Here is a 57,671-nt window from a genome sequence, read left to right as displayed (position 1 = left end):
CAAAAAATGTTGTTGTCGTCAATTTTGTAAATAACGAAAAACGAAAAAGTTGTTCTCTCTTCTTACTAAGAAATTGCTTCACTTCCATTAACACAGGGAAGCCAATCGCCCCTAAAATAATGAGTAACATATGAATCATTTGAACGATATAATCTTTTTTGTACGGGATTAGCGATTGTCCTGTTAAATCGAATCCACCGTTCGTCGTTGCACTAACAGCGGCAAAGAAACCGTGAAAATAAGCTTCTTGCCAAGTCGGAAAGTACAGTAAAAATCTTGTACCTAACAGGATTGCTCCAATGATTTCTATCGAAATAATTACAATTAAAATAGAACGCATTAATTCTACAAGACCCGATAAATTTCCTTGATTATGGTCTGCCATAATTAATCTTCTTCGCTGCAAACCAATCTTTTTACCCGTTATAATCCAAACGAATGTGCCAAGTGCCATGATGCCTAATCCGCCTAATTGTAAAATTAGAGCTAATACAATAATTCCTGCTGTTGTAAACGTATCTGAAATCGTAACAACTGAAAGTCCTGTAACACTTACCGCACTAACAGATGTAAATAGGGCATCGATAAATGTCCATTTCACACCATCCTTCGTAACAAATGGTAAACTAAGTAATATTACCGATACGACTACTGCTAATAAATAAAACAAAACAATAAGTTGTACGGGACGTAATTTTTGTAAAAACTTTTTTATATCTCTCATTCCATCACTTCGCTACCTTTTTTCTATCGATTAAATAAAGAAAAATCATCACTTTCTTTATTTGTAAATAACTGCTGAAATAGTTTTGCAAATACCATTCCGTATACAGTTCCATTTCCCCCATATGGCAGTGCGTAATATAAATTATGTATCTTTTTATCTTCTTTTAAAATAGGGAGACCATCATGACTACCACCAAATGCTGCTGCCCAATAATACTCTGCCTGTATATTATTAAACTGCGGGAACATTTCTTTTACAATATTAATAAGGATATCACGCTTATGCAATAATTTCGTATCGCCGATATTTTGAATTTTCAACGCCTCATCTAATCCGCCTACAATAATGCGGTTTTGATACGTTCGAAAATATAGGTAAGGCCGTGCCGTTTCCCAAATTAATGATTTCTCATGCCAACCTTCGAACTGATCTATCTTATTTGTAACAACTGCATAAGACGTTTCTACTGTTGTATTTTTTTCTTTCTTTCCAAAAAGCGCTTCATAACCTGTCGCCATAATAATATTCTTTGCTACTATTTTATTTCCTGTTTTTGTGTAACAAATTAAATCATTTTGAATTTGTTTAATATGTATTGCCTCTGTATGTTCATATATAGTAGCACCCATTTGCTTTGCTTTATGCAAAAGACTATGTGCTAACAAATATGGATTCACTTCTGCGTCACCGCTTGTATATAATGCTGCTTGTTTTGCAAATGAATAACGTTTCTTAATATCAGACTCTGTAAAATATTCAACCGGAAATTCATAATAGCGTAACGTATTATATTCTTCTTGTAAAAATGAAATATCCTCATCTCTACTCGCATAATACAAACTATTTCGCGGAATAAAATGGGGATCAATATCGAGAGTCGGTACAACCTTCTCCATTGTTCTAAGGGCTTCATAACAAAGCCTATATGCCCGTACCCCTTTTACTTTCCCAAATGTATGAATAAGAGAGGTTAACGATTTATCATGAAGAAATTGTAATAAACCTGTATTGGCAGCTGTGCTACCACATGCAATTGCTCTTTTTTCAATGAGCGTAACACGCATTCCTATCTTCGCTAATGAATACGCTATATGAGCACCCGCTTCGCCACTTCCGACTACGAGCACATCACATATCATATCATTTTCTAACGTTGGATAACAAGGTACAGAAACTCCTCTATTCCAAAACAACTTACCAGTCATAAGCTTCATAATTATACTCCTAAAATGTAAATTTCTCCTTTCTATGTTTTGTTATTTTCCATAAAAAAATCCAACTAACACAACGCTAGTTGGATTTTTTATTTTTAATTGGAACGCTCTTCAAGCCAATTTCCAATCGTCGGATATGTTTGTTTTACAGCTGTTCCACCGTAAACGATAGACATATGCCCTGTTGGTAAACATACATATTGTTTATCTGTGCTAGAAATATGATCTAGTAAAGCTTCTACTTGACATGGCAGAGCGATATGATCACGTTTCCCGGAAATATTTAAGACATTCGCCTTAATATTTGCAAGGTCTACCTTTTGTCCACGAATAACGAGTTCACCTTTAACCAATTTATTATTTTGATAAAAATCACGAATCCACTGTCTGTATGATTCACCCGGGAACGGAATGCCATCGCCAACCCACTTTTGAACTAATTTCCAGCTTTCGACGAAGCGCTCATTTTCTGAACGATCAACTAAAGCAACGTATGGACCAACAAAATTCGTAATTGGTTTTAACATCTTATTTCCGAAATCAATCATTTCCGGCGGAATATTTCCGAATGTATCAACCGCCTTATCTAAATTGAAATATTTCTCATCTAATAAAGGACCATATAATCCTGTTTCAGAGAAATCGAAAGGACTTGTCATAAAAATTAAGTTACGAATTGGCATATGCGGATGAAGTGCCGCATAAATAGACGTTAGCGTTCCACCCATGCAATAACCAAGTAAAGAAATCTCATCCGATTTTGCAGTTCGCATTACTTTTTTCACTGCTTTTGCAATATAATCGAACACGAAATCATCAAATTTCAAATGACTATCTTCTAAACCAAATGTACCCCAATCAAGCATATACACATCAAAACCACGATCTACTAAATATTCCACTAAACTATTTCCAGGAGTTAAATCCATAATATATGGCTTATTAATAAGAGCATATATTAATAAGATTGGGACTCTCTGTGTTTTTTCTTGTTTTGGAATGTAACGATAAAGCTTCGTTTTATTCTTCGTCCAAATAACCTCTTTCGGTGTTAAACCAACTTGTGGTTCTGGTTCGCGTAATAAAATTTCGCTCGCTCTTTTCACACGGCGATATGCTTTGCGATATTCTTCTGGGTACAACTCCAATTGCTTTTCCCATTCTGTTACGAATGTAGTCATTTTTCTATCTCCTTTTCGGTCGATTTCTTTCTAAAAAAAGAAGTGCATTCCTGATATGGATATGCACTTTTTTCTTACTTCATTACATGTATAATCCACCGTTAATGTTTAATTGCTGACCAGTGATATACGCACCGTCACGGCATAGGTATACTACACCTTTTGCAATTTCATCAGCTTGTCCAAAACGTTTTTTCGGGATTTTCGCAACGATTTTTTGACGCACTTCTTCTGGTACCTCTGCTACCATTTCAGTATCGATAAATCCTGGGCAAATTGCGTTTACAGTTACATTTGTTTTTGCAAGTTCTAACGCTAATGATTTTGTAAATCCTAGCATACCTGCTTTTGCTGCTGAGTAGTTTGTTTGTCCAAATCCACCAGCTTGACCAATAATAGAAGAAATACTAATGATTCTTCCTTCTTCTGCTTCCGATATGTATGGAAGTACCGCACTTGTCGTATTAAATACACTACTTAAGTTCACGTCAATTACGCGCTCCCAATCTTCACGATTTAATTTTTTGAATGTACGATCTCTTGTAATACCAGCATTATTAACAAGAATATCAACTTTACCAAAATGATTCACAGCTTCTTCTACAAGTCGGTTTGCATCTTCTACTTTAGAAACATCCGCTTGAACTGCATAAACGTCATGCCCCTCTTTTCCTAGTTCATTTACTAAGTTTTCAGCTGCTTCTTTACTGCTGTTATAGTTAATAACTACTTTTGCTCCCTCTTGTGCTAATGCTACTGTAATTGCTTTTCCAATTCCTTTTGCCCCACCTGTTACGATTGCTACTTTGCCATTTAATTGAACCATTTCTTTTCCCCCTTAAATGAATTTGTGAACGATTATTATGAATCATTTTGGTACCCATACTAATAGAGTCCATATATTAATTATGTTTCGTTGTTTATACGTGAAAACGAGATTCTCCCTCTCTCTTTTACACGTTGTAAACAAACGCTATTATCATTTTTTATTTTCTGGCTTATTCGCCGGCTTTACTTCTTCTTTTACAGGTACTTGTAGTTTAGCTAGTACTGCATTTTGCTTTTCTAGCAATTCTAAAATTTGATCAACTTTCGTTTCTAACGTGCGAATATCTTGTTTTACTTTCGTAACATCACGCTTTAATGTAGGAGCTTGTCCTAACGAATCCACTTTCTCTTCTAGAACTTCCTCAATATTATCAACTTTATTTTCTAAGTTAATAACAAGCGTAGCTACTCTAGCGATATCCTCTTTCGTTGGCACGTTCACTTGTTCTAAATAACTTTTTGTCGTATCATTTAATGCTTTTTGATAAAACAAATTCAAGTCTAGAACGCTGCCCATCCAAGCAGAATATTCTTCTGTTTTAATTGTTTCATTGAGCGCTTTTCCCCAAAATGTTTCGGTTTGTTCATAAGCATTTTTCCATGCTTGCAATGGATCGAATTTTTGATCAATCACTTCGCCTACACTCCCTTTTTTGTTTTTGAAACAATTCAACCTATTCACTATTTTCTAATATTCTGAATAAAACTTCAAGTCTATATTTTATTTTTCTTTATTTTCCAACAAATGTATTGACATTAAAAACAGATAGGTGTAAATTGCACTTATAAGCAAAAAATTCCATCTAACTGATTCATGAGGTGATGTACAATCATGCTACATAATGAACCAGAACACCCAGAAAGTTTGGAAAAAAACCAAGCGAAACAACCAAACTCCATGCCAAAAAACTTCTTAGTTCCTTTCTTACTTCTCTGTCTAAAAGACTGGAGTCTTCATGGTTACAAACTCATTCAAATGCTAATGGACATCGGCTTTTCTTCTGTTGACCAAGGTAATGTTTATAGAACACTACGCAAGTTAGAAAAAGAAAACCTTATTTCTTCTACTTGGGATACAAGCGATGGAGGGCCAGCAAAAAGAATTTATTCTTTAACTGAATATGGAGAGCAATATTTATCAACATGTGCGACTTCTTTTGAACATTATCAAAATATGTTGCGGACGTTTTTCACGTTATACACCAATGCATTCTTTCCATTTTCTACTTCTCCAGAAAAGGATGAAAAGGATTCTTCATCTTCACCTGGTGGTACAGCAGAGTAATCTGCGTTCACAATATGCAAAAAAACATTTGGAGGTCAAACAATGGAAACTAAACCATACGAATTAGTCGATGCATTTTGGAAAAACTGGTCTCAATCTCTTTCCCTCTTCTCTTCAGCTGGGAAACAATTAGAGCAACTTACTTTAGAAACGTTAAAACAACAACAAGACGCTTTGCATAAATTAACATCAGGAGTAAATGAACTAGAAAAAGAACTACAACAATTCACAGCTCAGTTCAATAACCAATATACAGATTACGTGAAGCAATTAACTGGAAACTCCTTAAATGATCAAATTAACGAGTGGCAAGGGAAATGGAATGAGCTTTCTACTCAAATGCATCAACTTACTGTTTCTCCTACAAAAACATCTTTGTCTATTCTTATTCAAACTAGCGGTCAATTTGAAGAAACAACAAAACACTTTATTGAACAACAACAATCGCAACGCGAAGAGGTTCAAAAACAGTTAGAAGTTTTTTTGGGAGAGTTCAAGTCCAAACAACTAGAACTCGCAAAGCAGTTCGAGGAAAACTCAAAAAATCTATTTACTTCCATCAAGTAAGAAAAATGTGGCAACTAACTGCAGCACAAACAAAACTCTTTCTTCCTCCTACTACATCAAGATGGCTTACATTTTTCGATATGGAAAAGAAGGAGGACAAAATGAATCCATTTCAAGAAGCACAAACTGTTCCGGAGCTTCGTTATGATGAGATTCAAGTCGGTGATCAAGCATCTCTAACAAAAACAATTACGGATGAGGACGTTATCAATTTTGCAAAATTGACTGGAGATGTAAATCCTATTCATATTTTAGACTCTTTTGCAAAAACGACAATGTTTAAAGAACGTATTGCTCACGGTATGCTCGTTTCAAGTTTTATTTCTACCGTTCTTGGAACGAAACTCCCAGGAAAAAATACGATTTATTTATCCCAAAACGTTTCATTCCGTGCTCCTGTCAAAATCGGCGATACACTTCGTGTAGTGGCAGAGGTCATTAAAAAACGGGATGATAAGAAAATCATTACATTACAAACAAACATCTACAATCAATCCGATGATATTGTCGTGGAAGGTACAGCGACAATACTGAAAAAAGAGTAGCAAATTTGCTACTCTTTTTTCTATCCAAGAACTTCTAATCACACCGATTACTTCCGGGTATGAGTACATCGTTTCCACATAAAATAACGTTACCAGTTTAGATAGTACTTAACTTGGCTGAACTGGACTACTCAAAAGGATGTGTGTCAACATGGTAAAAACAAACAAATTACTAGTTCCAGGTGCAGAACAAGCACTTGAACAATTTAAATATGAAATTGCACAAGAATTCGGTGTTAGCTTAGGCTCAGATACAGCATCTCGTTCTAACGGTTCCGTTGGCGGTGAAGTAACAAAACGTCTTGTTGCTTTAGCTCAACAACAATTACGCGGATAATACTATAACATATGGCTTAGAGGCAGATATTCTCTGCCTCTTTCTATTTGCAACATACATAATAGCGCTTTTTCACATACTAGTAAGAACAAACTGAAAGGAACGATATGTGAGATGAAACGGATTAATATTAGCATGAGCCCTCCTCGTGTTCTTACTTTATCTTTTATTGTATTATCAATTGTCGGCACATGCTTATTAAAACTACCAATTGCTACAACAACATCTATTTCATGGCTCGATGCCTTATTTACAACGGTTTCTGCTTGTACAGTTACAGGGCTTGGTGTTGTGGACACTGGAAAAGTATTTACCTTATTTGGCCAATGTGTAATTTTAACACTTATACAAGTTGGCGGTCTTGGCATTATGAGCTTTGCTGTTTTAATTGCAATTATGCTTGGCAGAAAAATCGGTCTTCAGAACCGAATTTTGTTACAACAAGCACTAAATCAAACGAATATTGGCGGTGTCATTCGTCTTGCCAAAGCATTATTTCTATTCTCTTTTACAGTAGAATGTATTGCTACTTTGCTCCTCTCTTTTGAATGGGTACCAAAATACGGAATTGCTAAAGGGTTCTATTATAGTTTTTTTCATTCGATCTCTGCCTTTAACAACGCCGGTTTTTCTGTGTGGAGCGATAATTTAATGTCCCATTCTCATAGTATTCTCGTCAATCTCGTTATTTCTTCTCTCATTATTTTAGGTGGAATCGGTTTTACAGTGATCATAGATATAAAACGAAAAAAGAACTTTAAAAACCTTACATTACATTCAAAACTCATGCTCTCTTCTACTCTAATCGTCAATATTATTGCTACCGTTTTTATTTTCATATTCGAGTTTCATAATTCTTTTTCTATGAGAGGTTTTACCCCATTTGAAGAAGGAATGGCTGCTTATTTCCAAGCAATTTCAACGCGCACTGCCGGATTTAATACCGTTGATATTTCTGCATTAACAAAACCTTCCCTTTTATTAATGATGCTTCTTATGTTTATTGGTGCTGGTAGTGCTTCAACTGGTGGTGGAATTAAGTTAACAACATTTTTAATTATGTTTTTTGGCGTATTTAAATTTTTACAAGAACAAGATGATATTGTTGTGTTTAAAAAATCCATTAAAGATACGCTCATTGTCAAATCATTGACCATTACTATTATTTCCATTTCATTTATCTTTGCTGCTATTTTAATTTTAAGTATTACTGAGCGAGTTCCTCTATTGATGAGTGCTTTCGAAGTATTTTCAGCATTTGGAACAGTCGGTCTCAGTATGAATTTAACACCACACTTAACGATAATTGGAAAAGCTATTATTATCTTTATGATGTTTTTTGGAAAAATGGGACCGTTAACATTGGCTTTTTCATTTGCACGTAAAAAGAACCGGAAAATAAAATATCCGAACGAAGATATTTTAACAGGTTGACAACCGTATAAATTATCCATATAATGAGAGTACAATAGCATATCTCCAAAGGGGAGTAGCGTCCAAGAATATTTCTTGGAAACAAAGTCGTCATTACGTAGAACTTAGTTCTTCCGGCTTTGTTGGCATTTTTATTACATATGTCTAGCAAGACCTTTGCCTATTAACGGCAGAGGTCTTTTTTGTATTCATTGCCAAATTCTTCCAAAGTTAATAGGCAGGAGTATGGGGAAACTAAATAGTGGGGAAATTCTTCACTTATTTAGTACTTATAGAAATGAGAGGAGAATGTACATGGATGTATCATTATTATTGGAGTATGGTTGGGTATTACTCATCCTGATTGCACTTGAGGGGATTTTAGCGGCTGATAACGCGCTTGTTCTTGCAATTATGGTAAAACATTTACCAGAAGAAAAACGTAAAAAAGCACTATTTTACGGATTAGCGGGGGCATTTGTTTTCCGATTCGGATCGTTATTTATGATTTCGTTCTTAGTCGATGTATGGCAAGTGCAAGCAATCGGTGCTATTTACCTTATGTTTATCGCTGGTAATCACTTATTTAAAACGTATGTTAAAAAGAATACGGATGAAGACACAGAAGAAAAAGAAGCAAAGAAAAAACAAGAGAATTTTTGGTGGACTGTATTTAAAGTCGAGGTTGCTGATATCGCCTTTGCAGTTGATTCAATTTTAGCTGCTGTTGCATTAGCAATGACTTTACCGAAAACAGGACTAGGTACAATTGGTAGTCTTGATACTGGGCAATTCGTTGTTATCTTTGTAGGTGGACTTATTGGATTAATCATTATGCGATTTGCAGCAACTGCTTTCGTACAAATATTAAAACGTAAACCAGGACTTGAAACTGCAGCATTCTTAATTGTAGGTTGGGTTGGTGTGAAGTTAGCAATCTATACATTAGCACACCCTGCATTAAATGTAATTCCGCATTCATTCCCAGAATCTACTCCGTGGAAACTTACATTCTGGATTGTATTAGTTGGAATCGCAGTTGGCGGTTGGTTCTTCTCGAAAGAAGTAGAAGTAAAAGTAGAAAAGAATTTAGACGAAAAAGCGCTGTAATTACAGCGCTTTTTCTTTTTTATTTCAATTCCCTCTCTATTTTTAGAAAAAATTCCATTATACTACCTTTTGTAATCGCTTTCTTATTTTATGTATGTCCTTTTTGTGAAACATTGCACAAACTTATTGAAACTGTGAACGAATCCATGTACTTTATTCATATAAGGAGTATTTATAGAAGATTTACTAAAGGAGCGTATGACTCATGCTAGAACAAGGATTAGATTATGTTGTCAAACTGGCTAAGAGCAAAAAGAAAATGCTAGATATAAATCCGATGCAATATTTCATTCGTGCTGCACTTGCGGGCATTTATATCGGTTTTATTATTGTACTATGTTTTAAATTAGGTAACTTTTTTCACATTGCAGATTCACCAGCAACTTATTTAGCTGCTTCCATGTTTTTCGGGATTGCCCTCGTACTTATTATATATGGTGGTGCTGAATTATTTACTGGAAATACAATGTACTTCACAGTAGCAACTTTAAGAAAAGAAACAACGATTTCTGATACACTTCGCAACTGGATTGCATGTTATGCAGGTAACTTAGCGGGTGCTTTATTCTTTGCCTTACTATTTTACGCAACTGGCATTTTCGAAGCGATTGATCACGGTCATTTAATGAATAAAGTAGTTGAAAGAAAGATGAATACACCTACAATGCAATTATTCTTTAAAGCAATTTTATGTAACTGGCTTGTCTGTCTTGCCTGCTTCTTACCTTCTCAAGTGAAAGGTGACACAGCCAAAATATTAATGATGATGATGCTCGTTTTCACTTTCTTTTTATCTGGTTATGAGCATAGCATTGCAAACTTATCACTGTTTGCTTTATCTTTAGTATCACCACATCCTGAGACAATTTCTTTTGCAGGCGCTATTCATAACTTAATTCCAGTTACAATCGGTAACATTATTGGCGGGTCCGTATTTGTCGGTATGGTATATCACTACTTAACAAAGAAAACACCTGATGTTAAACAGGAAGAGACTGTAATCGCAGCAGCTCAACAAGAAGAGATTATTCCTTTACAAGCACATATGAAACATTAAAAACTCCAAAGTCTAACTTTGGAGTTTTTAGCTCCCCACATATTTCACAATAATACTTGCTTCAATCTCTCCTTGTTCTTTTCCACCCTCTATTCTTTGTTTCATCTTATCCATACCAATGACATCATTTGTGTGAAAGTGGATTTCCTTAACATATAATCCCTCTTTACAAAAAATATTTACGAAATCAAATCCATTACTCTGCCGCCATCCCATATTAAAGTCGAGAGAAATAATATTTACCTCATTCTCCCTAACAAATTGCAAGGCAGTTTCTACTGTAGTTGCGGGCACATATCCAAACGGACAACCTCTTTGATCATCCATATATATATTCATTCTCTATCCCCCTCTATTTTGAATACACAATTAATACATAACATATTGCTCCAAGACTAATAAAAGGGCCAAATGGAATTGGTTTACTTGCTTCTATACGCTTTAATAAAATACCCATCCCGAAAAAACAAAGACTACAATAAGACGCTAAAAATAAAATAATAAAAACCCCTTTCAATCCCACTATAAATCCAAGTAGCGAGAGTAATTTTATATCCCCTCCACCAAGCCCTTCTGGATATATCTTTTGCATACAATATAACAAAAAGAGTATAACCCCACTACCAACTATACTATCTATCCACGTAACTAACGGTACAAAAATACATTCTAAAATAAGCAGAAAAGCAAACGAAATTAAAATACGATCAGGAATTAACATATATATATAATCTGTAACGGAAATAATAAGAAGTAACGAAAAAAGCGATAAAATGATGAGAAGCTCTCGTTCTACTCCAATCATATATACAGTAAGAAAAAATATTGTACCGGTTACAAATTCAAATACTACGTACAGAATCGGAATTCCCCTCTTACAATTCGTACAGCGCCCTCTTTGTATACAAAATGAAATGATTGGAATTAGTTCTTTTGGCTTTAGTACATACTTACAATAATGACAATGCGAACGCGGTGTAATAATAGACTCGCCTAAAGGAACCCTTATTGCGATTAGCATAAAAAAAGAACCAAACACCATACCCACTAACAATGCATATATATAAGTGAACATCCCTTCCTCTCCTTTCCAAAAGAACATAACAAAAAAAGGAGAGAACTTCTACTTCATATTATCCTTTATTCTACTAAAAAAGCAGGCCATTTTCTGGCCTGCTTTCCCCTCTTTTATACGATGAAATATACCGCTTTTAATGGTCCGTGTACTCCGACAACAAGATTCATTTCAATGTCAGCAGAGTTACTAGGTCCTGTAATAAAGTTAATACAAGATGCCGCTGTCTCGCCATTTTCTACACGTGAGTTCATATCCTGAACTGCTTGCGTAATACGAGGCACAAGTGTTTCACGTGGAATAATAGCAAAGTATACAGTCGGTAAAAAGTGTAAAGAACGTCCTTGCCCTTTATGACTTTGTACAACAATTGTACCAGATTCAGCTAATGTATAATCACTAAATGCAATACCGATATTCGCTTTTTCAGCTATACGCATATTTTCGTCTTTTCTCTCTGGATCCCATACGTTTACTTCAATATCTCGCTTTGGAAGTTCTTCTTTAAATAAAGATGTTAAACCATATGCATCAAAGCGTTCATCTGCTGATAATAAAATAGGTCCCCCGCCGTTTTCCATGATTACTTTTTGAAGGTCTTCATACAAACGGTCATTTGTCGTTTCTACTACAGTTGTATGAATGTTTGTACATTGCTTTTTAAATACTTCTAGTAATTCTTCTTGTGAATAATCTTTTAACGTTTCTATATTCACATTACTTTTCCATACTGGACGCTCGACACCTTCTCTTTTACGCGCACGCCCAAGTTCTTTTGCAATGTTATCTAGAAAGGAATCACGGTTTTGAATTAATCCTGCCATTATTTATTCCCGCCTTTCTTATGATCTTTATACCAATCACGGAATCTTTCTTTACTTGGCGCTGGGAATTCACGAATATCCGTCCAGTTTTTAAGTGGTCCAACACCTTTTGATACACGGTTACCAGATGTGAATGGACTCATTGCTGCTGGTGCCATTTTTGAGCCCATTTTGTATAATGCAGCTGAAGAAGCACCCATACTAAACATTTTCATCGCTAATTTTTCTGCAAGTGGCGCACGTCCTTCTTGTTCAACGATTACTTGGCGATGCTTTAATAATAAATCATGTAATGGAATTTTTACTGGACAAGCCTCTGTACATGCTCCGCATAAACTAGATGCATAAGGAAGCTCTTTGTAATCATCATACCCACCTAAAAGTGGTGTTAATACCGCACCGATTGGTCCTGAGTAAATCGATCCATATGAATGTCCACCAACGTGACGATATACAGGACATACATTTACACAAGCTGCGCAACGAATACATTGCAATACTGAACGGAATTCAGATCCAAGAATTTGAGAACGACCATTATCAACAACAACTAAATGGAACTCTTCAGGTCCATCAACTTCCTCTTCTTGAATTGGTCCTGCTACTGTTACATAACTTGTTAACTTTTGACCTACCGCACTACGGCATAGTAAACCAACTAAAACATCTAACTCTTCCATTGTCGGAACCATACGTTCCATACCCATTACTGCTATTTGTGTTTTCGGAATTGACATAACAAGATCCGCATTACCTTCGTTCGTTACTAAACAAAGAGATCCCGTATTTGCAACAGCGAAGTTACAACCCGTCACACCAATTTCCGCATCCATAAATTTCTCACGAAGTTGTTTACGAACAAACTTTGTCATCTCATATGGATCATCAGAATTTTCATAGCCAAGTTTTTCTTTAAATACATCGCGAATTTGCGTTCTATTTTTATGAAGTGCAGGCGCAATAATATGTGAAGGTGGATCGTTATCTACTTGCAAGATATACTCTCCTAAGTCACTTTCTAACACTTCACAACCAATTTCTTCAAGCGCATGGTTCATACTAATTTCTTCTGTTACCATCGACTTTGATTTCACTACTTTTTTCGCTTGTTTCTTTTTCGCGACGTCTTGAATATACTTTGCTGCTTCCTCTTTCGTTTTCGCAAAGTACACATGGCCGCCTCTTTTTGATACATTTTCACTTAACTGCATTAAGTAATAATCAAGATTTTCTAACGTATGTTGACGAATTTGTTCACCTAGTTCACGCCACTCTTCCCAGTTTCCCAATTCGTCCGCTGCTTTTAATCGATTCGTATATAAACGCGTTTGTGCAGAAGATACTGCTCCACGCATAAACGAATCTTGAATTCCATCGCCTACGCGATCATTAAATTTTTTCTCACTGATTTTCATAGACATAGCTTATGTTCCCCCTTCATGAGCGACTATTCAGTACCTCAGCAATATGCATTACTTTTACTTCTTTTCCTAAACGCTCAATACGTCCGCCAATGTTTAACAAACACCCACAATCTGCACCGATTAAATAATCAGCACCTGTTTCCATTACACTATCTACTTTTTCATCTACCATTTGCTCAGAAATCGGAGTCATCTTAACTGAAAACGTTCCCCCAAACCCACAACAATTTTGCACGTTTGGCAGTTCTCTCACAGTTAATCCTTTTACATTAGACAATAAAATTCCTGGTGCCTCTTTTACTCCAAGCAGGCGTGTCATATGACAAGACTTATGAATAGTAGCTATTCCTGGTAAACTTGCACCAACATCTGTCACTTTTAAAACATCTACAATAAATTGTGTAAATTCATATGTTTTATCAGCAACCTTTTGTGCACGTTTAGCCCATTTCGGGTCATCTTTAAAAACATGCGGATACTCATGAAACATTGTCGCACAAGAGCCAGATGGCGTAACGATATATTCTGCATCTTCGAAAGTTTCAATCATATGTTTCATCGCTTCTTTTGCTGCTTCTACATGGCCGCTATTATAAGCAGGCTGACCACAACAAACTTGTGCTTCCGGAAATTCAATTTCACAACCTAAACGCTCCAATACTTCAACTGTTGCTTTACCGACATTTGTTTCAAACATATCGACTAAACAAGTAACAAATAAAGTAACTTTCATAATTATTACTCCCCCTCTTTACAACTTCGCCAACAAACATATGGTCATCAGATGACTTAAGAGAGAAGAAATAGGCTCAACCATGGCCTATCCTCTCCCTTTTCTAAAGAAAACGCTTACTTAATCTTTCTCTATTTTATCAGAAAATTAGATTTTTTGAAGATTAAATTACGAATTTATATCGTTTCTACCTGTGACAATATGTTCTACATTTGTTAAATGCTCTAGCATTGCTTGCTGCGCTAATTCTACATCTTGTTTTAAAACCGCATCATATATAACTTGATGCTCTTCTATAAGTCGTTCTGATGTCGTTTGTTCACCATATAAAATAATGCGTCTTGATTCACCAATCGTTTCAGCAATCATCTCTGAAACATGATTCATGAGTTCAAGCAAAATGCTATTATGCGAAGACTCTGCAATTCCCATATGGAACTGAAAATCTGCTTTTTCGCCAGCCTTTTCATCTCCAATGCTCTTTGCCATTTCATCTAACCAATGTTTCATATTTTGCAAATTATCTTCCGTACGTTTTGCCGCTGCTGCTCGAACTGCCCCCACTTCAAGCACCTTTCGCACTTCTAATAAATTCAAAATATCTTCTTTCTTCATTAATAATCTATTGTTTAATGATTTTGTTAATGAAGAAGAATCAAAGTTCTTCACATATGTGCCTTCTCCTTGCTTCATTTCAATTAAGCCCATCGCTCTTAGCGCACTTAACGCTTCACGAACAGCAGATCTGCCAACTTGAAACTGCTCAGCTAATTGATGCACAGGAAGTAGCTTGTCACCAGGTTTTAACGTACCATTTTTAATCATTGTTAAAATAGCTTCAGATACTTCTTCGTAAATTTTTTTCGGTTTAATAGATTTGTACTCCAGTTAAATCACCTCAGTATCTTCCAAACAACAATTGAAACGATTTATAAGAACTTAGCATCCATACCTATTTTAGAACGAATTGGTAAGAAGTACAAATGTTTTGTTCATAAAATAGTCAAATTTTTAATATTTATTTGCTATTAATTTATATCTATTCCTATATTCATTTATATTCAATTGAAAAAGCATGTCCTTTACATTAGAACATGCTTCCTTCATCTTGTATTTTTAACTTAATAAATACTGTTGTTCCCTTACCTTTTTCACTTTCTATTTTCCACTCACCATCATGTATATGAACAATTTGCCTTACAATCGCAAGCCCTAAACCTGTTCCACCATGTTGGCGACTTCTCGCTTTATCAACTCGGTAAAAACGCTCACCAAGATTCTCTAAATGCTCTGCATCAATACCTATTCCTGTATCCTTTATTTTCAACTCACAGTAATCGTCTATTTGCTCTAGCGTTATTATGATATTCCCGTTTTGATTTGTATACCGTATCGCATTATCTAACACGTTATGAAGAACTTGTTGCATACGATCTTCATCAATCATTACGATAATTTCAGGATTTAAATTCGTTGAAATACGAAGTTTTTTTTCTATAAACTTTAGTTCATACGTATCTAACACATCTTCAATAAGCTGCGAGAACACAATAGGTTGCTTCTTTAGAGGAAAATGTTCACCTTCTAGTTGCGCTAAATCTAATAAATCATGAACGAGACGCTGCATACGATCCGCTTCTTTATGAATAAGCTGCGTCACTTTTTCTTGCTGCGGTCCCTTTGCTACACCATCTAAGATAGCCTCACTATACCCTTTTATATAACTAAGCGGTGTTCTAAGTTCATGCGAAACGTTAGCCAAAAATTCCTTACGCTTTACATCTTCTGTTTCTAAAGAATGCGCCATTTTATTAAATGCTTTTCCTAATCGTCCAATTTCATCTTCTGAAGAAATGGTAATCCGCTCCGAGAAATCTCCAGTAGCGAAATGATTGGCAACCCGCTCCATTTGCGAAAGCGGCTTCGTAATCGCTATAATAATTTTTCTCCCAATCCATATCGTAATTAAAATCATAGCAATTGCTAGCGGGGCTAAAATAAGACCCATATCATATATTAAGTCTTTTATACTTTTTAAAGGAATATAAGAATATACAATTCCAACTAACTTTTTATTATCTAAAACAGGGATAACAACCCCCATAATATTCCGATCAAAATGTTCTTCATATCCTACCTTTGTCACCGTTTTACCATCTAGTAGTGTTTGTCTATCCCCTTCACTTATAAGAGAATGATGATGCACATCAAAAGGCAAACATGCGCTTAGATCACGAGGATTGGAAACGAAAAGAACGTCTGAACTAGATATTTGATCAAATGCTCTTACTTTCTCTTCAAAAGTTGACATTCCTTCATTCTTATCATATTGCGTTGCAAGACGCTTTCCTTCCATTACTAATGAGTCTTTTAAATTATCAACGTATAACTTTTCATACGAGTATAAAGATACAAAATAAAGAAAGGAAACTGTTACACATACTGCACATACTACTGTAAGCCAAAGCTTTTGTACCATCGTAAACATACGTTACACCTCAAATTTATAGCCTACACCCCAAACAGTTTGAATGTAGTTTCCACTTTCTCCAAGTTTCAAACGCATCGTTTTCACATGTGTGTCTACTGTTCTTGTACTTCCCGCATAATCATACCCCCACACCTTTTCAAGCAATTGTTCCCGGCTAAATACTTGTCCTGTATGTTGGCAAAGGAAATATAGTAAATCAAACTCCTTTACTGTAAGAGAAATCGGATCGCCATCTGCCTCAATCCTCCTACTTTTTTCATTAATAAGAATGGGACCAAATTGAATCTCCTCTTGCTGTTCTTGCTTTGTATAACGTCTTAGTACAGCTTCCATACGAGCAATTAATTCACCTGGACTAAACGGCTTTACAATATAATCATCTGCTCCCATGCGTAAACCGTTCACCCTATTCCACTCTTCACCTTTTGCCGTTAAAAATATAATTGGCACATCTGACGTTTTTCGAATCTCTTTGCAAACTGACAGTCCATCCATCTCTGGCATCATAATATCTAATACAACGAAATCATAATGATCTGACTCTAATTTTTTTAGAGCCTCTTTTCCATTTTCAGCTTCTCCCCACTCGTATCCGAAGTTATCTAAGTACATTCCGACAAGTTGCCTCATGTCACTTTCATCATCTACAACTAGCACTCTATATTTACCCATTGTCCTTCCCTTCCCTCTCTATGAGTTGAAATGGTCCTTTTCCGACTTTAATTGTTTGTTTTATTTTCATACTCTTCATATCCATGACGCACACTTCATCACTATCATAACTTGCTACATATCCTTCTGCCCCGCTTTTCAAAAATGCAAATGGATTTGAGCCTACTTCAACGGAAGCTACCTCTTTATACGTACTAATATCAAATTTTCTAAGCGTATTCGAACCATGGCTTAATGCATATACGTACTTATTATCTTTCGTTATGTTCACAGGCATAAACGGGGCGTGTAAAGAACGTACCATTTCGCCGCTCTGTAAAGAATACACTAATACTTTCTCATTCACTTGATTTCCATCACCATGTCCGCCAATCCATATCTCTTTTCCATCCGGACTAATCGTTGCTCCTGTTGATGCTGGTGGAATCATAAAGGATTGTATAACCTCTTTTTTCTTTGTATCAATTGTCGTTAGCTTCGTATCATAAAAGTTTAGTACAGATAACTGGTTATGATACTCTACCAGGGTTATCGGTCCTTTTCCTGTTGAAACACTTTCTGTCTCTTTCCCTTCTATCGTAAAGAACCTTACCTTTTGTGCATTTTGATCGGCGGCAAACAATTGTTTTTTATCTTCTGATACAACCACATTTACAATGCCTTTTCCAGTTTTATATTTTTCCACTTGCCTTCCTTCTGCTAGTGAATATACATACATGTATTCTAACTGCTTACCATATACAAGTATGTCCTCGCCGTTTGGAAGTAGTGCAATTCCTGCCATCGGTTCATTTAATTCCCATGTCGTAATTAATTTATTAGTTTTTTTATCAATAAAACTAATACTGCCTTCTTTTATATTCGTTGTTATAATAATACTTTTATCTTCAGTAATTGGTGTATATGAACTTCCTTGACACCCTACTAATAGAAATAAAAAACAGAGAAGAAAAACATACTTTCTCAAAAGATTCCCTCCATTTTCGAATGATTTCGTTATAATTGTAAAATAACAAATAAATGTGTGGAAAGTGTGAAATCTTCCTTTCTTATTCAACTTACATATATAATGTACAACAAATAGAATTTGAGGTGTGCAAATTATGCTTTTTCCTGATTTAGCGAATAAAATTGTACGGGAAGTACGCAGACTAATTACAGAAAATATTATTATCATTAATATACAAGGTGTTATTATCGCCAGTACAGATGCAAAAAGAATCGGTCAATTTCATGAGGGAGCACTCCGCTGCGCGAAACAAAAGAAAACCGTCATCATTACAAAAGAAGATGAACGACGGTTGCAAGGTGTAAAAGCCGGGATGAATCTTCCTTTACTATTTCATGACGAAGTAATTGGTGTTATTGGAATTACAGGAGAACCCGACAATATTTCACAATACGGAGAAATATTACGGAAGATGACCGAATTATTAATTCATGAAAACTACTTTTTAGAGCAATTAGAACTTGAACACCGTTCTTATGAAGCATTTGTCTTTGATTGGCTTCAAAATACAGACTGGTCTTCAAGTTTTCTCGATCGTGCAAAAACACTTGGCGTTGATTTATATAAGAAGAAACAACTTATTTTGTTTTCGATTGATCAAAATGATACGATGCTCCAGCGTAAAGTTTGGCAACATATTCGCAATCTATTAGCAAAAGACCATCTATTTGTTCGCTGGGGAAATGATCGATTTATTTTATTTTCAGCGATGAGCTCTAAAGAACAAACTTATCTATTTTTAAAACGGTTAAAACATGACTGTGAAACTTTATTTTCTATCCCTTTATATATCGGGATTGGGCAAACCGTTACGCCAAGCAAGATGCACATATCATATGAACAAGCACTACGAGCGCTTTCTGTGTCACTTGAAACGAAAAAAATTGTATTTAATGAAGATTTACGTTTAGAAATGTGCTTACAAGATATTTCTATCGAAACGCGAGAACAGTTTCTAGAGCGTACCATTGAAAACTTAGTACAATCTCCTGAGCTCATGCACACTTTACGTTTATTTATCGATTATAACCAATCTTATAAACAGACAGCTGAGCAATTACATATACACATTAATACATTGCATTACCGACTAAAAAAAATTGAAGAACATACCGGACTTGATCCGAAACAATTCAAAGATTTAAATGTTTTATACTTCGCACTCCTTTTATTAGATAATCATACAAAAAAGAACGATAAAACAGATTAATCTTCAGATGATTATACATAGAAAGAATCCTCCAACTTTTTTATCATTATAATGAAAGCACTGTTACAACGTTTTTATTATGACTAAACACGTTAACAGTTTGAGGGGGATTTCCAATGTTAGAAAAGCAAATTATTCATTCATTCGTATCCATTGTTGGCGAAGATAATGTAGATACATCCAATATGGGGCGCTTAACTTATAGTTATGATGCCACTCCAAACTTCCAAGCAATGCCTGATGCAGTCATTGCTCCTCGTAATACAAATGAAGTAGCTGAAGTGTTAAAAGTATGTAACTCTCACAAAATCCCTGTGTATGTTCGTGGTTCTGGAACAAACCTTTGTGCAGGAACTTGTCCACTAGAAGGCGGTATCGTCCTTATTTTCCGCCATATGAACAATATTTTAGAGATTGATGAAGAAAATTTAACAATTACCGTACAAGCTGGTGTCATTACACTTGATATTATTAAAGCAGTAGAAGAAAAGGGATTATTTTATCCGCCAGATCCAAGCTCGATGAAAATTTCTACAATCGGCGGTAATATTAATGAAAACTCAGGCGGATTACGTGGGTTAAAATATGGTGTAACACGTGATTATGTAATGGGTCTTGAACTTGTCTTACCAAATGGTGATATCATTCGTACTGGTGGTAAATTAGCAAAAGATGTTGCTGGTTACGATTTAACTCGTCTATTTATCGGTTCTGAAGGAACACTTGGAGTAGTAACAGAAGCGATATTAAAACTTGTTCCTATGCCTGAAACGAAGAAAACAATGCTGGCACTCTACGAAGATATTAATGAAGCTGCACGTGCTGTTTCTTCTATTATTGCAAATAAAATTATTCCAGCGACACTTGAGTTTTTAGACCAACCGACAATTGAAGTTGTAGAAGAGTTTGCACAAATCGGTTTACCAACTGACGTAAAAGCAATTTTATTAATTGAACAAGATGGTCCACCCGAAGTGGTCGATCGAGATATTGAAAAAATGGCTAACGTTTGCCACTCTATGAATGCAGTTGATGTTCGCGTTGCAAAAGATGAAGCGGAAGCAGATGCACTTCGTACAGCACGCCGTAGCGCACTATCAGCACTTGCAAGATTAAAACCGACGACAATATTAGAAGATGCAACAGTACCTCGTTCACAAATTGCTCCGATGGTTGAAGCTATTAATGCCATCGCAAAAAAATTTAATATTCCTATTTGTACGTTTGGACACGCTGGTGATGGAAACCTACATCCAACTTGTATGACAGATGCCCGTAATGAAGAAGAAATGCACCGTGCTGAACAAGCTTTTGCTGAAATATTTGCGAAAGCAATTGAGCTTGGTGGTACGATTACTGGTGAACATGGTGTTGGTGCGATGAAAGCTCCCTATTTAGAAATGAAATTAGGTAAAGAAGGTATTGCCGCTATGCAAGGGATTAAACAAGCCTTCGATCCAAATAACATTATGAATCCTGGAAAGATGTTCGCGAAAGACACTCGTAAAAGAGTGGTGGTTGAGCGATGACAACATTAAATAAAGAAAACATTCAAAAGGAATTTAAAGAACGATTAAGTGAAGATGAGCTACTAAACTGTATGCGCTGCGGGTTCTGCTTACCTACTTGCCCTACTTACATTCAATCTGGGTATAAAGAATCACATTCGCCGCGCGGACGTATCGCATTAATGAAAGCTGTCGTTGATGGTTTAATCGAGCCAGATGAAGATGTTGAAAATACTTTAAACGTTTGCCTTGGCTGTCGTGCTTGTGAACCTGTTTGTCCATCTGGTGTGAATTATGGACATTTATTAGAAGAAGCCCGTGATATTATTAATCAAAATAAAAAATTCTCTATGCCAGTGAAAGCCGTTCGTAAAATCGTTTTTGAAGGATTATTCCCACATCAAAATCGAATGAGAACTTTAACTGGACTTATCGGATTTTACCAACGTTCCGGCTTACAAATGTTAACTCATAAAACAGGTATTATGAAGTTATTCCCTGAAACACTTGCAACGATGGATCTCGTTTTACCAAAAGTCCCTAAAATGAAAGCAATGAAAGATCGTCCTACATTTTTATCTGCTGAAAGTACAAAGAAAAAACAAGTTGCATTCTTCACAGGCTGTTTAATGGATACGATGTTTTTAGAAACAAATAACGCAACGATGAAACTTCTTCAATTAGCCGGTTGTGATATCGTTATCCCGCAAACACAAAGTTGCTGCGGTGCATTACATGGACATGCTGGTGAAAAGAGTGGAGCAAAAGAATTAGCGAAACGAAATATAAAAGCATTCGAAGACTTAAACATCGACTATATTATTACGAATGCAGGTGGTTGCGGGGCTTACCTCGTAGACTATGATTATCTTCTAAAAGATGATCCAGAATGGGCTGAACGTGCAAAGCAGTTTGTTTCTAAAATTAAAGATATTACCGCTATTCTAGTAGAACTAGATTTCCATAAACGAACTGACTTACGACTCACGCCGCAAATTATTACGTATCAAGATTCTTGCCATTTACGTAACGTTATGCGAACATCTTCTGAACCTCGTATGCTACTAGAAGCCATTCAAGGCGCAACATACCGTGAAATGAAAGATGCGGATCGCTGCTGTGGTTCGGCTGGTATATACAACATTGTACACTCAGAATTATCAATGGAATTTCTAGATTATAAAATGGACCGTGTACATGAAACAGATGCAGCAACAATTGTCACTGCAAATCCAGGGTGCCTATTACAAATGAAACTAGGTATTGAACGTGAAGGTCTTTCTCATAAAATGAGAGGAATTCACATTGTAGATTTATTATTAGAAGCAATTGAAACTAACTCGTAATAACTCGTAACATACGTAATAATAGGAAAACGGCTATCTCCTTCGTCTATGTAAAGAGATAGCCGCTTTTTTGTCTGCTACAACATTAAAAATATGTTACTTTATTATAAAAAAGAACAACAGAAACATTACAGTTTTGTAAAAAACAATCCAGTATATTCCTTAAAAAAACGTTCAAACCATTGATACAATAGGATTCTTCATTTTCAATATAGGTACATTTATCCAAAAACCTCCTATTAAAACGAAGTATAAAAATGCTGAAAATTCCTTTTACACTCTACGTTTCTCTTATTTCTCTCCTTTTCTCTCCTTAGGATAAATTAGGTAAATTTTAAGTCTATGAATTTTTTTCCATCTTTTTTCTCGTAAATTGTATGCTACGATGGATTTGTCAGTCAGACAGGCTGTCAAAAACAAATCGTGTGAAAACAAATTAAAACTTTATATAGGGGGACACACATCATGAAAAAGCGTGTTTTATTATCTGTAGCTGCTGCAACAGCTCTTACTTTAGGAGTATCTTCTTTAGATGCACAAGCTGCAACAGTACAACCATCTAACATAAAGGTTCAAAATATTCAGCATTCAAAAGTGATGATGAAGCAAATGAACCAACAAGAGTTACAAGCATTCTTACAATCTATGGGAGTTGAATCATTAGCACAATGGCAACAAGGAAACTTCCAACCAAATTGCTTCGTTCCTGGTCAACAACCTACTGAAAATGTTGTAACTGAGCAACCAACAGCTAAGCCAGAAACTCAAAAGCCTGTTGAACAAAAACCAGCTGAGCAAAAGCCTGCTGAACAAAAGCCAGAAGCTCAAAAGCCTGCTGAAAACAATAATACGCAAAAACCTACAGAACAAAAACCAGCTGAGCAAAAGCCTGCTGAAGAAGCAAAATCTTTAAGCGAGTTCGAACAACGTGTTGTTGAATTAACAAACGCTGAGCGTACAAAACAAGGCTTACCAGCACTAAAAATCGATACTGAATTAAGCAAAGTAGCGCGTGTTAAATCTGAAGATATGCAAAAAAATAACTACTTTGATCATAACAGCCCTACATACGGGTCTCCGTTTGACATGATGAAGAAATTTGGTATTTCTTATACATCTGCAGGTGAAAACATCGCTCAAGGCCAACGTACACCTGAAGAGGTAGTACAAGCTTGGATGAACAGTGCTGGACACCGTGCAAACATCTTAAATAACGGCTTCACTCACATCGGTGTTGGTTATGTAGAAAGCGGTAACTACTGGACACAACAATTTATTACGAAGTAAATAGATAAAAAGAGTCTTCTCATAATGAGAAGACTCTTTTTAAGTTTCGTAACTTTCTATTATGTATGAATATAAAATGTAGGACATAAACAAAATAGATCCGCAACTTATTACGCTAAGCAATACATAAAATCCCCACTTCAAGTTCAAAAACAAGGAAAACAGTATACCACATGCCATCACTTGAAAAATTCGTCTACTCACTAAACGAATTTTTTGTAATTTAATTGGATCTTTTTCTTTACCCTTTATCTTTTTAAAATCTTTGCTAAGCATAAAAAGAAACATACTAATCCCGATCGTTAATCCTGTCTGAAAGGATATAAAACTTCCAAAATTAATAACGAGAATAAGCATATGAATAAACAACATAAATAAAGTAATCGTCTTTATAAATCCGCCTATAATGAAATGCTCTCCTCCATTAAACTTATATATATTATGTGAAATAATATACACAAATCCATGTAAAAAAATAATAAGAACCGGAATAAATGCAACAACAACTTGTTTACTCATAAATTCGTTCGGCCCACCATTTTCGTTCCAATGTACTGCCAAACGTTCTGGTAAATATGGATAAATGCATAGGGTAAATAAAAGACAAGCGAAAAATATTCCTAGTATATATTTATATTTGACCAAGTAATTCTCACCTCTCTTTTCTCTTTACGGCTTCGCTTCTTTTAGAGAAATTCCTGCAAAAATTTACTTTTCTCAAATTAAAACTTACACTTTACACATTTTCCCTTTGAAATTCTTTCATTATATTGTTTAATTTTGTAGGAAACGGTACATCAATTTCGATCTCTTCTTTCGTAATTGGATGCAAGAAATTAATTTTCATTGCATGTAACGCTTGCCCTGACATATATGTTGTTTGTCCACCATATAACACATCCCCAACTAGCGGATTACCATTATGGCTCATATGCACACGAATTTGATGCGTTCTACCTGTTTCTAATTGTAAGGTTACAAAGGTTGTATTGTGCTTTTTAAAATACTTTTCTACTTTATAGTATGTAATAGCTTCATCACCCTTTGGGGAAACACGACGTCTCGTAGCATGATGTCGATCCCTTCCAATAGCAGCGTCAATTGTACCCTTCTTCTTTTTCACTTTCCCTTCAACAAGCGCAGCATACGTTCTTTTTATTTTTCGTTCCATTAATAAACGATCCATAATCGCGCCAGCAATTCTATGTTTAGCAAACACGACACCACCTGTCGTATCTTTATCTAAACGATGAATATGGCGAACCTTCGTCTCTAAACCTTGCATTTGAAAATGAAAAGCAACAAGGTTTGCAAGTGTTCCCGTTCCACCTTTTTCGGCAGGGTGTGTGTCCATTTTCTCTGGTTTATTTACGATAAGTACGTGATCATCTTCATATACTACATGTAACTCACCATATTCTGGCTCTACACCGTACTCTTCCTCCATAAACATGTGAACTTGGAATTTATCGCCCTCTTTTAAAAGCTCATTCCATCTTCTCTGTTCACCGTTAACAGTAACACCTTTTTCCATACGAAGCTGATGTAATAACTTTTTCGGTAGTTCCCATTCTACTTTTAATAACGATTCGATACTTATACCATTCCATTTAGCCGGTACAGTAATTTCGCACCATTCGCCCTTCTTCTTTGTTTCCATACTATATCACCTTATTTCTATTGATTCTCTCATTGTAACGGAAAACACGCTTTGATGCATCGTCAAAAATAGAGGACAGCCTTATAATCGACTGCCCCTCACGCTCTAAGCCTTTTCATTTCCTGCAATACTTCTTCAGCTTTTTGCTCATACGATAAATCTTTGAAGAAATCCGCCAATCGTTTATAGTCGTTGTATGTATCTAATAAGTCGTCTATTTTCTCTCCTTTCATAACTTGCTGCTTTTGCTTCATTTTTACTGGATACCGATAGCCCGATAGCTCTTGTATTTTGTAATACTCATCCTCTACTTGAATAACCTTTACAAGTTCCTCCTCTTCTGCGTCCATCGTATATCCATCAAACTCTCTAAGCAGTTCATAAATGATATGAGTCCATTCATCTTTTGGATAAAATCCTTTTTCTAATCGATAACCGACAATGCGATACATATGCCCATCGTTTTCTGAAAATTGTACTGTATCATTTAGCTTAAATTTGAAATAACGAAACATTGCCTTCACCTACTTATATGTAATGTTCTTATCACATACTATTTGCAAAATGTAGGCCTTGCTATTCATAAAAAAATACTCATCTATAAGATGAGTATTTTTTATGATGATTTTTCTCGTTTTTTCCGAAATGGCAGCCACCAATTCCAGTCTCCAAACAACTTCATTAAGCTTGGTACAAGCATAAGACGAATAACGGTTGCATCAAGGAATATCGCTAATGCCACCCCAAGACCCATTTGCTTTACTGGTAAAATATCAGTAAATGCGAACGCACCCGTTACAACGATCATAATTAAAGCAGCTGACGTTATAATTCTACTCGTTGAAACGAGCCCTTCTAACGTTGCTTGATCATTATCTCCTGTTTCTTCATAAAGCTCATGAATACGTGAAATAAGAAATACTTCATAATCCATGCTAAGCCCAAATACAAGGCCGAAAATGAAGATTGGTAATACAAATAAAACAGGACTCGCTTCTAAACCAAAATGACCACCCTCAAATAACCAAACGACAATTCCAATTGTTGCACTTAAACTAAGTACGTTCATAATAATTGCCTTAATTGGAATGAGTATAGAACGGAATGCGAATAATAAAATGACAAAGGTTGATCCGAATATAACTGACATACCAATTGCAACTTTATCTTTAATTTCATCTTCTAACTCTTTTTGGAACGTCGTCATTCCGCCTAGGTAGTACGTAACATCATTTTCTTTATAATTACTTTTGAAATCACGAACCCACTGTTTCGCAGTTTCTGTACGAGGCTTCGTATCCAAAAAGACTTCTATTATTGTCTTATTTCCTTTTGAGTACGCTTCAAATACAGGAGCTATTTTTGCCGCTTCTGGCGACTGCAATATACCAGCAACTTGATCTGCTTTCATTCCGGTTAACCCATCGTATAAACTTCTTACCTCATATACTTTCTCATCATCTTTTAACTTTTGAACAACTTCTTCTATCTTTTGTAAACTCTCTTTTTCTTTTATATTTTTTTTCGTCTCTACTACTAATGTAACATCAGCATGTGTTTGGACCGTTTTATTAAATGCTTCTTCATATTTCTCATAAGCAACTCTAGTGTCACTCTTTTCAGGTAACGCTTCAACACCAGGAAACTGCAAATTAGCTGTACGTAGCGGTAATAAACAAATAACAATAAATGTTGTAACAGCAATAATCATTATGATTGGATGTTTCATTACAAATTGTGCAAATTTACGCCATGCCTTTGCCGGTGTATGTGCTACTTGATTCTTTTTTAATATTCGTTTTCCAATTAAAGATAATAGTGCTGGAAGAAGTGTAAGTGAGAATAAAATACTCATAATCACAACAATCATCCCGCTTATGGCAACAGACTGAATATAATCAATTTTAAAGAAAAATAAGCCTGATAAACCAACGAATACGCATAATCCTGAAAATACGATCGCACGTCCTGCCGTTTGATACGTAATCGCTATCGCTTCTTTCACCGTTCTCTTCGCAACTTCCTCTCGAAAACGATTCACAAATAACAGTGCAAAATCAATGGATAGTGCAAGTCCAATCATCGGTGCAACATTTAATACGAAAATAGATAACTCTTTGTCGCTACCTATAAAATATAAAATCCCCATCGTACTAATGACACTAAGCGCGCCATTTACAATCGGTAAAATAGATGCCAAAAGGCTACCAAATGAAAATAGTAATACGAGAAATGCAATTGGTAAACCAATCATCTCTGCTACTTTTAAATCATTTTGTGTTCTTTCATTAATCTCTTGATTAATTTTTGGAAATCCTGTAGGTGTTACTTTTAATGCTGTATTACTTTCCTTCTCAATAGTATCAGCGAACTGTAATGTCTTTTCCATACGTTCTTTAGTTGTTTTCCCGGAAAATAATATTGTCGCATAACCGATATTATCTTGTAACATTTCTTTATTTTGCACTGGATGATGGAAAGATTCATATTTCTCGTTCTCTTCAACCTTCTTTACAATGCTCTCTATTTGCTTTTTAAAATCCTCATGTGAAGCATCCTTATTCCTTTCAAAAACGAGTAGGAGCGTATCTTGAGACCTCTTAAAATCTTTATCTAAAATTTCTTTCGTCTTTTGATAGTCCCCTTCCGTTTGAAAACCATCACCACCTAATACTCCCGGTAGCTTTGGAGCAAAAATACCGAGTGCTATCGCAAGCAATAGTAGCGCTACAATTACTGTATAACGAAACTGATACAAGAAAGTTCCTAACTTCCCCCACTTATCCACTTTATGTACATTTGTCTTCACACATTTTCACCTACTTTAAATAATTCAATTATCACTTATACTGTATCACATCTTCATACAAACAAAAAACGTCTGGAAACACTATAATGATAGTTTTTCCAGACGTTTTTTATCTCTCTTTATTGAGCTGAAGCCTCTTAGTAAGTAAACGATGATAATAAATCGCGATAATTAACAAAATACCACCTACGCAATAACCTGCTAAAATATCAGTTGGATAATGTACATTTAAAATAACTCTACTTAATCCAATCGATACAATTAATATACCCATCAAAATGGTTATAACATATTTCCCAGTTACACTCTTCAAATTTGCCGCAATGATATAAGTAAGAAAACCGAATGTCATAATAGATAACATTGCATGCCCACTAGGGAAGCTATACCCAAGTGCATCTAATGCTTCATTTAACGACGGACGCTCCCTTTTCACAATTTCTTTTATTCCTTTATTAACGAGATGTGTGATCAAAACCCCCATTGGATACACGATCATTGCAGCATAATAACGTTTCTGCCAAAAAACAAGCAAACTTATAATAAGTATAGTTACAATTCCAATTGCTGATCCTAACTTTGTAAAGTATGAGAAAAAAGTAAGTGAGCTCTCCGTTTGTAACCCCTTTACTAATCCGCGGACATATGTATCCATCACTGTAACGCCACCTGCATGTACGCGCCAAGCAATAATACTAAATACCGTAAGTAATAAAATAACACACATTACCTCATACTGATGTAACTTCTTCTTCAAACGATTTCCTCCTACTATGAAAAAATGCGATTTCTACTTTAGAAACCGCATTTCCTTACTTATTTACCTTTTGTTTTTAATTCTGTCCAGTAACGATCATAGTCTTTTAACTTATCGTCTACATCAACAAGCCATTCTGTGCGATCTAATTCTTCTTTCGTTAAGAAGATCATATGGTTCTCACGATATTCTTTACTATGAAGAGGGTGAGCTTTTTCATTTGGATTACTGTACCCAATTGACTCGTAGTTTTTCACACTTACTTTCTCATCTAATAAATAGTTCATAAACTTCTCTGCAAGCTCTTTGTTTTTTGCACCTTTTGGAATTGCTAACGTGTCGGCCCAAATTGTGCCGCCTTCTTTTGGTACAACGTACTCTACATCTTTATTATCTTTTGCGATAAATGCTGCATCTCCAGACCAAACTGTTCCGATCCAAGCATCTTCTGTAATGAACTTTTGTTTAATGTTATCTGTATCAAATGCTAATAAATTTGGAAGTAGCTTCTGTAAATCAGTAGCTGCTGTCTTTAACTCTGCATCGTCTTTCGTGCTGTTTGAGAATCCATGCTTCTTAAGACCCATTCCTAATACTTCACGAGAATCATTTAGTAATGTTACATGTCCTTTATATTTCTCGTTCCATAAGTCAGCCCAGCTTGTAGGTGCTTCTTTCACATACTTTTTATTGTATGCAATCCCTGTTACGCCCCAAGTGTATACTAAAGAATATTTATTCTCTGGGTCAAATGCTGGCGTTTTGAAATTAGAAATCATATTTTCGATGTTCGGGATATTCTTCTTATCTAACGGCGCTAATAAATCCATTTTCGCCATTGTCTTAACCATGTAATCAGACGGCTGAATTAAGTCATACTTTGCGCCACCAGCTTGTAATTTCGCAAGCATTTCTTCGTTACTTGCATACTTATCATAGTTAATTTTTACGTTATATTTCTTTTCAAAATCTCTTAGCACTTGCTCATCAAAATTGTCAGCCCAGCTATAAATGTTTAACTCTTCTTTCTTTTCACCACAACCGGCAAGTACACCAGCAACAAGGCTAAAACTAATTGCTGCGCCAGCTATTCTTTTCATTAATTTCATCGGTTTTACCCCCTCGTACTTTTTATATCGTTCGTATTATAAAGGAAGGTGTCCTCCAGAGTTTTCTTCACCATCTGCACCTTTGTTACGGAAGATTTCCGATAGCACCATTAATCCTACAATAACAACAATTAAAATTGTAGAAAGGGCATTAATTTCAGGTGATACTCCGCGCTTAACCATACTGTAAATGTATAATGGCAATGTTGTTGATCCTGGTCCTGATACGAAGAAACTAATTACAAAATCATCAATTGATAATGTGAATGTTAATAACGCTGCTGAAACAACTCCCGGTGCAATTGCCGGAAACGTCACATGGCGAAACGTTTGCCATGGCGTTGCTCCTAAATCATTTGCAGCCTCTTCTAAATCACGTCCCATGCTAGAAAGACGGGCCGCTAAAATAACAACAACAAATGAAATACTAAATGTAATATGTGCGATAATAATTGTTGTTTGTCCAAGTTCCATACCTAATTGACTAAATAGGATAAGTAAAGATAATCCCATTAATATATCAGGAATTAAAATAGGTAAATATACAAGACCATTAATGGCCCCTTCAAAACGATATTTGTAACGATGTAATGCTATCGCAAAAAACATACCAAGTATCGTTGTTACAACTGTTGTTATAACTGCAATCGTCATACTATTTACAAACGCATCAATAACATCTTGTTTTTGAAATAAATCTGTATACCAATGGAATGTAAAGCCTTCCCATTCCGCATTAATTCGAGAATCATTGAAGGAATATACCATTAAAACCATCATTGGAAAATACAAGAACAATAAAATTAACCAAGAATAAGAAACTAAAAACTTTTTCATTTTTGCCTATTCCCCTCCGTTCCCATCATATTTATATACTTTCGTTGCACGATAATATAAGTAAATTAACAGAACAGAGAATAGAACAACAATCATAGATAACGCAGATCCAAACGGCCAGTCACGCGCACCTAAGAATTGGTTTTGGATTACGTTTCCGATTAATGCTACTTTCGATCCACCCATCACGTCTGATACAACAAACATTCCGATAGAAGAAACGAATACTAAAATAGAACCAGTAGCAATTCCTGACATCGTCATTGGTACTGTTACATTCCAAAATGCTTTTACTGGTGTTGCACCTAAATCATAAGCTGCTTCTAGCTTACGCTTATCCAGCTGCTCAATTGCTGCATACACTGGTAAAATCATAAATGGTAATAAAGAATATACCATTCCAAGTATTACAGAAGGCGTATTATATAGTAAATTTAACGGTTCACTAATAATACCTAATTTTAATAACAGTGTGTTCACAAGACCTTGTGAACGTAAAATAACAATCCACGCATATGAACGAACAAGGAAGTTAATCCAAAACGGTATCGTTGCCAATAATAAAAGAATAGAACGATATTTACGATCAACAATTGTAATTGTATACGCAAATGGATAACCAATTAATAAACAAAGTACTGTTGTAATAACAGCAATCTTTACTGTTTCCCATAATGTTCCCATATACAATGGGTCAAACACACGTACTATATTATCTAACGTAAATTGCATTTCCACTGTTCCGTATGCTCCGCGCTGCATGAAGGCAAAACCCAATACGAATACAAGTGGAACTAGGAAGAAGATTAACAGCCACGCGACTGTAGGTAGTGCGAGTAATTTCCCTTTTTTCAATTTAAGGTCACCTCGTCCTCTTGCTCCCATCCTACATATACATTATCTCCAATGCTCCACTGTGCTGCTTCTTCAGCTGTTTGATACGCCATCAATAATTCTGCTGTTTTCTCATCACGTACATAAAGCTTTTCCATATTTCCAACAAACTCAATGTCTTCAATATGTCCAAGATGGTAATCTTCTAAAATTGGTTCTTCAACCGAACGTACCTTTACATTTTCAGGGCGAATTGCTACGTAGTCTTCCCCGTTTTTCACAATATTATTTTCACCGATAAATGTCGCAACGAACAACGTTTTCGGCTTATTATAAATTTCTTTCGGTGTTCCGATTTGTTCAATATGTCCTTTATTCATAACGACAATACGGTCACTCATGCTCATCGCTTCTTCTTGATCATGCGTTACGTATATGAACGTAATCCCTAAATTGCGTTGTAAGTTTTTCAATTCACGTTGCAAATCTTTTCTTAGCTTAAAGTCAAGCGCTCCAAGTGGCTCATCCAATAGTAATACACGTGGGTTATTTACAATCGCTCTCGCAATTGCTACACGCTGCTGCTGCCCACCAGACAGCTTCATAGGTTTACGATTACGGAACTCTAGTAACTGCGTTAAACGCATTGCCTCTTCAGCACGTTCTTTCTGTTCTGCCGCTGGTACTTTTTGCATTTTCATACCGAAACAAATATTTTTCTCCACATTCATATGCGGGAATAGTGCATAATGTTGGAACACTAAGTTCATATGACGCTTATATGGCGGCAAATCGTTAATCTTTTCATCATCTAATAAAAGATTCCCTTTAGTTGGAGTTTCAAATCCTGCGATCATACGAAGTAACGTCGTTTTCCCGCAACCACTCGGCCCTAAAATTGTTAAAAACTCTCCTTCTTTAATATCTAAAGAAAGCGGTGGGATAATCACTTGATTTCCAAAATGTTTTTCTACTGCTTCAACTTTAATAATTTTTTTCATTTTCCCGTCCTATCTACCTTAAATTTTAATTTTTATATTCATGAATAAATATTTATGTTTTATAGACTATTTTTTGTTTCGATCCAAACAAAATGGTTATTTAGCAAGCGTTCACTTCTATTCTTTATGTAGTATGTTTGATTCATTTTTTCATGATACATAATGTCGAACAGAAAAACCCCTTCCATTGCGAAGGGGCTATTATCATACGGCTACGCCTACTGATAAACACCATCATCATTTTAACAACTTTCGTATGAATTTTAAAGCACTTTTTGTAGAAGAGTAACGAATTTTCATATCGAATGCCGTAGATTGGGCTAAAATGCTTTTATAATGTGAAAAAGTCCGAAAACTTTCTTCCCCATGATAACTACCTAATCCACTACTTCCAACGCCCCCAAAAGGTAAATATGGCGTTGCAAGATGATAGACAACATCATTAATGCACCCTCCGCCATATGAAATATTACTCGTCACTTTCTTTTGCACTTCTTTATTTTCAGAAAATACATATAGCGCTAACGGCTTCGGATGTTGCTGAATTGTGCCAATAACATCTTCTATTTTGTCATACTCTATAATCGGTAAAATCGGACCAAAAATTTCATCTTCCATAACAGCATCTTGCCACGTGATATCTGTTACTATTGTCGGCTCAATATGTAATGTATCTTTTTTATAGTTCCCGCCAATTACGACTTGACCATCTTGTAAGAATCGACATAATCGTTCAAAATGACGCTCGCTCACAATTTTTACGTAATTGTCATTGTTCAGTGGCTCTTTTCCATACTGCTCCGTAATTTCATGTCTTAACGCCTCGATTAACTGTTCTTTCACGGAAGAATGAACGTACATATAATCCGGTGCTACACATGTCTGCCCTGCATTTAAAAACTTACCCCAAACAATCCGCCTTGCTGTTACATCTATTTTTGCATCTTTATGTACAATACATGGGCTTTTTCCGCCAAGTTCTAACGTAAGCGGCGTTAACTCTTTGGCTGCTGCTTCCATCACAACTTTTCCAACACCAACACTACCTGTAAAGAAAATATAATCAAACCTTTCCTTTAACAATGCCGTACTCTCTTCTATCCCGCCTTCTATTACCGCTACAAGCTCTTCTTGGAATAATTCCTCTAACATTCTCGTAAGCACTTTTGAAACGTTAGGCGTTAACTCTGACGGCTTTAAAACAACTGTATTCCCAGCTGCCAGCGCTCCTACTAGAGGTGCAATTGCTAACTGAAACGGATAGTTCCATGGCGCAATAATAAGCGTCACACCATACGGTTCTGGTACTACCTTCCCCTTCGATCCGAAATGAGTTAATGCTGTTCGAACTCGCTTCGGTTTACTCCACGATGACATATGTTTCAATTGAAAAGAAATTTCTTTTAATGCATATCCCACTTCCGTTGTAAACGCCTCATGAACTGACTTATTTAAATCTAATTTCAATGCTTGAAATATCTCTTCTTCAAAACGCTGAATTCCATCATAAAGCTTTTTTAAATTATTTTTTCTTGTTTCTATACTTCTCGTATATCCATTATAAAAATATTGCTTTTGTTTATTTACAATAGAAGAAATGCTCATCTATTCACCTTCTCCCACTATTTTCATCCAATTCTTTCATTATTTATATAGAACTTTTTTACTCGTAAAATTACATTATATATAATTTTTTCTTTTATATAAAATTCATTGCTCACAAAAAACTACCGAAAGAAAATCTCTCGGTAGTTTTACGGTATTAACGGTATAAACGAACAGCACCTGCAGAATTATCATCAGCTTGTCCTACTACTTCAAACTTAAGACCAAGCTTCGGTAAAATACGTCCTGCATCTGGAATCTGTTGATTAATATACGTTTTCGAATCATCAAACTTCGGTACACCAGCTAAGCCATTGTACGTATACGTTCCACGCGTTGGAGATACAACTTGCCAAGCTGGCGTTTTGTCGAATGAGAACGCCGCATCAGCGATTTGGAATCGTGTACTACTGTCAATTGTCGGCTTACCATTTAAAGTTCCTACAATTGCTTCTGGATGAGAATCAACTACACCAAGGAAACCGTGTCCTGGATGTAAACCAACCCAGTTATCTGAGTAAGCTGAGTCTGCATACCATACAACCATACCTGAGTTATATTCTGGACCGCGAGCAAATTTCAATGCGCTATCTGATCCAGTATGGTTTCTCCACTCTACATAGTAGTTATGTTTTTTCTTCTCTGTTCCGCTAGAAACAACGAAACCATCTAATTTAAATTGTGATGTACCTTCTGCATCATCTGAGAATGCAACTTTACCATCTACTGTTAATGATGCATTATCAAGTAGGAAACCATTTAATGCTAAACCACCATCTGTAATGTACTCAAATGTTAATTTTACTTTCTTACCTTTGAATTGACTTAAATCATATGATTTATCAATCCATTTTCCATTTGTCGAATCTGCATTTCCGCTATTTGCTTTCTCGCCAAGTCTTTCAAGTAACGTTTGTTGTCCATCTTCTGTTACAGCGTGTACTTCAAGGAAATCATACTCAGCTTCAATCTCATATAATGATTTGAAATCGAATTTCGCATTCGTTGCATTTGTTAAATCGAACAGTGGTGTTTCCATTTTCGTGTGAAGATTGTCACCTTTTGTGCTGTAGTAATACTGTTTACCAAATGCTGGATCAATTGTTTTTACATCTTTATCTGGTAAGTTAACACGAATCATACCTGGTCGGTTAGATTTCGTAACACTTTGGTCTAAATATGTTGCTAGACCAATACCTTTATTTAATTTCTCGTAATCTACTTCTACGATATTTGCCCAGTTACCACCGATTGTTTTTTGGAAAAACTCTTTATTTTGTGGTGAGAAACTTGTTGGCGTTGTTCCAGCGATTTTACCAGCCCAGCTACCGCCACTCATAACAGACCAAGCTTGAATTGGCTCACCATGACCCGTATAGTCTGTATCATACTCATCTGGAAGACCTAAATCATGACCATATTCATGCGCGAATACACCAACCGCACCATCTTCTGGTTCAATTGTGTAGTCGAATGCTGCCATCTTTCCGCCCCAATATGGAACTTTCGCTTGCGTACCTTCAATTGCGAACGGCTTTGGTCCAACTGTCCAGCGATGTGACCAAATTGCATCATCACCTAATTTACCACCGCCAGCTTCTTGTCCAACACCCGCATGAATAATCATTAAGTGATCGATTAAACCATCCGGTTGATTTTGATTTCCATCACCATTTACATCGTATTGATCGAACTGATCAAACTGTGATAAATCAAGACCGCTATCTACAGCTGCTTTTAATGCATCTTTTACTAGATCACGTGGTCCTTTTGGTCCTTTATTATCATGGCCTGTAGCAGCATCTGCACCGTAATCAGCAGCTTTACCAGGAACTGTTAACCATTTTGTAACTGTTCCGTCCACTGTGTAACTACCACCGGATTGCTCTTCGTAATATTGTTTAAACGTTTCGATTTTGCTTCCATCCTCTAATGCGAATGGCTCATCACCGAATAACATTTTTTCATAGTGTTCTTTGTTAAAGTCTTCCGAATACATATAACCAGGTTCTTTATCAATGTTGTTATGTTTAAAGTCAGCGTACTCTACAAGTAAAACAAGTACCTTATCTTTACGAACATCGCCGTTATATGCTTTTTGTTTTGCTGGAGAAGTTGGTACTTTACCATTTAATCCGCCTTTAACTGGGCCTGTCGCTGCAGGTGTCCCTGTTGCTGGCTGATTTAGTTTTTCTTTCGTGTCTGCTTTCGCATCTTTCACTTTCTTTAAAAAGTCTGATGCTTCTTTCGTAAGTTGATCCCCATTCGTTGCTTCTTTCCCAGGATTTTCACCCTTTTTGTTCTCTACATACTTTTCGACAGCTTTCTTTGTTTCTTTCTCTGAAGCTGACGAATCAATTACCCCACGCTTTTTCAGTGCATCTGCTAAACGCTCTTCTGGAATTAAATGGTCATCAACTGGGCTCGTAGCTGCTTTATTCCCAGGCGTTTCAGCGTACACAGACTGAGTGCCCGCGCTAAATGAAAGACCTAATACAGCTGTCAAAGCAATTGATGATAATACTTTGAATGGTTTCTTGTTCATCCCTTATTTCCTCCCCTAATAAATAATATGTATTACAATTTGAATTTTATTAAAAATTCAATATTTTTTCAATATTTAGTTATATTATGTAATTTTTTTAATATATTTGTAAAAATTTCATAGTTAGTATACGGATATATCACAATTCAACAATGTTTTCTGAAAATATTGAAAGTTTTTATCGAACAATTTATAATTATTTCCATCGAGGGAGTTTAATGGGGATTTTATCTTTGTTTTACCTACACAATATTTGATAATTCGATACATAAAATAAAAAATTCGGTTTTATTATCATTTATTCTGTAGCAGCAGTTATGACCGATAATTAGGGAGGAATTACAATTGTACAAAGATAAGACGGACACACTGGATCAAGAATGGATTGATTTAATACTTGAAGCTCTAGATGCTGGTATCGCCCTACAAGATATCGAACACTTTTTCCAACGTATGAAGCCATCAAGTCAAGCTCAATAGCCTTGTTCTTTTTAACGAAGTTTATGTTATAATAATGACATCATAAGACGACGACATATTGATAGAAAGGTGCGCAAACATGATTGGAGAACGTATAAAACGCCTTCGTTTACAAAAAGGTATTTCATTAACTGAACTTGCCGAAAAAGCTGGTGTTGCTAAATCTTACATTAGTTCTATAGAACGAAATTTACAAAAAAACCCTTCCATTCAGTTTCTTGAAAAAATCGCAGCAGTTCTACAAATTCCAGTTGATACTTTACTTCATGACGAAACAGAAAAGGAAGCTCGCCTAGACTCCGAATGGACACAGCTCGTTAAAGACGCAATGAACTCTGGTGTCTCTAAAGAACAGTTTCGTGAATTTCTTGAATTTACACAGTGGAAGAAAAATCAAAAATAATATATAAAAAGGAGTGCTTACAAACTGGCATTTCTTTTTCTTTATAAAAAAAAGCGGGGGATACCCGCTTTTTTTTTATTTTTCTTCCCCAGCTTCTTGGTTAGCATTGAATGTCCACTCTAAATTCAATGTATCACCTTGGAATTTATTTTGGTCTTGACCATTATCTTCGAATACAAATTGTACCCATAGATAATCCTCTGTACCAGCTTCTAATCCACCTTTTTCTCCCCACTCAGGAGCAAAGATGTCTTTAGCTAAAAGATCTGGATCCGCATTTTGTAAGTCTGCTAAAGTTGTTTCATATACAGGCTCACTTTGTTTATCCCAGTTCCAAATAAATTTTACTTTAATGTGCTTGCCAAAGTCTTCCCCAGCATTATCATTTTTTGCATCTTTCACAGTATACTTTGTTGCTAATTTAACGTCTTTAATTGTTAACGAACCATCGTTCTTTAGTAAGAACTCTTTCTTAACAGAATCCCCTGGTTTTAAATCTTTAATATCCACAAGCGTTTTAGGGTTTAATGTAAGATCTAACGTCCCAGCTGCAAATGTATTATTTGATACTTCTTTATCGCTAAAGAATGCAAACGTTCCTCCACCAATTAAAGATAACCCCAATGCTGCTGATGCAACTCCCATACCTAATTTCTTTTTCAGACTCACAATCAATTCCCCCTAGCTGTTTTTTGTATTTTTACATTGCTATCTCTCATATAAATTAAGAGATGTAAATAAAACTATATTAGCGATGCTAATATTTGTTCTTTTTCAAAAACCTTAAGTTCATTATAACGAACAAACTTATGTAAATACAACAACATTTTTTAGTATTTTCAATTATTTTTATTTCTCAATATTATTTTGATTTTTCAGAAAGTAATATATACTACTTTATACTAATTTATAACTTTTTTCACACGCAAATACATTTCATATTATAAGAAAAAAGAAAGACAAAGAGGTGAGGGCTAACGTTCCCTCACACTCCTATAAAACATTAATCGTTTTGCTTATTCGCTCGTTATCTCTTGCACCACATTCTTGTTTTCCAGCTGTTTCACTAAAGCAGTTACCCCGCTTTTATCTGTTTCTATTTTTTCTGTTCCTCTGCTTTCTTCTGCTCTTCTAGCTTTTTCTGTTCTTCTACTTTCTTTTGTTCTTCTGCCTTCTTTTGTTCTTCTGCCTTCTTTTGTTCTTCTGCTTTCTTCTGTTCTTCTACTTTCTTCTGTTCTTCTGCTTTCTTCTGTTCTTCTGCTTTCTTCTGTTCTTCTACTTTCTTCTGTTCTTCTACTTTCTTTTGTTCTTCTGCTTTCTTCTGTTCTTCTACTTTCTTCTGTTCTTCTACTTTCTTTTGTCCTTCCGCTTCAAGTGCAACGTTTAATTGTTGCTGTAGAGCCTGAATTTGCTCATCAATAGCTTTCAAACTAACTTCTTTCTCAATATAATCTCGCTTCTCTTTTATAATCTGAAAGCCTTCATTCACATATAAGGCTACTTTTTGAATCGACTCATCTTTAGTTACTTTTAATTCTTCCTGTATTTGGTTGTAAGGAGCTTCTATTTCAGTATATACATTTTGCAAGGCTTCCTTCTCAGAAACAATTTTCTCACGACCTTGTTGCCATACAGAAATTGCCTGTTTTATTTCTTCAATAGAAGTTACTTTCAGTTTCCCCTTCATTGTTCCATACTCATGCTCAATAAACTTTTTATGTTGCTCAGCCTGTTCTTTTAATGTAGTAACTGTTTTCGGAAATATAATTGCTGTAGAAATACTCGCTTCTACTTTCGTTTCATGAATGAATGCCGCTTCTGTATGCGTCATAACTTGAGATCCTAAATAAAACGTAATAGAGCACATACACGGCAATATAAGCATCTTTTTTAAATTACGTGGTCTTTTCAGCATCTTAATCTCTCCCATCGAACATTCCGTTCTTTATACAGAACATTATCTTTATTATAATAAAGAACTATATAAAATGATAGCTATATACTAGAAAAATAGAAAAAGGGCTATCCATATGATAGCCCTTTTTTCAGGCTGTGGAGAAAGTCTTCTCCACAGCCTGTTTATGTGTCTGAACCTCTTTTTATGTGTCAACACTGATAAAAAAGAGGTAAAGGAGAGATTTTTTATGATGGGTGCTTTAAAAAATCATCGTGATGAGCGTGTATCCGTTTCTGTAGAAGAATTAGTTCCGCAAGACCATTTCCTTCGTGCGATTGAAGCGACAATCAGTTTTGATTTTATTGAGGAAAAGTTACGCCCTTATTACTGTGAAAACAATGGTCGTCCGTCAATTCACCCTATCGTTTTATTTAAGATGATGTTTATCGGATATTTTTATGGTATTCGTTCAGAGCGACAATTGGAAAAGGAGATCAAAACGAATATTGCCTACCGTTGGTTTCTAGGTTTTTCTCTATCAGATACAATTCCAGATCATTCTACAATCAGTTGGAATCGCCGTACTCGTTTCATTCATACAAATATTTTCGAAGAAATTTTTGATGAGATTGTGTGTCAAGCGACCGAGCACCGTATGGTGGGAGGACGTGCGTTGATGACAGATTCTACACACATTAAGGCGAATGCCAATAAAAATAAATTTGTACATAAATATAAAAAAGAAAAGGCAAAGTTCTATATAGATGAACTAGAAGCTGCGGTAATCGAAGATCGTGAGGTACATGGAAAAAAGAATTAAGACCTAGAAAGGAAAGTGATACCCCCACTAAAAAAACTCGTATCAGTACAACGGATCCAGATAGTGGATTTTTAATGAGGGATGGAAAACCGAACGGTTTTCATTTCTTAGATCATCGTACGACTGATGCGAAATATAATATTATTACAGATACCTATATAACGGCTGGAAATATGGCGGATTCCGAGCCGTATTTAGCACGTCTACAAGCTCAAACTAATAAATTCGGATTCAAAGTTGAAGCTGTAGCTCTTGATGCAGGCTATTTTACAGGTTATATCTGTAAGAAACTATCAGAACAGAATATATTTATGGTGATGGGGTATCGCCGATTTGGAAAGCGAAATAAAGACGTTCCGAAAAGCCAATTTAAATATGTAAAAGAAATGAATGTATTTGCTTGTCCGATGGGATGTATTTTAGAATATACGACAACGGATCGCGAAGGATATCGTCAATATAAATCAAATCCAGAAGACTGCGCTGTTTGTCCGCTACGTGAGGTATGCTTTTCAAAAAAACAAAAACAAAAAGTTATCACTCATCATATATGGGAAAAATATAAAGATATCGCTAGAAAAAACAAACTAACAGCTACAGGGAAAAGACTGTATAAAGTACGCTGTTCAACTATAGAGCGAAGCTTTGCGGATGCCAAAGAACTACATGGCTATCGATATGCTCGGTTTCGAGGGCTGAAGTCTGTCCAAATGCAAGCTTACCTCACCGCAGCTTGTCAAAACATGAAAAAAATAGCCCTTCACCTAACCAAAAAAGGTCTGGTGGAGGGCTGTTTTTCTAAAATTTATTATTTTATATTGTTTTCATTTACTAAAATTAAAAAGGATTGCAGAATGTTGGGAACCCTAAAGGGTTTCCCAACACTCTGGAAAAAGGGCTATCCATATGATAGCCCTTTTTTATTATTATCTTTCTTCACCTGCTGTTTGTTGTGCATCAAACGTCCAATTTAATTGTAACTTATCGCCTTGGAATTGATTTTGATCTTTCCCATTATCAACGAACTCAAATTTCACTTTGAATTTATCAGATTTACCTGCAGAAATACCTTTTTCATCCCAGAACCAAGCAGCTAAATCATTATCTACGGCTGTAAGTGTGTCACCCTTCAATTTATCTAATGTAGTTTGTTTCACAATTGTCTCATGCTTATCTACATTTTTTAAGAATGTTACTTTAATATGTTTACCAAAATCATCTTTATTATCTTTCTTTACATCTTCTACATTATAATCTGTTTTCAGTAGAACCTTTTTAATATTTAAGGAGCCTTTATTTTCTAGTTTAAATTCTTTTTCAATTGTATCACCAGGTTTTAAATTCGATACATTAACAACTGTTGATGGATTTAATGCTAAATCAAGTGTACCAGCCGCAAATGTATTGTTTGACACTTCTTTATCACTGAAAAACGCAAATGTTCCTCCACCAACTAATACTGCTCCTAGTACTGCTGATGTGATACCCATTCCTAACTTTTTCTTTAAAGTCATGTCCATATCCCCTTAATATATATATATTTGTTAACTTCCTAAACGGAAAGTATAACCAAACGATCTAGACGGATTGTTCTACTTTTTTATCTTTCTTTTCTCCGTCAATGCTACGAATAGCGCCAAAAATAGAAATCGCGGAATAACCAAGTAAAAAGACGCCTGGAATAATAAGAAGTAATGCTGCTCCCGCTTTTGAATTCGCATAATTCAGTAAATAACCAACGTACGGAACTGTAATATCTGCATATTTCCCAACTACATTTTCTGCAAGTACTGGTTCTAAATCTGGTCCGTTGTTGTTATCCCCTTTTGTTTCATACATTACTTTTCCATTTGTATCTTTCACACCGATAATACGGTGAGTGATAATTTTTTGATCTTTCTCTTTAAAGGTAATAACATCACCTTTTTCATATTTAGAACCATCTTTCTTTGGCTCTATTGCAATGATTGATCCTGTTAAAAACGTCGGTTCCATCGATCCTGAAAGAACGCTCTTAAACTGATATCCCATCACTGTCGGATCCCCACCGCTCGCTTTTGAAGAAATGACTACAAAAGCTAAGAAAACCATCAATGCAAATAAAACAAATGAGATCGCGTTGCTAATTATCTTCCAAATTAATTTCATCGTCTCTCTCCCTCTCCGTTGTTTTATATTATTTGAAGTATGCAATGCTTCTTGTGTTCTTTAACAAGAACACAAGTAAATGATATAACGAACTTCGAGTTATTGCAATAAAAAAATTTACAATTATTAGTTAAACTTCTTTTCCGTATATAAAAAAGACTGTGACAAAATCTCTTCACAGTCCTCATGCTTTTTTACTTTTCTTCTGATTTTATTCCTTGTCTATTATGGCGCACCACAGCATATAAAATGACTCCAACTAATACAATCGCACCTATCCCAATACTTATCACTTTCACATTTGACTCTGTTATTTCAGGCTCAATTGTATCCTTTTTAGGCATCGCAAAAGTAACATCTTCTTTTGAAAGAACATTTATCGTCGCAATTGTTTGATTATTTTTCGTAATATCGACTGCACCAACTACCTCACCACGATGGATTCCCTTATGATACAAAGAGTCTTTATCTAATGAAGCGGCCCGAAAAATAGTTTTCACATTTTTCCCTTCATCTTTCTTAAGCACAAGCTCTGCACTTTTTTCAAGTTCGCTATCAATATCTTTATTTAAATACGTTGTCTTTTGATGCCAACTATGTTTATCTAGCACCGTTTGTTTCGTAAATTGCCCAAAAGAATATTCCGCCATCTGCTTTAAATCCTCATAGATTTCAGGTCTTTGAGAAGCCATTACTACATTTATAATACGATTTCCATCTTTCTCATTTAATAAAACGAGCGTATTACGTGCCTCATTCGTAAACCCCGTCTTACCGCCGATACTATATGGGTTCTCAAAATAAATAGATTTATTAAAAATAGACACCGTCTGCCTAGATGTAGTAACTGTCGTTCTTTTCGTATTCATCGCTTGCAAAATTTCAGGATACTTTTGCACACCTCTCGTAATCATAGCGATATCATACGGCGTCGTATAATGGTTCGGATCATGCAGTCCATTTGGTGTTACAAAGTGACTATCTGTAGCACCTAACTGTTTTGCCTTTTCATTCATCATATTAGCAAAATTCTCAACACTTCCACCAATATGCTCTGCAATCGCATACGACACATCATTCGCACTTAACACCATTAAAATCATAAGCGCGGTATTTCTATTCACCGTCTCACCGGGTTGAAACTCAATTTGATAATTGCTCTTCTCTTGATCTAATGCTAATTGCGAAAATGTAAACTGATCCTCTGGCTTCGTATGCTCCATTAACAAAATCGCTGTTAACACTTTCGTCACACTAGCTGGATACGCACGATGATGTGCATTTTTGTCATACAACAAATCACCTGTTTTCGCATCAATCGTAGCTGCAAACTGACTAAAAACATTTGGCCCTTCCTTAGGTGGTGGTGCCACTTGCTCCGGATTCACTCCAATATTCGTCTCAGCACGCAACGTCATAGGTGTCAATAAAAACAAACTAATAACTGTAATAAAAACCAAAATTTTCTTGAAATTTACCATATGACTCTCCCTTTTCACTTTACTCCTACAAATAAAAAATGAATCTACCAATCTATATGTAATTTGTATTAAATTGGAAGAAAAATCACTATTTTTTACTATATCATATTTTTACGATAAAGGACATAATTATACAATAAAAATAAGAAGGAATTACTCTTTCTTATCCTTCTCATCAATTAACGAATCTATTAACTTCTGACTTGCTTCCTCAGGCGTAATCTCATCCGTCATCCCCATAAATGACCAACCTTTAGAATCGACCCACTCAACAAGCTCTTGCAAAAACTCATCATGCGTAACATCTACATCAAGAATCGAGCCATTAATCGAAATCGTTCTATTTCTAGAAACGCGCATCTTGAACGTTTTTCTTACCATTACAATAATTCTCCCTCTACTCTTGAATATTTATAAAGTTAAACTTTAATCCGTGGGGGTTTTCTTCATCCCCCACGGATTATTAGCCTTCACCAATCGGGCTTTTACGGGCAGTTGATCTCCCACCTAACTTCTTTGCTTTCGCTGAATTTTGAGCGGGGATCTTACTGCCCGTTAATGCGGGGTAAAAAAATCTTGTATCTCTGTTATACATGATTTTAAGTAAATTGTAAAAAGGATATATTGGCCAATTTGAATATCGAAAGTGAAAATCCCTTATTCTACATAGCCATCACACGTTATACAATTTGTCATACATTACTAAATACATCCGTATAAAAACAACACAACTTTCATTTTATCACATCAAATACACTTTGCTTTCGTACAATCAAATGGAATATATTAAAAAAACTAAAAATGAGGAGGAATTCTATGGCACATTGTACATATTGTAAGACGAAGTGGAAAATAAAAGATGTATGGTCGATACTTGTGACATTTGAAAAAGATTGTCCGTATTGTTTTGGAAGGCAATACCTTTCTAACGATACCTTTCATCATGCTAATGCTGCTTTACCTTTGCTATTCTTATGTCCTTTACTTGTTGATTTAAGCGATGAAAACCCTTTGGATAAATATCGTAAATAATATAACCTCTACATTTAAAACCTACTTTCTATTCAGTTTCCTTCTTATTAATTATTCCTTTATTCACTTCTAGCATGATTGTACAAGATCCATCTTTAAAAACTTCCTGTATAAATATTGTAAAATTTCAGTTAATTATATATAATTGCTTTAGCATTATTATTAAAGATGCTATTACATAAGTATTTTTGAAGATCCCGTAGCTCAGCAGGGAGAGCGCCACCTTGACAGGGTGGAGGTCGTGAGTTCGAGCCTCTCCGGGGTCATATCCTTTTGTATCAACTGTTGATAATTTCATATTTTGAGCAAAACTAACGGTGAGTACCGCTCAAGTTTTGATCGAAACTCCTCCTTTAACTCTAAATGAGAATGAAGGAGTTTTTTTTATGTCTTTAACATACTTCACAGAAAAAGAAATCGTAAAAAAACGACAACCCCACAAACGGAAAACTAGCAAAATTTCAAAAGAATATTCTGTTGAACGCGTATTCGAAAGATTTATTGATAGTAAAGTAAAACAGAATTCACGCCCCAAAATCATTGAATCAATTCCTTCTTATGTTTAATAGTATAAAAGCATTTCATGGAACAGAAAATGCTCAAATATTCTATATGACCGATATTACAACAAATTTTATTTATGACTGGGTTTATTGATTAAAAAATGAATGTGTATGCTTTGATGGCCATATTTACGTGCATCAAGATACAGAAATAGGAATCAGAACAATGGAGCGCTATGTAGAAATGGGGCTGTTAGAAGATGCAAGTTTGGTAGCGGAAATTCTCAAGGAAACGAGATGCTGTGATTTACTGCTTGTAATAAAATTGTTTGATTTTCAATCCGCTGAGCGAATTGAAACTATCTTACGAGGTAACCCAAGCGCTTACTAAGCACAATGGTATACAACGGTCTATGTTTAACATAGGCCCATTTTTTTATAAGGAGCAATTGCTATGACCGACGTATATATAATGCAACCATTCGATAAAAGGGAATTTGCCAAAACAGAAATTTTATTGACTTCGAAAGTGACTGAAATATTGGGGATTTCAAGGGCTCGTATGAATGCGCTATTGAAAACGGGACAAATCAACACGAGTATATTTCTACGTGAAGGATGGTTAAAGGATATGGAATGAAGGTACAATTCTATAATTAAAGATGTTAAAAAATCGTATCATCAAAAAATTAAAGAAAATGTTAATGAGACTTTATCATGCACTTTTGCATACAGGATTATTTTCTCTTGTAAATAAATAATAGTAGTATATAATAAAAATAACATTTTACCAATAAAAGGTAAAATGAGGGTGGGATAAGTAAATAACCAAAACGTATTAACAGATTTATTCTAAGTAAATCATGATACATATATGGAATCAAAACTATGGAATTTTATGTAGAGATTAGATTACTACACGACACAAGATTAATAGCAAATACACTCGAGGAAAAAAAGCGTTCGATTAGATTAATGTTATAAAACTACTTAATGTGATATCTATTGAACGAATTGAGAATATACTTAGGGGGAATTTCAAGTGAAAACATTTGGTAAAGTATTATTAACAGGAGCTTTAGCTTTGGGCGGTTTCACGGTTATGAACATTGATACACCTAAAGCACATGCTGACGGAGCAAGCGAGTTCTGTCGTTATATCTGTGGTCCTAGCGAAACGGTGAATGGTGTTACAGTTCAAGTACACGCTACGGAATACCGATTTGGGCAAAACGTAATTGCAAGAATTACAAATGACCGAACTGAGGATATTCATTACAATGTCAGCATCGAAAAGAAATATGGAGATAGCTGGGGAGAATATGATACTTTCTTCAATTGGAAAAATCAATGGGTTCCAGCTGGAAGTAATGATGAAATTTCTACTTTCACAGGATATGGCGAAGATATTGGAGATAATGGAACATACCGTTACAAAGTTGAAATTGTAAGCGCTGATGGTTCTGTAGATACAATTTACACAGCAGGAATGACAGTTACAGGAAGAGGAGAATAATCATGAAAAAATAAGCTTTTCGGAGCTTATTTTTTTATATATAAAATTGAATATCGATATTCAGAAATAGATAGATAGGTAGGTAGGGAACGAAACAGTCCCTACCTATTTTATAAATTCCACGTATTTACCTAATGGTGCATATGTGTTTATGATCCTACTTCTTCTTTTTCTATCGTTTACAACATAAGGTTTTTTAAATTATCAACGCTTTCTAAATTGACAACACATTCTTTTATATTTATTTATATACATTTTACAAAAAATAAAGAACTACATAGATTAACCATGTAGTTCTTTGTAAATATAAGTCTCAAAAATGAATGAGCTAATCTTATTTCTTCCCTAACTTGATTGCCTTCTTTATATTACTAAATGCACCTTTACCATATAATAATACGCCGCCGCGGTAAACACGGCTCGTTAAACCAATCATCATACATATTGTTGCTAATAGAATCGCTAATGTAAGCGTAATCTCCCATACTGGAATATTGAGGAATCCAATTCGTACGAGCATAACAATAGGAGTAAAGAAAGGTATATAACTAGTAACGGTAACAACCGTGCTGCTTGGATTTGACATTCCATAAAGTGCGATATACAAAGCAGCAATTAACATAAACATCAGTGGCATAACAGCTTGAGAAGACTCCTCTATACGACTAATAATAGAGCCGAGTAGACAAGATAATGAGCCATATAATAAGAATCCTAATGTGAAGAATAAAATCCCATACGCCACTAGAGTAGGAGCAACAGAGTTTAAATCAATACTATTTAAAATATCATTTTTCGATTCATTAATTGCTATTTTATACCCAACAGTTGCGACCAAGCCCCAAATTATCATTTGTGTAATACCTGCCAATAATGTTGAGAATAGCTTCGCATATAAATGTTTTGTAGGCGAAATACTTGAAACAACTAACTCCATTACACGAGAAGATTTTTCTGTTGCAACATCTGTAGCTAATTGCGCAGCATACAATAATATCATAAAATAATTTAGCATGATAAAGGTATTAATTAAAATTCCTACACCCTCTGTATGTTCTCCATCTTTAACCTTATCTGAAACAGTTTTGGTATGAATTTCTACTGGCGTCGTTAACACCTTTAATTCATCTTGCGATAGATTCAATTGCTGAGCGAAATTAGAAGATTGTATTTGAGATAAAATCGTTTGAACCTTGCTAACATCTTGCTGATTTACATCTGTCTCAGTTATATACGTAGCCTTTAGTTGTTTATTTTCCAATTCCTCTACAACGATAGCATATGAATAATCACCATTTTTAACGCCCGATTCTGCTTTTTGTTTATCCGTACTATGTTTAACATGCATCTTACTATCGACATTTTTAAACACTTGATGAATAGTTGTATATAATTCTTCTTTTTCTGTAACAATGACAACTTGCTCTTCCTCGTTACCTACAAAATAGTTATAAATTTTGTCAAAGTTCATCAGTCCTATAATTAACATAGAAATTATGATTGTAATAGCAATATATGATTTAGCTTTTACCTTAGATTTATAGTTTTGTAAAAAAATCGTCCAGAAACTATTCATGCTGTGCACCTACTTTCTCAATAAAGATGTCATTTAGTGTAGGCTCTTCCACTGCGAACTTTTTAACATACCCTAATTTCGTTATCTCTTTAAATAAAACATGCGAAACTTCTTCATATGAAATTTTAAGAGTAACTGCATTCTTACGTTTCTTCATACTTTCCACACCTTTTATTTCTTTTAAATGATCAAAGTCATGATCGCCAACGATTACAACATTCTTTTTACCAAAGTCACTTTTAATTTTGGCAATGTCTCCCTGAACAACAGATACTCCTTTGTGCATGATACAAATGTGTTGGCATAATTCTTCCACATGTTCCATACGATGTGAACTAAAAAGAATCGACGACCCTTGTTTTTGCATATCAAGAACAGCTTCTTTTAACATTTCAACATTTACTGGATCTAAACCACTAAATGGTTCATCTAAAATTAAGAGTTCAGGCTTATGTATAATCGCTGTTATCAGCTGAATTTTTTGCTGATTCCCTTTTGAAAGTTCTCCTACCTTTTTGTTCAGATACTCAGTTATATTAAAACGCTCCAGCCAATAGTGCAGTTCTTTTTCTGCATCTTTACTTTTCATATTCTTTAATTTTGCAAAAAAGTTAACTTGTTCTTTGACAGTCATTTTCGCATAAAGACCACGTTCTTCTGGTAAATACCCAATCTTATCTGTAACATCATAATTTATAGGTTTACCATTCCATGAAATGGTTCCGCTTGATTTCGATAAAAGTCCAAGTATCATTCGAAATGTAGTCGTTTTACCTGCTCCATTCCCGCCCAAGAACCCAAATATTTCACCTTTCGGTATCTCGATATTCAAATTATCCACTGCAACATGCTCGTCAAATTTCTTTGTTAAATCTTTAATTAGTAAACTCATTATCCACAACCTTAATTCCCAAGATGATTTATTTATACAATTGTATATCCATAGTCAACCACAATATTTTGCCCTCTAATGGCATCACTTTTATCAGACATTAAAAATAAGATGACATTTGTAACATCTTAAATTCCGAAAAATCTTCTATATGGTATCTTCTTTAATAACTTATTTCCCTCAAAGGACTTCAAATAGCTTTCGTTATTATCGTTTATAATATAGGACGATGGCACACAATTCACTGTAATATCTCATTTTTTATCCTTCAAAAATGAATCATTACCAACAAATGTTATATTTCGCATTATAAAGTTAGCATAAGATTTAAAATAATTAATATGCAATTTTGCATATTTTAGCACTCCTAATTATTTACATAGTGTTGACCACCTTTATTTAAAGAAGCCCCCACATTCACTTAAAACACGAATTTGTTAATCAATACTTTTTCTTTAATTTTTCATGGGAGAACTGAAATTAATTAGTAACCCTGTTAAACACCTAAATCTTATAATTAAACTAACTAATCTTCCTCTAATAAATTGTTGTCTTATTTAACTTCACAATTAATAGTATTCAGCAGGCATAGTCACAACATCTTCGTACATCTCCTCATTAAAACTGAAAGAAAACTAATTAAAATCTGGTCTAGAAATTTCACTTTTCTACGTTACAGGATCTGCCTAAGAAAACATCGAATACAGTATCTTCCCTGTTACAACTAGCTTTATGTTATATATTTATAAAAACATGATATAAAATTTTTAGAATGGATATCGTGAGTTCAAACCTCTCCATGGTCATAAAAAAAGACACCATATCACCCTACTACGTGATATGATGTCTCTTTTTTATGTAAGTCAATCACTTCCCACCAAACATCTTCTCCAAAGCTTTAGCATTCGCAAACAATACTTCTTTCAAGTTATCATCAGCAACGATTTTATAGTCACCATCTTTGTTTTTCTTTAAGTTCAATGTAACTTCGCGTGTTGCCATTATTGCATCTTTATCTGATAAATGTTTAATGATAGCTGATGTCATTGTTTTTTCGATTGCTTTTTCAGATTGCTCTTTATCTTCGCTAAAGGCACTAGCGAAGGCCATTGGCATAACTTCTCCCATTGCTTTCGTTACGGCAACAGATAGATCAGCAGATGTAATTTTCACTTTCACTTCTGCTTTATCATCTGTTTTTGATACTTCTTCTAGTTTTTCAAATTTAAAGTTTTTCGTAATTGCGCTTAGCATTTCTTTTGCTTCAGCATCATCTGTTTTTTCATTTAGTTTATTAAATTCCTTGTCACTTTCAACGAATGTACGAGCCTTCTCTACATCCCCTTTTTGTATTGCTGTTAAAAATTCTTCAGCAGTATCTTTCGGGTTTGCACATCCTGCTAGAACACCAACTGTTAACCCTATTACCATCATTAGTAGCAATAATTTCTTTACCTTTTTCACGTTCATTCTCCTCTTACCTTACCTTTTCTTTTCTAGTAAGCCATCACTATACAACAGTATAAAACTTACATTACAAACATTTTTTAGTATAACATTTATACGATTTATTTTCTATTCTTTCCCAAAAGATAAAGAGCCTTGTAGCATTTCTACAAGACTCTTTATCTTTTAATCCGTATCCGTAGCACAAATTAACCACATTTTATGCTCCTTACTATCTAATACCATCCAAGTAGCATCCCATGCAACATCGTAAAACCAATCTGTCCAAGGGTGGTCACTTTCAAACACTTTAATATCTTCGTATCGATCTTGGAACATATATTGGCATACATTAATCGCTAATTGCTTCGCAGCAACCGGCCGTTCTTGAAATGCTTCATACGCTCCGCCCCACAAAATTTGAGCGGCAATGCTACCATCAAGCATGACTGCCTGATGCTCTTTAAAACGAAACTTATATTTATCTGATGTATGTATTTTTAATTCTTCTAAGTTATTGATTATATCTAAAGAGTTGCAGATTCTTCTGAAAAAGTGCTCGTGTCCATCTTCTCCATGTGGTATTTCTTTGAAAAAGTTTTCGTTATGTACTTTAAAACAGCTTATAACCGCTCCACCATTTAAGTTTTGTTTCTTATATGTATTTATAATTTGTTCAATAGATGCATGGTTTGTTTCTATTTTTTCAAACGTTCCTGCTCTCCATCTCATAATGCCACTACTCTCTATTAAAGATTTGTTATTTCATTATAAATATCAAAATAAAACCCAGCAACTTTAAAATTGCTGGGTTATCCCTTATTCATATTCGAAACAATAATAACAATTACGCTAAGCACATCATGCCCCGCTACCATCCACATACTCCTATCAAAAATCATCAATGATAACCAAAGCGATATATTAATAGCAGCAAATAATACATATAAAATGAAATCTCTCTTTTGTAGTGCTTCTCTATTCATCAAAATATAAATGAAACCGATAGGAGGCAGAATAAAGCAAAGGAAAAAGACAAATATTTTTCTTAACGACCACGGATATGAAGCTATTGTCTGCATATGAGTCTCCTTTTCTATTATAGTACTTGCTTTAACATCGGCCTTACTATTCTATATTCATCACCATAAGGTTCCTTTATGATTAAAGGCGATTGATCATCTTTTTTTTCTTCAATCATTGTGAATACTTCTGTTTTTTCTTGTAATGTATTAGATTCACTATTTTTAGTAGGTGCTTTACTTGCTTCAATTTTCTTTGTCACTTCTCCGAGCCTTTGCCCGACTTCTTCTGCTTGAGCAGGTTCATCCGTAACGTAGTATTCTTGGTCCTCCCATACTAATATAGGTGGTACTTGTTCTCGTGTGTTACATATTATATAAGTAATACTAGCTACAAGTAGTAGACTTGTTAATAAAAAGAAGATAGCTTTTTTATTCATATACTATTCTCCTTTTCTATTATTTTATTGGATTATACAATATAGCTTCCATGTAGTAAATGGTTTTTGTGGTAATTTTTAGGTTTTTATACAAAAAGAAAAACCTTACAAAAAGTAAGGTTTCATTTTTAAAATTTATAATGATTGAGTAATTAATACAATCATTACGATAATCGCTATAAACATAACAACTAAACAGCCAATCATTTTATAAAATCCTCGTTTCGTTAACGTCCCGCCTTGAACGTCTTTACGAATGAATAGGAACACCGCTAAAAATAAAACGATCCCCATACCAAAAGCATACATCATTTGCATATGTTAATCTTCCTTTCTCTCTTCCATCTTAATATCTTTTTGCCAAAACAACAAATGAGATAAAGACGGTACTCATTGTAAGTGCCATAAGTATATGTAATAGTTCAACCGCAGATAGTGTCATTACTTTTAAATTTAAGCCGATAGAGAAAAGGAGATAATACGCTGTTAATGCAAAAAAACTGAAGAACATCCCTTTATAACGAATGAGTTTCATTCGCTCATCTTTTTCTTTAAATTGCGGGTGTAAGTAACTTAAGCAGAAACACATAATCATCATTGCTAGTAACGTATAAGTAGGACTTGGTGGTGCTGAATGTGTCATTATACCTGCTAGTATCATAAATCCACTCATAATTAAAAAGATAATTCCCATAATAACAAAATACTTTTGTGAATCATTCATCCTTTCTCCCCCTCTTCTTTTCCTTCATAAATAAATACATGTTCTATCGTTGTTTGAAATGTTTTCGCTATTTCAAATGCTAATGGAAGTGATGGATCATATTTCCCTTTTTCAATTGAAATGATGGTTTGTCTGGAAACTCCAAGTTTCTCAGCCAATTTTTCTTGAGATAGTCCAAATTTTTTTCGATATTCGACCATTTTATTTTCCAAGGAAATTTCTCCCTCCTCCCTTATACCGAGTATATATGTAAAGTAAACTTTACGTCAAGTTTCCTTTACATATATTTCAGTTTGTTTCACGCTATTTATCCCGCATTAACAGGCAGTAAGACTCCCACCTCAAAATTCAGTGAATACGAGGAATTTAGGTGGGAAATAACTGCCCGATTGGTGAAGGCTAATAATCAGTGGTGGATGGACAAACCCCACACTGATTAAAGTTTCACTTTATTATAGAAGAAACTTTTTCAATTTCAGCACGTCTATTTTGTAATGCAACATGGAACAATGTATATATCCGTTACTATATCCCTTCTCCATTTTTATAAAAATTTAATATCTCCATATTTGTTTTATCCTTTTAAAATATTTCATTTGCCGCTTTATTAGATGAAATGCGTTATTTGTTTTACGGTATTTTTCGGCATATTAATAGAAACTAACGGTTTATGAAGCATTTTTTATGTTTAGCCACTTTTTTTGTAGAAATCCTTCGTTTTCCTTTCAATATTTAACACTACCGAAATAAAGTTTACTCTAAATTCATAATTTTTTATTTTTTATACTATATTCCGTTATATTGTTGTATAATATCAATGAAAGCGCTTATTATTTCAATATACATAATTCGAACTTTATTTTATCGAAACATTCTAACTATTATACCTATATGTAAATGCAACAATTATAGTTGTTAGTGTAGGTATACCAAATATATCCACTCCATTTTTCTGTAAAATTACTTTATAACATGAAAGATTAACTTGGGTGATAAGTTATTGTGAATGTTTTTTTACAAAACAGATAAGTAATAGTGTTTGGTATTATGTAAATTATTGTAATAACATAAGAGTAAAGACAACATTTACATTAATTATTAGTTCATCAATTATTGAAAAAGAGCAAAATGCACCTTTTGTATAGGAAAAGGATTATATGCATTGGGAGGTTTAAACAAATGACGAGGAAGAATACAACGACAAACCCTTGGGCCAAGTTCCATGGTCCGAACCTTGGTTATGTTATTGAACAGTATGATCTTTACGTAACTGGAGCAGGTTCTGTTGATCCGGAATTACAAGAGCTTTTTGAAATTTTTGGAGCTCCTTCGTTTCAAGATGATGTCGTAACAGGGGACAACACAGCAACACATTTTTCTCCTCAAAACACAGGTAACATTGAAAAAATTCTTAAAGTCGTTCAACTTGTTGAACAGATTCGTTCTTTCGGGCATACGTTGGCTCACATCAACCCGATGGAAGATGCTGCAAACGGACAATCTCTTCTTGAGAAAGCAATGAACGAATTGAGCGATGCTGACTTGAAAGCGATTCCAGCTAAAACAGTATGGCAAGATGCACCAGAGGGTATTCACACTGCACTTGATGTAATTCATAGATTAAAAGACGTTTATACAAAATCTTTAGCTTATGAATTCTCACATATACAAGATAGTGAAGAACGCGCGTGGTTGCATCAAATGGTGGAATCAAATTCATTGCGTCAACCATTATCAAATAAAAAACGAACTGCTCTTTTAAAACGTTTAACAGCTGTTGAAGGTTTCGAGCAATTCTTGCATAAAACATTCGTTGGGCAAAAGCGTTTCTCTATCGAGGGCGTTGATATGCTTGTACCAGTTCTAGATGAAATTGTGCTAGAAGGTGCTAAAGGCGGCGTTGAAGATGTCATGATTGGTATGGCTCACCGCGGTCGTCTAAGCGTACTTGCTCACGTATTAGAAAAACCATATACTCACATGTTTGCTGAATTCAAACATGCAAAAATAGAAGGCGCAGTGGCAAATGCTGGCTGGACTGGCGACGTGAAATACCATTTAGGTAGAGAACAAGTCGTTGGGAATGAAGAAGTTAGCACTCGCGTTACATTAGCGAATAACCCGAGTCACCTTGAGTTCGTTAATCCTGTTGTGGAAGGTTTCGCACGTGCGGCTCAAGAAAATCGTAAAAAGTCTGGTCTTCCAGAACAAGATACTTCTAAATCATTCGTAGTTTTAGTTCATGGTGACGCTGCATTCCCTGGTCAAGGTATTGTATCTGAGACACTAAACTTAAGCAGATTGAACGCGTATCAAACGGGCGGAACAATTCATGTTATCGCAAACAATGCAGTTGGTTTTACGACTGATAGCTATGATTCTCGTTCTACGAAATATTCAAGCGACCTTGCAAAAGGTTTTGATATTCCGATTGTTCACGTGAACGCTGATGATCCAGAAGCTTGCCTTGCTGCTGCTAACCTGGCGATTCAATATCGTACGTTGTTCAAAAAAGACTTCTTAATCGATTTAATTGGTTACCGTCGCTACGGTCATAACGAAATGGATGACCCAGCAGTTACGCAACCACAAGTGTACAAAAAAATTAAAAATCACCCAACTGTAAGAGCAATTTATGCAGATCAATTACAAGCTGCTGGTGTTCTAAATGCAGATGAGGTTGAAACAATTACTCAATTTATACAAGAACAATTAAAATCTGATTATGCACAAGTACCACCAGCTGATACGAGCGATGCAACAATTCACGTTAAAGTACCAGATGTTGTTGCAAAAGGCATTCAGCCAATTGATACTGGTGTTGAACTTGACTCACTTCGTGCAATGAATGAAGGTCTATTATCTTGGCCAGAAGGCTTTAACGTATATCCGAAGGTGAAGAAAATTCTTGAACGCCGTAAAGATGCTCTTGAAGAGAACGGTAAAATTGAATGGGCACTTGCTGAGTCATTAGCATTCGCTTCTATTTTACAAGAAGGTACACCAATTCGTTTAACTGGTCAAGATTCACAGCGTGGTACATTCGCGCATCGTCACATCGTATTACACGATACTGATACAAATGAAACATATTCACCATTACATCGCTTACCAAACATTAACGCTTCATTCTCTGTTCATAACAGTCCGTTATCAGAAGCTGCTGTTGTTGGTTACGAGTATGGTTATAACGTATTCGCTCCAGAAACTCTTGTTATGTGGGAAGCGCAATATGGTGACTTCTCAAATACTGCGCAAGCATTATTTGATCAATACGTTTCAGCTGGAAGAGCAAAATGGGGTCAAAAATCTGGTTTAGTTCTTCTATTACCACACGGTTATGAAGGTCAAGGACCAGAGCATTCTAGTGCACGTCCAGAGCGTTTCTTACAGTTAGCTGCTGAAAACAACTGGACAGTTGCAAACTTAACGAGCGCAGCACAGTACTTCCATATCTTGCGTCGTCAAGCATCTATTTTAGGAACAGAAGCTGTTCGACCTTTAGTACTTATGACGCCGAAGAGTTTATTACGTCACCCACTTACGCTTTCAACTGCTAGTCAGTTAAGCGAAGGACGTTTCCAACCTGCTTTAGAACAAGAAAACCTTGGCATGAAACCAAATAAAGTTAAACGTCTTGTTTTAAGTACAGGTAAAATGGCGATTGACTTAGCAGCGGAAATCGAGTCTGGTAAACATGAATACAACTTAGATGAAGTTCATGTCGTTCGCATTGAACAGTTGTATCCATTCCCTGCTGAAAAAGTTCAATCTATTATGAAACGCTTTAAAAACTTAGAAGAAATTATTTGGGTTCAAGAAGAACCTCGTAATATGGGTGCATGGCATTACATGGCTCCAATTCTGTTCGAACTAGCTGGAGATACAGTGAAAACAGGTTACATTGGACGCCCAGATCGTTCTAGCCCATCTGGTGGCGATCCGTTCGCTCACAAAGCTGAGCAAGAACTAATTGTGGCGCACGCTTTAGATGTGAAGTATAACTTCCGTCAAGATAAACAAGAAATTGAAGTTTATAGCAACTAAAAGTAACAATGAATTTTTCCCGGCTCGACTTGGGCAGATATTCTGCCCAAGTCGAGCTAACAAATGGAGATTACCGAAGATTAAAGAAGACAAAACACACCGTTAGGCAAATAAGGGGAGGACATTTAAAATGATCGAAATTAAAGTACCTGAGCTTGCAGAATCTATTACAGAAGGAACTATTTCACAATGGCTTATCAACGTAGGTGACAAAGTTGAGAAAGGTGGCAGCGTTGTTGAGCTT

61 protein-coding genes, 1 tRNA gene, 1 pseudogene and 1 riboswitch (2 of these 64 running past the window's edge) are annotated in these 57,671 nt (G+C 35.2%); of the genes and pseudogenes, 22 read left to right on the top strand and 41 right to left on the bottom strand.

Annotation, left to right across the window (positions count from 1 at the left end; all coding sequences use genetic code 11):
- From MHH42_RS06535 to phaR, 5 genes are all read right to left on the bottom strand, one after another.
- Window positions 1–724, bottom strand: partial view of a TrkH family potassium uptake protein gene (locus tag MHH42_RS06535; RefSeq protein WP_001204701.1) — the 5' portion only. The gene continues 626 nt to the left of window position 1, outside the view; 724 of the gene's 1,350 nt are visible here — the first part of the coding sequence; its start codon is at window positions 722–724; its stop codon lies beyond the left edge, outside the window.
- A 23-nt stretch (window positions 725–747) separates the two neighbouring features.
- Window positions 748–1,941 carry an NAD(P)/FAD-dependent oxidoreductase gene (locus tag MHH42_RS06530; RefSeq protein WP_000772554.1) on the bottom strand — a complete coding sequence of 398 codons (1,194 nt, stop codon included), beginning with the start codon at window positions 1,939–1,941 and terminating at the stop codon, window positions 748–750.
- Window positions 1,942–2,036: 95 nt separating this feature from the next.
- Window positions 2,037–3,122: a class III poly(R)-hydroxyalkanoic acid synthase subunit PhaC gene (gene phaC / locus MHH42_RS06525; protein ID WP_000206839.1), complete on the bottom strand. Its 1,086-nt coding sequence runs from the start codon at window positions 3,120–3,122 to the stop codon at window positions 2,037–2,039.
- An 82-nt stretch (window positions 3,123–3,204) separates the two neighbouring features.
- Window positions 3,205–3,948, bottom strand: a complete 744-nt coding sequence (locus MHH42_RS06520) for an acetoacetyl-CoA reductase (RefSeq protein ID WP_000250411.1) — start codon at window positions 3,946–3,948, stop codon at window positions 3,205–3,207.
- A gap of 153 nt (window positions 3,949–4,101) precedes the next feature.
- Window positions 4,102–4,584, bottom strand: coding sequence for a polyhydroxyalkanoic acid synthase subunit PhaR (gene phaR / locus MHH42_RS06515; protein WP_000566960.1), 483 nt, complete (start codon window positions 4,582–4,584; stop codon window positions 4,102–4,104).
- A gap of 198 nt (window positions 4,585–4,782) precedes the next feature.
- Here phaR and phaQ point away from each other — a divergent pair, with 198 nt between their 5' ends.
- The 7 genes from phaQ to MHH42_RS06480 all read left to right on the top strand — a co-directional run bounded on the left by phaQ (window position 4,783) and on the right by MHH42_RS06480 (window position 10,264).
- Window positions 4,783–5,235 carry a poly-beta-hydroxybutyrate-responsive repressor gene (gene phaQ, locus MHH42_RS06510; RefSeq protein ID WP_000903016.1) on the top strand — a complete coding sequence of 151 codons (453 nt, stop codon included), beginning with the start codon at window positions 4,783–4,785 and terminating at the stop codon, window positions 5,233–5,235.
- Between the two features lie 42 nt (window positions 5,236–5,277).
- Window positions 5,278–5,802, top strand: coding sequence for a polyhydroxyalkanoic acid inclusion protein PhaP (gene phaP / locus MHH42_RS06505; RefSeq protein ID WP_340893027.1), 525 nt, complete (start codon window positions 5,278–5,280; stop codon window positions 5,800–5,802).
- 101 nt (window positions 5,803–5,903) lie between these two features.
- A complete protein-coding gene (locus MHH42_RS06500; protein ID WP_001067920.1) occupies window positions 5,904–6,347 on the top strand; it encodes a MaoC family dehydratase in 444 nt (147 codons plus the stop codon).
- 151 nt (window positions 6,348–6,498) lie between these two features.
- On the top strand, window positions 6,499–6,684 hold the full coding sequence (locus tag MHH42_RS06495) for an alpha/beta-type small acid-soluble spore protein (RefSeq protein WP_000241211.1): 186 nt from the start codon (window positions 6,499–6,501) through the stop codon (window positions 6,682–6,684).
- Between the two features lie 114 nt (window positions 6,685–6,798).
- Complete coding sequence (locus tag MHH42_RS06490; protein ID WP_016108050.1) at window positions 6,799–8,118, top strand: TrkH family potassium uptake protein; 1,320 nt, start codon at window positions 6,799–6,801, stop codon at window positions 8,116–8,118.
- Window positions 8,119–8,156: 38 nt separating this feature from the next.
- Window positions 8,157–8,322: riboswitch (yybP-ykoY riboswitch) on the top strand.
- A 90-nt stretch (window positions 8,323–8,412) separates the two neighbouring features.
- Window positions 8,413–9,207 carry a TerC family protein gene (locus MHH42_RS06485; protein WP_000383309.1) on the top strand — a complete coding sequence of 265 codons (795 nt, stop codon included), beginning with the start codon at window positions 8,413–8,415 and terminating at the stop codon, window positions 9,205–9,207.
- 205 nt (window positions 9,208–9,412) lie between these two features.
- On the top strand, window positions 9,413–10,264 hold the full coding sequence (locus MHH42_RS06480; protein ID WP_340893025.1) for a formate/nitrite transporter family protein: 852 nt from the start codon (window positions 9,413–9,415) through the stop codon (window positions 10,262–10,264).
- Window positions 10,265–10,291: 27 nt separating this feature from the next.
- Here MHH42_RS06480 and MHH42_RS06475 read toward each other — a convergent pair whose 3' ends face one another.
- The 9 genes from MHH42_RS06475 to MHH42_RS06435 all read right to left on the bottom strand — a co-directional run bounded on the left by MHH42_RS06475 (window position 10,292) and on the right by MHH42_RS06435 (window position 18,450).
- Complete coding sequence (locus MHH42_RS06475) at window positions 10,292–10,603, bottom strand: cyclic-phosphate processing receiver domain-containing protein (RefSeq protein WP_001028942.1); 312 nt, start codon at window positions 10,601–10,603, stop codon at window positions 10,292–10,294.
- 13 nt (window positions 10,604–10,616) lie between these two features.
- Window positions 10,617–11,366 carry a prepilin peptidase gene (locus MHH42_RS06470; protein ID WP_002038259.1) on the bottom strand — a complete coding sequence of 250 codons (750 nt, stop codon included), beginning with the start codon at window positions 11,364–11,366 and terminating at the stop codon, window positions 10,617–10,619.
- Between the two features lie 86 nt (window positions 11,367–11,452).
- Complete coding sequence (locus tag MHH42_RS06465; RefSeq protein WP_000907756.1) at window positions 11,453–12,163, bottom strand: LutC/YkgG family protein; 711 nt, start codon at window positions 12,161–12,163, stop codon at window positions 11,453–11,455.
- Entirely contained in the window at window positions 12,163–13,584 is a 1,422-nt protein-coding gene (locus tag MHH42_RS06460) for a LutB/LldF family L-lactate oxidation iron-sulfur protein (protein ID WP_000061931.1), read from the bottom strand. The genes MHH42_RS06465 and MHH42_RS06460 overlap by 1 nt, the downstream gene beginning before the upstream one ends.
- Window positions 13,585–13,600: 16 nt before the next feature.
- The gene (locus MHH42_RS06455; protein ID WP_000869145.1) at window positions 13,601–14,320 is read right to left on the bottom strand and encodes a (Fe-S)-binding protein; all 720 of its coding nucleotides are present in this window, start codon (window positions 14,318–14,320) and stop codon (window positions 13,601–13,603) included.
- A 168-nt stretch (window positions 14,321–14,488) separates the two neighbouring features.
- A complete protein-coding gene (locus MHH42_RS06450) occupies window positions 14,489–15,178 on the bottom strand; it encodes a FadR/GntR family transcriptional regulator (protein ID WP_255253890.1) in 690 nt (229 codons plus the stop codon).
- A 229-nt stretch (window positions 15,179–15,407) separates the two neighbouring features.
- Window positions 15,408–16,808 (bottom strand): sensor histidine kinase, encoded by a 1,401-nt coding sequence (locus MHH42_RS06445; protein WP_000494805.1) that lies wholly within the window; start codon window positions 16,806–16,808, stop codon window positions 15,408–15,410.
- Between the two features lie 3 nt (window positions 16,809–16,811).
- Window positions 16,812–17,483: a response regulator transcription factor gene (locus MHH42_RS06440; protein ID WP_000521658.1), complete on the bottom strand. Its 672-nt coding sequence runs from the start codon at window positions 17,481–17,483 to the stop codon at window positions 16,812–16,814.
- Window positions 17,476–18,450 (bottom strand): YncE family protein, encoded by a 975-nt coding sequence (locus MHH42_RS06435; RefSeq protein ID WP_001234167.1) that lies wholly within the window; start codon window positions 18,448–18,450, stop codon window positions 17,476–17,478. Before MHH42_RS06435 ends, MHH42_RS06440 begins: the two co-directional genes overlap by 8 nt.
- 136 nt (window positions 18,451–18,586) lie before the next feature.
- On the opposite strand from MHH42_RS06435, the gene MHH42_RS06430 reads away from it, so the two are divergent.
- From MHH42_RS06430 to MHH42_RS06415, 4 genes are all read left to right on the top strand, one after another.
- Entirely contained in the window at window positions 18,587–19,702 is a 1,116-nt protein-coding gene (locus tag MHH42_RS06430) for a CdaR family transcriptional regulator (RefSeq protein WP_000898653.1), read from the top strand.
- Between the two features lie 116 nt (window positions 19,703–19,818).
- Entirely contained in the window at window positions 19,819–21,231 is a 1,413-nt protein-coding gene (glcD, locus tag MHH42_RS06425) for a glycolate oxidase subunit GlcD (RefSeq protein ID WP_000890749.1), read from the top strand.
- Window positions 21,228–22,556 (top strand): (Fe-S)-binding protein, encoded by a 1,329-nt coding sequence (locus MHH42_RS06420; protein WP_016108048.1) that lies wholly within the window; start codon window positions 21,228–21,230, stop codon window positions 22,554–22,556. The genes glcD and MHH42_RS06420 overlap by 4 nt, the downstream gene beginning before the upstream one ends.
- 465 nt (window positions 22,557–23,021) lie before the next feature.
- A complete protein-coding gene (locus MHH42_RS06415) occupies window positions 23,022–23,843 on the top strand; it encodes a CAP domain-containing protein (RefSeq protein ID WP_000747570.1) in 822 nt (273 codons plus the stop codon).
- A 39-nt stretch (window positions 23,844–23,882) separates the two neighbouring features.
- Here the strand turns inward: MHH42_RS06415 and MHH42_RS06410 are convergent, their stop codons facing one another.
- The 11 genes from MHH42_RS06410 to inhA1 all read right to left on the bottom strand — a co-directional run bounded on the left by MHH42_RS06410 (window position 23,883) and on the right by inhA1 (window position 37,000).
- Complete coding sequence (locus tag MHH42_RS06410; RefSeq protein WP_000241828.1) at window positions 23,883–24,488, bottom strand: DUF1648 domain-containing protein; 606 nt, start codon at window positions 24,486–24,488, stop codon at window positions 23,883–23,885.
- A 91-nt stretch (window positions 24,489–24,579) separates the two neighbouring features.
- Entirely contained in the window at window positions 24,580–25,503 is a 924-nt protein-coding gene (locus tag MHH42_RS06405; protein WP_000448340.1) for an RluA family pseudouridine synthase, read from the bottom strand.
- A 98-nt stretch (window positions 25,504–25,601) separates the two neighbouring features.
- Window positions 25,602–26,018: a hypothetical protein gene (locus tag MHH42_RS06400; RefSeq protein ID WP_000490306.1), complete on the bottom strand. Its 417-nt coding sequence runs from the start codon at window positions 26,016–26,018 to the stop codon at window positions 25,602–25,604.
- A 101-nt stretch (window positions 26,019–26,119) separates the two neighbouring features.
- Window positions 26,120–28,312 (bottom strand): MMPL family transporter, encoded by a 2,193-nt coding sequence (locus MHH42_RS06395; RefSeq protein WP_000856447.1) that lies wholly within the window; start codon window positions 28,310–28,312, stop codon window positions 26,120–26,122.
- Between the two features lie 109 nt (window positions 28,313–28,421).
- Window positions 28,422–29,069, bottom strand: a complete 648-nt coding sequence (locus MHH42_RS06390; protein ID WP_000727808.1) for a phosphatase PAP2 family protein — start codon at window positions 29,067–29,069, stop codon at window positions 28,422–28,424.
- A 59-nt stretch (window positions 29,070–29,128) separates the two neighbouring features.
- Complete coding sequence (gene potD / locus MHH42_RS06385; RefSeq protein ID WP_000772488.1) at window positions 29,129–30,178, bottom strand: spermidine/putrescine ABC transporter substrate-binding protein PotD; 1,050 nt, start codon at window positions 30,176–30,178, stop codon at window positions 29,129–29,131.
- A 36-nt stretch (window positions 30,179–30,214) separates the two neighbouring features.
- Window positions 30,215–31,015, bottom strand: coding sequence for a spermidine/putrescine ABC transporter permease PotC (potC, locus tag MHH42_RS06380; RefSeq protein ID WP_000714202.1), 801 nt, complete (start codon window positions 31,013–31,015; stop codon window positions 30,215–30,217).
- Window positions 31,016–31,021: 6 nt separating this feature from the next.
- Window positions 31,022–31,870 carry a spermidine/putrescine ABC transporter permease PotB gene (potB, locus tag MHH42_RS06375; RefSeq protein WP_000715502.1) on the bottom strand — a complete coding sequence of 283 codons (849 nt, stop codon included), beginning with the start codon at window positions 31,868–31,870 and terminating at the stop codon, window positions 31,022–31,024.
- On the bottom strand, window positions 31,867–32,850 hold the full coding sequence (gene potA, locus MHH42_RS06370; protein WP_000720326.1) for a spermidine/putrescine ABC transporter ATP-binding protein PotA: 984 nt from the start codon (window positions 32,848–32,850) through the stop codon (window positions 31,867–31,869). The genes potB and potA overlap by 4 nt, the downstream gene beginning before the upstream one ends.
- Window positions 32,851–33,087: 237 nt before the next feature.
- Window positions 33,088–34,455, bottom strand: coding sequence for an aldehyde dehydrogenase (locus tag MHH42_RS06365; protein ID WP_000028364.1), 1,368 nt, complete (start codon window positions 34,453–34,455; stop codon window positions 33,088–33,090).
- Window positions 34,456–34,612: 157 nt separating this feature from the next.
- Window positions 34,613–37,000 carry a M6 family metalloprotease immune inhibitor InhA1 gene (inhA1, locus tag MHH42_RS06360; RefSeq protein ID WP_340893018.1) on the bottom strand — a complete coding sequence of 796 codons (2,388 nt, stop codon included), beginning with the start codon at window positions 36,998–37,000 and terminating at the stop codon, window positions 34,613–34,615.
- Window positions 37,001–37,345: 345 nt separating this feature from the next.
- Here inhA1 and MHH42_RS06355 point away from each other — a divergent pair, with 345 nt between their 5' ends.
- Together MHH42_RS06355 and MHH42_RS06350 are read left to right on the top strand one after the other, a co-directional pair.
- Complete coding sequence (locus MHH42_RS06355; protein WP_000276222.1) at window positions 37,346–37,480, top strand: anti-repressor SinI family protein; 135 nt, start codon at window positions 37,346–37,348, stop codon at window positions 37,478–37,480.
- Between the two features lie 79 nt (window positions 37,481–37,559).
- Window positions 37,560–37,883: a helix-turn-helix domain-containing protein gene (locus MHH42_RS06350; protein WP_000578873.1), complete on the top strand. Its 324-nt coding sequence runs from the start codon at window positions 37,560–37,562 to the stop codon at window positions 37,881–37,883.
- Between the two features lie 75 nt (window positions 37,884–37,958).
- Here the strand turns inward: MHH42_RS06350 and calY are convergent, their stop codons facing one another.
- The gene (calY, locus tag MHH42_RS06345) at window positions 37,959–38,552 is read right to left on the bottom strand and encodes a biofilm matrix protein CalY (protein WP_000053720.1); all 594 of its coding nucleotides are present in this window, start codon (window positions 38,550–38,552) and stop codon (window positions 37,959–37,961) included.
- A 427-nt stretch (window positions 38,553–38,979) separates the two neighbouring features.
- Window positions 38,980–39,813 (bottom strand): DUF4047 domain-containing protein, encoded by an 834-nt coding sequence (locus MHH42_RS06340; RefSeq protein WP_081339516.1) that lies wholly within the window; start codon window positions 39,811–39,813, stop codon window positions 38,980–38,982.
- A gap of 214 nt (window positions 39,814–40,027) precedes the next feature.
- Between MHH42_RS06340 and MHH42_RS06335 the strand changes: the two are divergent.
- Window positions 40,028–41,397, top strand: a pseudogene (locus MHH42_RS06335) (IS1182 family transposase); the annotation flags it as partial.
- Window positions 41,398–41,526: 129 nt separating this feature from the next.
- Here the strand turns inward: MHH42_RS06335 and MHH42_RS06330 are convergent.
- The 4 genes from MHH42_RS06330 to MHH42_RS06315 form a co-directional block, all read right to left on the bottom strand.
- The gene (locus tag MHH42_RS06330) at window positions 41,527–42,114 is read right to left on the bottom strand and encodes a CalY family protein (RefSeq protein ID WP_070172882.1); all 588 of its coding nucleotides are present in this window, start codon (window positions 42,112–42,114) and stop codon (window positions 41,527–41,529) included.
- A 64-nt stretch (window positions 42,115–42,178) separates the two neighbouring features.
- Window positions 42,179–42,748, bottom strand: coding sequence for a signal peptidase I SipW (gene sipW, locus MHH42_RS06325; RefSeq protein ID WP_000767788.1), 570 nt, complete (start codon window positions 42,746–42,748; stop codon window positions 42,179–42,181).
- A gap of 194 nt (window positions 42,749–42,942) precedes the next feature.
- On the bottom strand, window positions 42,943–44,229 hold the full coding sequence (locus MHH42_RS06320; protein WP_000247036.1) for a D-alanyl-D-alanine carboxypeptidase family protein: 1,287 nt from the start codon (window positions 44,227–44,229) through the stop codon (window positions 42,943–42,945).
- 153 nt (window positions 44,230–44,382) lie between these two features.
- Window positions 44,383–44,610, bottom strand: a complete 228-nt coding sequence (locus MHH42_RS06315; protein ID WP_000251867.1) for a hypothetical protein — start codon at window positions 44,608–44,610, stop codon at window positions 44,383–44,385.
- A gap of 435 nt (window positions 44,611–45,045) precedes the next feature.
- Here MHH42_RS06315 and MHH42_RS06310 point away from each other — a divergent pair, with 435 nt between their 5' ends.
- The 6 genes from MHH42_RS06310 (at window position 45,046) to MHH42_RS06285 (ending at window position 47,280) form a co-directional block, all read left to right on the top strand.
- Complete coding sequence (locus tag MHH42_RS06310) at window positions 45,046–45,261, top strand: hypothetical protein (RefSeq protein ID WP_000929646.1); 216 nt, start codon at window positions 45,046–45,048, stop codon at window positions 45,259–45,261.
- Between the two features lie 193 nt (window positions 45,262–45,454).
- A tRNA-Val gene (locus MHH42_RS06305) sits at window positions 45,455–45,527 on the top strand.
- Window positions 45,528–45,647: 120 nt separating this feature from the next.
- Window positions 45,648–45,827, top strand: a complete 180-nt coding sequence (locus tag MHH42_RS06300; RefSeq protein WP_016108044.1) for a hypothetical protein — start codon at window positions 45,648–45,650, stop codon at window positions 45,825–45,827.
- A 163-nt stretch (window positions 45,828–45,990) separates the two neighbouring features.
- Complete coding sequence (locus MHH42_RS06295; RefSeq protein WP_016108043.1) at window positions 45,991–46,155, top strand: hypothetical protein; 165 nt, start codon at window positions 45,991–45,993, stop codon at window positions 46,153–46,155.
- A gap of 63 nt (window positions 46,156–46,218) precedes the next feature.
- Window positions 46,219–46,404, top strand: coding sequence for a hypothetical protein (locus MHH42_RS06290; RefSeq protein WP_016108042.1), 186 nt, complete (start codon window positions 46,219–46,221; stop codon window positions 46,402–46,404).
- A gap of 402 nt (window positions 46,405–46,806) precedes the next feature.
- Complete coding sequence (locus tag MHH42_RS06285) at window positions 46,807–47,280, top strand: hypothetical protein (RefSeq protein WP_070172881.1); 474 nt, start codon at window positions 46,807–46,809, stop codon at window positions 47,278–47,280.
- Window positions 47,281–47,614: 334 nt separating this feature from the next.
- Here MHH42_RS06285 and MHH42_RS06280 read toward each other — a convergent pair whose 3' ends face one another.
- The 10 genes from MHH42_RS06280 to MHH42_RS06235 form a co-directional block, all read right to left on the bottom strand.
- Complete coding sequence (locus MHH42_RS06280; protein ID WP_340893012.1) at window positions 47,615–48,856, bottom strand: ABC transporter permease; 1,242 nt, start codon at window positions 48,854–48,856, stop codon at window positions 47,615–47,617.
- Entirely contained in the window at window positions 48,849–49,748 is a 900-nt protein-coding gene (locus MHH42_RS06275; RefSeq protein WP_016108039.1) for an ABC transporter ATP-binding protein, read from the bottom strand. The genes MHH42_RS06280 and MHH42_RS06275 overlap by 8 nt, the downstream gene beginning before the upstream one ends.
- Window positions 49,749–49,780: 32 nt before the next feature.
- Window positions 49,781–49,849 (bottom strand): hypothetical protein, encoded by a 69-nt coding sequence (locus tag MHH42_RS06270; RefSeq protein ID WP_131232464.1) that lies wholly within the window; start codon window positions 49,847–49,849, stop codon window positions 49,781–49,783.
- Between the two features lie 766 nt (window positions 49,850–50,615).
- A complete protein-coding gene (locus MHH42_RS06265) occupies window positions 50,616–51,212 on the bottom strand; it encodes a DUF4878 domain-containing protein (protein WP_000756068.1) in 597 nt (198 codons plus the stop codon).
- A gap of 168 nt (window positions 51,213–51,380) precedes the next feature.
- Window positions 51,381–51,926: a hypothetical protein gene (locus MHH42_RS06260; protein WP_001267647.1), complete on the bottom strand. Its 546-nt coding sequence runs from the start codon at window positions 51,924–51,926 to the stop codon at window positions 51,381–51,383.
- A gap of 80 nt (window positions 51,927–52,006) precedes the next feature.
- Window positions 52,007–52,276 carry a hypothetical protein gene (locus MHH42_RS06255; RefSeq protein WP_001193096.1) on the bottom strand — a complete coding sequence of 90 codons (270 nt, stop codon included), beginning with the start codon at window positions 52,274–52,276 and terminating at the stop codon, window positions 52,007–52,009.
- Window positions 52,277–52,293: 17 nt separating this feature from the next.
- Window positions 52,294–52,656 (bottom strand): hypothetical protein, encoded by a 363-nt coding sequence (locus MHH42_RS06250; RefSeq protein WP_001034135.1) that lies wholly within the window; start codon window positions 52,654–52,656, stop codon window positions 52,294–52,296.
- 135 nt (window positions 52,657–52,791) lie between these two features.
- A complete protein-coding gene (locus tag MHH42_RS06245; RefSeq protein WP_001178305.1) occupies window positions 52,792–52,974 on the bottom strand; it encodes a DUF3976 domain-containing protein in 183 nt (60 codons plus the stop codon).
- Between the two features lie 28 nt (window positions 52,975–53,002).
- Window positions 53,003–53,380 (bottom strand): hypothetical protein, encoded by a 378-nt coding sequence (locus MHH42_RS06240; protein WP_001000064.1) that lies wholly within the window; start codon window positions 53,378–53,380, stop codon window positions 53,003–53,005.
- The gene (locus MHH42_RS06235) at window positions 53,377–53,592 is read right to left on the bottom strand and encodes a helix-turn-helix transcriptional regulator (protein WP_000428507.1); all 216 of its coding nucleotides are present in this window, start codon (window positions 53,590–53,592) and stop codon (window positions 53,377–53,379) included. Before MHH42_RS06235 ends, MHH42_RS06240 begins: the two co-directional genes overlap by 4 nt.
- 967 nt (window positions 53,593–54,559) lie before the next feature.
- On the opposite strand from MHH42_RS06235, the gene odhA reads away from it, so the two are divergent.
- A complete protein-coding gene (gene odhA, locus MHH42_RS06230) occupies window positions 54,560–57,427 on the top strand; it encodes a 2-oxoglutarate dehydrogenase E1 component (protein WP_000197133.1) in 2,868 nt (955 codons plus the stop codon).
- A gap of 130 nt (window positions 57,428–57,557) precedes the next feature.
- A protein-coding gene (odhB, locus tag MHH42_RS06225; protein ID WP_000569924.1) for a 2-oxoglutarate dehydrogenase complex dihydrolipoyllysine-residue succinyltransferase crosses the window boundary here: on the top strand, window positions 57,558–57,671 show its beginning. It continues 1,146 nt past the right edge of the window; the window shows 114 of its 1,260 coding nt (coding positions 1–114); its start codon is at window positions 57,558–57,560; its stop codon lies off the right edge, out of view.

Source organism: Bacillus sp. FSL L8-0099 (genome assembly GCF_038006385.1).
In the GTDB taxonomy this organism is placed as follows: domain Bacteria; phylum Bacillota; class Bacilli; order Bacillales; family Bacillaceae_G; genus Bacillus_A; species Bacillus_A toyonensis.
This window is presented reverse-complemented; position numbering and strand designations above follow the sequence as displayed.

Bases quoted from the DNA above. Each gene is read 5' to 3' on its own strand.
- MHH42_RS06530 (WP_000772554.1), bottom strand. From the start codon at position 1,941: ATGAAGCTTATGACTGGTAAGTTGTTTTGGAATAGAGGAGTTTCTGTA.
- phaC (WP_000206839.1), bottom strand. From the start codon at position 3,122: ATGACTACATTCGTAACAGAATGGGAAAAGCAATTGGAGTTGTACCCA.
- MHH42_RS06520 (WP_000250411.1), bottom strand. From the start codon at position 3,948: ATGGTTCAATTAAATGGCAAAGTAGCAATCGTAACAGGTGGGGCAAAA.
- phaQ (WP_000903016.1), top strand. From the start codon at position 4,783: ATGCTACATAATGAACCAGAACACCCAGAAAGTTTGGAAAAAAACCAA.
- phaP (WP_340893027.1), top strand. From the start codon at position 5,278: ATGGAAACTAAACCATACGAATTAGTCGATGCATTTTGGAAAAACTGG.
- MHH42_RS06500 (WP_001067920.1), top strand. From the start codon at position 5,904: ATGAATCCATTTCAAGAAGCACAAACTGTTCCGGAGCTTCGTTATGAT.
- MHH42_RS06495 (WP_000241211.1), top strand. From the start codon at position 6,499: ATGGTAAAAACAAACAAATTACTAGTTCCAGGTGCAGAACAAGCACTT.
- MHH42_RS06490 (WP_016108050.1), top strand. From the start codon at position 6,799: ATGAAACGGATTAATATTAGCATGAGCCCTCCTCGTGTTCTTACTTTA.
- MHH42_RS06485 (WP_000383309.1), top strand. From the start codon at position 8,413: ATGGATGTATCATTATTATTGGAGTATGGTTGGGTATTACTCATCCTG.
- MHH42_RS06480 (WP_340893025.1), top strand. From the start codon at position 9,413: ATGCTAGAACAAGGATTAGATTATGTTGTCAAACTGGCTAAGAGCAAA.
- MHH42_RS06475 (WP_001028942.1), bottom strand. From the start codon at position 10,603: ATGAATATATATATGGATGATCAAAGAGGTTGTCCGTTTGGATATGTG.
- MHH42_RS06470 (WP_002038259.1), bottom strand. From the start codon at position 11,366: ATGTTCTTTTGGAAAGGAGAGGAAGGGATGTTCACTTATATATATGCA.
- MHH42_RS06465 (WP_000907756.1), bottom strand. From the start codon at position 12,163: ATGGCAGGATTAATTCAAAACCGTGATTCCTTTCTAGATAACATTGCA.
- MHH42_RS06460 (WP_000061931.1), bottom strand. From the start codon at position 13,584: ATGTCTATGAAAATCAGTGAGAAAAAATTTAATGATCGCGTAGGCGAT.
- MHH42_RS06455 (WP_000869145.1), bottom strand. From the start codon at position 14,320: ATGAAAGTTACTTTATTTGTTACTTGTTTAGTCGATATGTTTGAAACA.
- MHH42_RS06445 (WP_000494805.1), bottom strand. From the start codon at position 16,808: ATGTTTACGATGGTACAAAAGCTTTGGCTTACAGTAGTATGTGCAGTA.
- MHH42_RS06440 (WP_000521658.1), bottom strand. From the start codon at position 17,483: ATGGGTAAATATAGAGTGCTAGTTGTAGATGATGAAAGTGACATGAGG.
- MHH42_RS06430 (WP_000898653.1), top strand. From the start codon at position 18,587: ATGCTTTTTCCTGATTTAGCGAATAAAATTGTACGGGAAGTACGCAGA.
- glcD (WP_000890749.1), top strand. From the start codon at position 19,819: ATGTTAGAAAAGCAAATTATTCATTCATTCGTATCCATTGTTGGCGAA.
- MHH42_RS06420 (WP_016108048.1), top strand. From the start codon at position 21,228: ATGACAACATTAAATAAAGAAAACATTCAAAAGGAATTTAAAGAACGA.
- MHH42_RS06415 (WP_000747570.1), top strand. From the start codon at position 23,022: ATGAAAAAGCGTGTTTTATTATCTGTAGCTGCTGCAACAGCTCTTACT.
- MHH42_RS06405 (WP_000448340.1), bottom strand. From the start codon at position 25,503: ATGGAAACAAAGAAGAAGGGCGAATGGTGCGAAATTACTGTACCGGCT.
- MHH42_RS06400 (WP_000490306.1), bottom strand. From the start codon at position 26,018: ATGTTTCGTTATTTCAAATTTAAGCTAAATGATACAGTACAATTTTCA.
- potD (WP_000772488.1), bottom strand. From the start codon at position 30,178: ATGAAATTAATGAAAAGAATAGCTGGCGCAGCAATTAGTTTTAGCCTT.
- potC (WP_000714202.1), bottom strand. From the start codon at position 31,015: ATGAAAAAGTTTTTAGTTTCTTATTCTTGGTTAATTTTATTGTTCTTG.
- potA (WP_000720326.1), bottom strand. From the start codon at position 32,850: ATGAAAAAAATTATTAAAGTTGAAGCAGTAGAAAAACATTTTGGAAAT.
- MHH42_RS06365 (WP_000028364.1), bottom strand. From the start codon at position 34,455: ATGAGCATTTCTTCTATTGTAAATAAACAAAAGCAATATTTTTATAAT.
- inhA1 (WP_340893018.1), bottom strand. From the start codon at position 37,000: ATGAACAAGAAACCATTCAAAGTATTATCATCAATTGCTTTGACAGCT.
- MHH42_RS06350 (WP_000578873.1), top strand. From the start codon at position 37,560: ATGATTGGAGAACGTATAAAACGCCTTCGTTTACAAAAAGGTATTTCA.
- MHH42_RS06340 (WP_081339516.1), bottom strand. From the start codon at position 39,813: ATGGGAGAGATTAAGATGCTGAAAAGACCACGTAATTTAAAAAAGATG.
- MHH42_RS06330 (WP_070172882.1), bottom strand. From the start codon at position 42,114: ATGACTTTAAAGAAAAAGTTAGGAATGGGTATCACATCAGCAGTACTA.
- sipW (WP_000767788.1), bottom strand. From the start codon at position 42,748: ATGAAATTAATTTGGAAGATAATTAGCAACGCGATCTCATTTGTTTTA.
- MHH42_RS06320 (WP_000247036.1), bottom strand. From the start codon at position 44,229: ATGGTAAATTTCAAGAAAATTTTGGTTTTTATTACAGTTATTAGTTTG.
- MHH42_RS06315 (WP_000251867.1), bottom strand. From the start codon at position 44,610: ATGGTAAGAAAAACGTTCAAGATGCGCGTTTCTAGAAATAGAACGATT.
- MHH42_RS06310 (WP_000929646.1), top strand. From the start codon at position 45,046: ATGGCACATTGTACATATTGTAAGACGAAGTGGAAAATAAAAGATGTA.
- MHH42_RS06300 (WP_016108044.1), top strand. From the start codon at position 45,648: ATGTCTTTAACATACTTCACAGAAAAAGAAATCGTAAAAAAACGACAA.
- MHH42_RS06295 (WP_016108043.1), top strand. From the start codon at position 45,991: ATGGAGCGCTATGTAGAAATGGGGCTGTTAGAAGATGCAAGTTTGGTA.
- MHH42_RS06290 (WP_016108042.1), top strand. From the start codon at position 46,219: ATGACCGACGTATATATAATGCAACCATTCGATAAAAGGGAATTTGCC.
- MHH42_RS06280 (WP_340893012.1), bottom strand. From the start codon at position 48,856: ATGAATAGTTTCTGGACGATTTTTTTACAAAACTATAAATCTAAGGTA.
- MHH42_RS06275 (WP_016108039.1), bottom strand. From the start codon at position 49,748: ATGAGTTTACTAATTAAAGATTTAACAAAGAAATTTGACGAGCATGTT.
- MHH42_RS06260 (WP_001267647.1), bottom strand. From the start codon at position 51,926: ATGAGATGGAGAGCAGGAACGTTTGAAAAAATAGAAACAAACCATGCA.
- MHH42_RS06255 (WP_001193096.1), bottom strand. From the start codon at position 52,276: ATGCAGACAATAGCTTCATATCCGTGGTCGTTAAGAAAAATATTTGTC.
- MHH42_RS06250 (WP_001034135.1), bottom strand. From the start codon at position 52,656: ATGAATAAAAAAGCTATCTTCTTTTTATTAACAAGTCTACTACTTGTA.
- MHH42_RS06245 (WP_001178305.1), bottom strand. From the start codon at position 52,974: ATGCAAATGATGTATGCTTTTGGTATGGGGATCGTTTTATTTTTAGCG.
- MHH42_RS06240 (WP_001000064.1), bottom strand. From the start codon at position 53,380: ATGAATGATTCACAAAAGTATTTTGTTATTATGGGAATTATCTTTTTA.
- odhA (WP_000197133.1), top strand. From the start codon at position 54,560: ATGACGAGGAAGAATACAACGACAAACCCTTGGGCCAAGTTCCATGGT.